This window comes from Nostoc sp. UHCC 0302, from assembly GCF_038096175.1.
Classification (GTDB): Bacteria; Cyanobacteriota; Cyanobacteriia; order Cyanobacteriales; family Nostocaceae; genus UHCC-0302.
This window is the reverse complement of the sequence record NZ_CP151099.1, coordinates 4328594-4386264: the sequence shown is the minus strand read 5'-3', so window position 1 is coordinate 4386264 and position 57671 is coordinate 4328594. Positions and strand designations below refer to the sequence as shown.

Here is a 57671-nt window from a genome sequence, read left to right as displayed (position 1 = left end):
TTGGTGCTGGTGACGAAGTGATCACCATACCTTTTACTTTTGTTGCTACCGTGGCGGCGATTTGTTACACCGGAGCTACACCAGTTTTTGTAGACATTGACCCTGTTTCCTACACAATCGATGTCACCCAAATCGAAAAAGCCATAACTGAGCGCACAAAAGCAATTTTGCCCGTGCATTTGTATGGTCAACCAGCGGACATGGGGCCAATTATGGAGATTGCCCGCCGTCATGGTTTGACTGTTATAGAAGATGCTGCACAAGCTCACGGGGCTGAATACAAGGGACAGCGGATAGGTAGCATCGGAGACATTGGTTGTTTCAGTTTTTACCCCGGAAAGAACTTAGGGGCTTATGGTGAAGGAGGCATGATAGTCACCAATAATCCCGAATATGCCCATACTATGCAGATGTTGCGTGACTGGGGTCAAGAACGTAAATATCACCATGTGATCAAAGGCTATAACTACCGCATGGATGGTATCCAAGGAGCCATCTTACGAGTGAAACTGCGCTATTTAGAGAAATGGACTGAGGCACGGCGGACAAATGCAGCACAGTACGATGCTTTACTAAAAAATGTCAGTTTGACCATACCTACAGTTATGCCCTATAGTCGCCACGTTTACCATGTTTACGCCGTGCGATCGCCCCAAAGAGATGAACTACAGCAAAAGTTAAATGACCAGGGCATCCAAACAGGTATTCATTACCCCATTCCTGTACATTTGCAACCAGCTTATTCAGACTTAGGCTATAAAATAGGTGATTTTCCGCATTCAGAACTAGCAGCTAAGGAGGTATTTTCACTACCTATGTATGCTGAACTAACACCACCACAAATTAATATTGTGGCTGAAAGTCTTCAAGGCATTCTTCAGGGAGTCACTGTTTAATGTACGATACCCGTCCTGGTTTAAACTCCCAACGCCTCGTTAGTCTAATGCAGCAAGCAGTTAAACGCTGCGAACTGCAACTAGATAACTTGATCATACTTACAGAAGCAGCGACTGGAGCTTATGCAGTCACACCTATAATAGCAGCGATCGCCGGAGCAAAAAAGGTGTTTGCGATCGCTCGCAGTAGCCGTTATGGCACTCTAGAAGAAGTGAAAGCTCAGACACTGGAATTAGCTAAACTAGCAGGCGTGAGCGATCAGATTCAATTTATCACCGAGAAAACTAAAGATATTGTCGCCCAAGCTGACATTATCACTAACAGCGGACACGTCCGTCCTATTAATGCAGAAATGATTGCCTGGATGAAACCCACAGCAATCATTGGCTTAATGTATGAAGCGTGGGAGTTTAGACCAGAAGATGTGGATCTCACAAGCTGTCATCAATGGGGTATCCAAGTGGCAGGTGTGAATGAACGCCACCCTAGTGTGGATGTCTTCTCATTTTTGGGAATCATGGCAGTCAAGCTCCTGTTAGATGCAGGAGTTGCTGTTTACACAAGTAATATTTTATTGTTATGTGATAACCCTTTTAGTTCATTCATTGAACGTGGTTTAGTAAATGTTGGTGCTAATGTAGACACTGTTGATAGTATCGCAGCAACGCCCATAGACAAAACATATGATGCAATCTTGGTGGCTCTGCAACCACGCCCAGACCCAGTCTTATCTGTTAAAGATGCCGCTATAATTGCCAAGTATTGGCCAGGAGCACTTGTAGCTCAGTACTGGGGAGACATAGAACGTTCTGCTTTTTCTGCTAATAATATACCAGTATGCCCAGAAGTAGAGCCAAAACCAGGACACATGGCTATTCTCCCCTCAGCGGTAGGCCCAGAACCAATTATCCGACTGCAAACAGGTGGGCTGAAAGCAGCAGAAGCTATCTGGCGACAATCTTTACAGCCAAATAACTCAGCTATGGAATTTGTGCAACTGCTGTGAATGTAGGTGGTGAATGGTTAATGTACTTCTAATCGGGATTGGTACAACTACCTTAAGTGCGCTGAAATCTTTAGTCTCAAAGTGCAACGTCCAAGGGGTAGTGAGAAATGTAGACATTGAATCTAATGATCCTGTTGTCAGTCTCGCCCAACAAGCAGGTGTTCCTATATTTACAGATACTTCTCAGCAACAAATTAGATCGCTACTATTAAAGTTTCAGCCAGACTGCGTAGTAGTTTCTTCTTATAACCAAATACTGCCACTAAATCTGATTGAACTGTCTACATTTATTAATGTCCATTATTCCCCTTTGCCCCATTATCGCGGTCGTGCCAACGTTAATTGGGCAATTATTAATGATGAAACTTCTGCCGCGATCACTTTTCATAAAATATCGCCTGGTTTAGATGAAGGAAACATTCTATTTCAGCAGCTAATTACGATTGGTTTTGATGATACTGTAGCTACCATATACGACAAATTAAATGAAATTCAGGAGCAACTTTTAGGAGATACAGTTGTCAAAGCTTTTCATGGTTATGAAGGCGTACCACAAAATAATGCTGAAGCTAGTTATTGTTGTACTCGCCTTCCCGAAGACGGTGAAATTAATTGGTCAATTTCTACTAGAAGTATAGACTGCTTTATTCGGGCATTAGTCTCACCTTTTCCCGGTTCATACACCTACTTCCAAGGGAAAAAGTTGTTGGTGTGGCGAGCTAAACCTGTAGATAACCCTCCCACCTATGTAGGGCGCATAGCTGGACGGGTTATCGGCAGATCAAAAACAGAGGGTTTTGTTGATGTCCTGACAGGTGACGGTGTACTCAGAATTTTTGAAGTTCAGTTTGAAGGTGAAGAAAAGACAGCAGCAGCAAATATTATTAAGTCTGTCAAAAGCACATTGGGTTTACGTATATCTGATTTACTAAATCGTATTCAAAATCTGGAAACACAAATTATCAAACTACAAGAAAATGAAAAATAGTCGAGTATTAATTACAGGCGGTGCAGGTTTAGTTGGCTCTCATATTGCCGATTTATTGGTCAAAGAAGAGGTTTCCGAGATTGTTGTCTTGGATAACTTCACACGCGGACAATTAACAAACCTTGCTTGGGCAAAAGAACATGGCCCTTTAGTAATTGTGGAAGGCGATATCCGAGATCAAAAACTCCTTACAGAAGTCATGCAAGGTGTGGATATAGTCTTTCATCAGGCTGCAATCCGTATTACCCAATGTGCTGAAGAACCGCGTTTGGCATTAGAAGTTCTGGCTGATGGAACTTTTAATGTGTTGGAAGCAGCTGTGAAAGCTGGGGTCAAAAAGGTAGTTGCTGCTTCCTCAGCCTCAATATATGGCATGGCGGAGGAGTTTCCCACAACTGAATCTCACCACCCTTATAACCCATCTTCCGCACTTCAAAGCGTACTACAAATAATACAAAAATAGTTACCAAAAATATTCATATTATTAAGTATTAATGCTGAGAAGAATTGTTGGTTGGACGATACCTATAGCGATTGCTATATTTGGTCATCTTAGTAAGTTACAAAGTGAAGTACAGAAAGTGGGATGATAAGTATTTTTGCTGCGAAACAAATAGGGATGCTCAAAAAAAGTGAGAGAATTAGGAATCAAACTTTCATAAATAAAATCTCACCCGAAAAATGGATTATCAAAAAAAAGAAATTGAGATTAAAAACTTAGATCACTTAGGAATAGTAGCTGGGCTAATTGATGAAATAGGAATAGTTGAAATAATCAACTCCAAATTAGGAATAGATGTTCGGGAAAAAATTTCATCAGGAATATTAGTAAAAGCTATTTTGCTCAACGGATTAGGATTTGTCTCAAGACCTTTATATTTATTTAGCCAATTTTTTGATGATAAAGGAATAGAAATATTATTGGGAAAAGATATAAAGAATGATTATATAAATGATGATAAAATTGGAAGAGTCATGGATAAACTATATAAATATGGATTGAATAACCTGTTTATAGAAATTGGATTATCAATAATTAAAAAATTCAAAATAGATACAAAATACTCACATCTGGATGCGACATCATTTCATCTACATGGAAAATATAATAGTGAAGATAATCAGGAAAAAGAATCAGAAATAATTAGAGAAAGACCAATAATTATAACCAAAGGATATTCTCGCGATCATAGACCAGATTTGAAACAATGTGTTTTAGATTTAATAATGAGTAGTGATGGAGACATCCCATTATTAATGAGAGCGGGAGATGGTAATGAAGCGGATAAAGCCGTATTTGGGAAAATCTTAGCAGAATTTAAAAAGCAAATAGTTTTTGACAGTATTATGGTCTGCGACAGCGCATTATATAGCCAAGAAAATCTCAAATTAATTGAACATTTAAAATGGATAAGTAGAGTACCAATGACAATTAAAAAAGCACAAGAGTTAGTTCAGTCTGTAGAGATAGAAGAGATAAATCTAGAAGAAATAGAGAGAAGAACAGCCCTAAATTTAGACGGGTATAAGTGGAAATCAGAAATAGTAATTTATGGTAGTATTAAACAAACTTGGCTAATAGTAGAAAGCCAAAAAAGAAAAGATAGTGATTTAGACAAGCTAGATAAAAAGCTAAAGAAAGAAAAAGCTCAAGTTGAAAAGCTGCTTAAAGAATTAAAAAAAGAAAATTTTGAGACTCCGGAGCAAGCCCGATATAAACTAAAAGTCATCAACAAAAAATTGAGATTATTTGAAATTAAAGAAGTTAAACTTATCGAGAGTAAAACAAAAGATAATAAGACTATTTACAAAATGTCAGGACTGGGCAATGAAAAACCAGAAGAAATAGAAATACAAAGAAAATCAGCCGGAAGATTTATTTTGGCTACTAATTTAGTTGATGATGAAAAATTAGAACCATCAGAAATTATTAGAAATTATAAAAATCAACAGTCCTGTGAGAGAGGATTTAGATTTTTGAAAGACCCTCTATTTTTTGCTGATAGTTTTTTTGTTGAAAACCCTGAGAGAATAGAGACGATGTTATTTTTAATGTCTCTGTGCTTGTTAGTTTACAATCTCGGTCAGAGGGAACTGAGGAATAGCTTAAAAAGAATTAAAATCGGAATCAAAAATCAATTAGGAAAGTTAACCTTATCTCCTACGTTAAGATGGGTATTTCAATGTTTCCAGGGAATTCATCTTTTGATTTTAAATGGGGTTAATCAAATTATTAATTTAACGTCAGAACGCCATTTTATTTTAAATTGTCTGCCATCGTCTTGCAAAAAATATTATCTGCTTTCTTAATCTAAACAACGTTTGGAGAGTGAAGAACAATTTATTAATATCCGGAGGAACAGTAATTGTACCTCAAATTTTTATTGCTTACATAACCTACTTTTATAGGTCAAATATTTTATGTTGGATTATTTCTCTTCATGCCGCAGATTCGTTTAGTACTATGAGTCTTAATTAGCCGGATTTTTTGCTTTTATCTTGACTGTAATCTCTTTGCACTTCAATTTGAAGTGCGGAATGTAGGTTATAACAATCGCACTATCTACGGTGCAGCTAAGGTCTTTAATGAAGGCTTATTACGCAGTTTCTACGATATGTATGGGCTAAACTATGTAGCATTGCGCTATTTCAACGTCTACGGGCCGCGTATGGATATTTACGGTGTCTACACTGAGGTCTTAATTCGTTGGATGGAGCGTATTGTTGCAGGTCAAGCGCCACTAATTTTCGGTGATGGCAAGCAGACAATGGATTTTGTGTATATTGAGGACATTGCTAGAGCCAATATATTGGCTGCTAAAGCCGATGTTACTGATGAGGTGTTTAATATTGCCAGTAGCGTGGAAAGCAGCTTAAATGACCTTGCTTATAGTTTAGCCAAAGTGATGGGATCAGATTTGCAACCAGAATATGGCCCAGAGCGCAAAGTTAACCCCGTAGCACGTAGACTGGCAGATGTCAGCAAAGCTAAAAAACTACTGGGTTTTGAGACACAGGTATCTTTAGAAGAAGGATTGCGTCAGTTGGTGAATTGGTGGCGCGAACAGAAATTGGCAAAGGAAGCAAGCAATGTCTGAGAAAATGCAGTATATTCCGATTGCAAAACCCTGGATGGGTGAACCCGAAGCTGAAGCAGCCAAGCGTGCTATTATGTCAGGCTGGGTGACTCAAGGGCCAGAAGTCGCTGCCTTTGAGCAGGAATTTGCCGCTTACGTAGGGTCAAAGTATGCTTGCGCTGTCTCAAATTGCACCACAGCATTGCACCTAGCGCTGTTAGCTGTAGGTGTACAGCCTGGGGATGAGGTAATTACCGTCAGCCACTCTTATGTTGCTACCGCTAACAGCATCCGTTACTGTGGGGCAACACCTGTGTTTGTGGACATTGAACCGCAAAGCTATAATATTAACCCCGTATTAATTGCAGATGCGATTAGTGAACGCACCCGCGCCATTCTCTTAGTTCACCAAATGGGGATGCCCTGCGACCTGAAGGCTATATTAGATGTTGCCCATCAGTATAATCTACCAGTGATTGAAGATGCAGCCTGTGCGATCGGCAGTGAAATTCTCTGGCATGGGCAATGGGAAAAAATCGGCAAGCCACATGGAGATATCGCTTGTTTTTCCTTTCACCCACGCAAAGTAGTTAGCACAGGCGATGGTGGGATGTTGACTACAAATAATCCCGAATGGGACAAACAGTTTCGCCTTTGGCGACAACATGGGATGAGCGTACCTGACACTGTGCGCCACGGAGCCAAACAAGTCATCTTTGAATCTTACCCAATGTTGGGCTACAACTACCGGATGACCGACATTCAAGCAGCAGTAGGACGGGAACAGCTCAAACGCCTACCAGAGATTGTAGAACGTCGCCGTTACTTAGCCCAAAGATATGATGAACAGTTGGCAGATGTGCCGGGATTGAAATTACCCATAGAACCAGCATGGGCAAAAAGTAACTGGCAAAGTTACTGTGTACGCTTACCAGAAAAGTGCGACCAAGTGCAAGTAATGCAGGTGATGTTGGATGCTGGGATTGCTACGCGACGCGGTATTATGTGCGCTCACCGCGAACCAGCATATCAGATTGAAGCTTGGTCGTGTAGCACTAATCGGGGAGCTTGTAACTGTGAACTAGGAAAATGTGATCGCTTAACTGAAAGTGAACAAGCACAGGATCGGGCCATTATTTTGCCCCTGTTCCATCAAATGACCGAGCAGGAACAGGAACGGGCGATCGGGGTTTTGAAAAGGGCAATCTAGCAAAATTGTTGCTATTGGTAGAAAATGGCGATCGCCTGACACGCGATAAATTTGAACGCCGTTACCATGTCATGCCTAAACACAAAAGCGATCGCAGCGCTGCTTCTAGCTTAGTAAAGTGTTCCAAGATTTGAGTAGCGCGATCGCCTTTCTTTGTGTAGGCGATCGTTTTTTCTAGTTGATAGAGATGAAGTTCTCAGAATATATACTGATGCTTTATAGAGTTAGCAAAAATTAGCGGGAGTTCGCAACAAAAAAATTGTATGGAGAAAATAGCGAACGATACACTTAGTGTTTGGCACGAAGAAGGTAGTCGCCAAATTCCCAAAAACTTTAAGGTGTTCCGCAGTTTAGTGGCACAAGCAAAAGACTGTTTGGAGCAAGGTAACTATAACATGGCAGCTATTTATGGAGATATAGCAGTTGAATATGCATCGCTCAGTCAACATTGTGGTCTTTTTGTTAGTCCAGAACTCGAAAATCTTCTCCTTACAATTGGCAGAAAAACTTTACAAAACAGTCGTCATTGCAATGAAAATAGCTCATTGCATGGAATGCCAAAAAATATACTGCATGTTGTTTATGGGGTATGGAATACTGGTGGGCATTCCAGACTACTTTGGCGTTGGATTCAGCAGGATGCCGAGCGTTCACACTCAATAGTATTGACTCAGATGACAGTAGCTGATGCGCCTAAAGTCTTAAAAGATGCCGTATTTAAAAGCCACGGCAAAATATATGCTTTAAATGAAACTATTGGGAATTTTATCTCTCGTGCCAAACGATTACGCGAAATTGCCACATCAGCTGATATGGTTGTATTGCATACACTGCAGGATGGTAGTGTACCTATCATTGCATTTGCACATAGAGAGCTATCTCCGCCGATTATTTATGTGAATCACGCTGACGAGCGTTTTTGGACGGGAGTATGTATCAGTGATGTTGTTGCTAATTTGCGTGGTTCTGGTATGCGTCTATCTCAACAGCGTAGAGGCATTGAATCAATGCGTAACATGGTTCTTCCTACCATTGTGGAGCCTGTTCGCCGGATGCTTTCCCGCTTAGAGGCAAAGCGACAGCTTGGTATTGACGAAAACAGCGTGCTGCTTCTATCTATTGCTAGAGCTGTAAAGTACAAAACATTAGATGGTACTAGCTTTGCAGATATACATCTGCCATTATTGAAAAAATATAAGCGAGCTATCCTGATTGTTATTGGTCCAGGCAATCGCGAAGATTGGTCAGAAGCGATTCAGCAAACTCAGGGAAGAATACGAGTTCTTGAAGAAACTCCGGATACAGCTGTGTTTTACCAGGCGGCCGACATATATGTTGACTCATATCCTTTCATATCAATTACATCACTGCTAGAAGCTGGAAGCTATGGCGTACCTTTGGTGGCTCGCTACCAATACTCCTCAGATGCCTGCGAAATCCTTGGTGCTGATATGCCTGGTTTGACAGGCAATTTGATTCGTGTACAGGATCTTGAAGAGTACACGGTGGTTTTATCACATTTGGTCGAAGATGAGGAGTTCAGGCTATCCCTTGGGGAAGCGACCAGAAGAAAGATCGAGGAGACACATACAGCAAGTAATTGGCAGCAGTCTTTAGAAGAAGTATATCTCCGTGCTACCACTTTGCCTCGGATAACTGTAACATCGGCTCCACAGGATGAAATATTTATTGGCGAACCCGATGTCTTTTTACAGAAAGTTTGTCCTTTCAATAATCTTGACCTTGAGCAGCTCATTTTTGACCGCGTGGGAGTAATGCCATTCGATAAAAGGTTTTCCTGCTGGCTTAGACAAATAAAAATGGGTAACTTTGAGCGGATGAGTCTGACTAGCTTATTGGTACCCGAATGGCTCTATAGGCGTTTACAAAAATTCTATAGGCGCTTACGTTATGGTTTGTAATGGAGATGACAAAAATATGAGCGAACATAATTCTTTTCGTGCAGTTATTCCACCTATCCCAGATGGAACACCTCGCCCGCTCTGGTCTGTAATGATTCCTACCTACAATTGTGCCAACTATCTGCGAGAGACCCTGGCAAGCGTCTTGGCGCAAGATCCGGGACCAGATATCATGCAGATCGAAGTAGTGGACGATCACTCCACAAAAGATGATCCCGAAGCAGTGGTTCGGGAACTAGGAGGTGATCGTGTTGGATTCTATCGCCAACCAGAGAATGTAGGTCACACAAAAAATTTTGACACTTGTTTGAAACGCGCACGAGGAAAGTTGATTCATCAGTTACATGGGGATGATTGTGTGCGTGATGGCTTTTATCGTAAGTTGCAGCTGGCCTTTGAAGAAAACCCTAACATTGGAGCGGCTTTCTGCCGCAATCTCACTATGGATGAACACGGGCACTGGATGGGAATTTCTACTTTAGAACAATCAGAAAGTGGTGTTTTAAGCAATTGGTTAGAGCGAATTGCTGAATATCAGCGTATTCAAACACCTTCAATTGTGGTGCAGCGCAACGTATATGAAAGGCTAGGAGGTTTTGATTACCGCTTGTCCTGGAGTGAAGATTGGGAAATGTGGGTTCGTATTGCTGCTCACTATTCAGTATGGTATGAAGTTGAACCGCTAGCAGTATATCGCATACACTCCAATTCCAACACAGGTCGTTATCACCGTAGCGGTGAGAATACTAAAGATATAATTAGAGCTATTGGTATAATTAAGCATTATTTACCGAGTGATCGTGTTAATCAAGTTACCCAAAAATCATTACATGGATATGCTTTTCTGGCTCTTGGTTTTGCAAGCCAATTAGTTAATAAAGGTGATACCTATGCTGCTATAAACCAAATTCGAGAAGCTTTTATTGGTAGTTTCTCATTGAAGATGCTTTTTTATGCCTCGTGGATATGTATTAAATTTATTTACCTCACAATAGTAAACAAAATACGCAATATCCAAGAAAAAATACATTTAGTAAATCAAACAAATTAAATACATTAAATCTATGGAATTAACAGTAATTATTCCTATCTATAATCGTGCCAGAATGCTGGCTCAAGCATTAGAATCTCTACGATGGCAAACTTACAAAGATTTTGTTGTGATTGTTTGCGATGATGCCTCAACAGAGAATCTCAAAGAGGTAGTAGACAAATTTACAGATTTAAAGATTGAATACTACCATTATGAAAATAACGTAGGGCAGTATAGAAACTTTATGCGAGGTCTAAAACTTTGTCAAACAACATTTATAAAATACTTAGATAGTGATGACTTACTTTTTCCAGAAGCTTTAGAGAAGCAAATTAAAACTCTTCAAGAAGAACCTAGTGCAGCACTTTGTTTGGGAGGAATATTGGAGTTTGAGGAAATTCCAGAGCAGAATCAAGTCAATTTATTTGATTATTGTGAACCTTATGTTCCTAAATTAAGAACTAAGAGGCAATGGGCAAGACTGGAAGACTACAGGTGTTTTAATCCTAGTGCTTGTATGTATCGTACAGAATTGTTGAGTGGGATTGGAGGCTTCAACACTATTGTTATAGGAGATTGGGATATATTTGTTTCACTCTCCTCAAAATACCCTGTAACTGCTGTAAATGAACCTATTTTTGCTTACCGCTTCCATGCAGATCAAATAACTAAAACAGATAATTGGGCTTCAGGTAACACCGTAGCTAGAGATGTCTTGTGGCTGACATCAAATGCTAATCCTTATCAGGAAAGGTTAGGTATTCCATTATCTCAACAGTTTTTCTTGCGCCTGGAACAATGCTGGTCAACTTTGCGGACTGCTCTTTCATCAAATCAAAAATTATTCTTACTAAAAAAATGGTTAGAGATTGTTATCTCCAATAAAATGCTTTGGCCATTTATTTTTGCTTTTCCCTGGTTTGTAACTGTAAAAGCTTTGCGAAAGCCAAAGGTACAAACAGGGGCATCTAATAATCTAAATATAGAAAAGTATAAGAATTATATCTGCTCAATCCTATTTAATGAAAAGTCAATTAGTTTATCAAACTAAATTTTTATAAATGAAACTTTGTTGGTTACTTCCTAGCGATAAGAGCGGTGGTATATCTCCTGTTGCTTTGTCTTGTTGTCAGCAAGCAGCTAAAGCTGGACACGAGACAACAATGCTCCTACTAGCTAAACCCACATGGATTACTAGTGATGATTTCCTAGTAGCATCTTTAGGATTACATGCTTGTGTACCAGAAACACCTACACTTTTATTACAATGGCTTAAAAACAATCCACAGGATCTGGTATTTTTTAATAGCTGTAGCGAGTTTGACCCTGTAATTCCCTACTTGCCTTCAACTACCAAGTGTGTTTACGTCGCTCATGATGCCCCACCTTCGGCTTGGCGGCCAGGTTTGGAAGAAGAAGATAATTTAGAGGCAATGGTTGCGGTATCTGAAACTGTAGCTAGTAAATTTAGGCATCTCCTCAAACAACCTCATAAACTGTCTGTAATTTGCAATGGCACTGCCTTTCCCCAGAAGCCAGATATAAATGTAGAACGGCAAGATGACCTAATATTTCTCGGCGGTGAGAATTTGGTGAAGGGGAGCTTGGATGTTTTAAACTTGTGGAAACAATTAGTTAAACAAGAATTTAAGGGAAAGCTACATTGGTTCGGCAATCTAGCTCCAGAATTTAAGAAAAAAATTGAAAATTTGCCTAATTCTGAACGTATTCAAGTTTATGGTCATGTGCAACGTGAGTTAATTTTCTCCACTGCTGCATCAGCAAAAGTTTTACTCATGCTGAGTCACTTTGAGGCATTTGGTATGAGTACGGTTGAAGCGATGAGTATGGGTTGTGTACCAGTTGCTTGGGATGTTGACAGTGGTACAAAAGAAATCGCCACACCAAATACAACAGGATTGTTTGCACCATTAGGCAACACAGAAGCCTTAGCCAAACAAGTCCTGTACGCCTGTGAAAATTATCAAGCTTTCGGTGCTGCTGTAATTGAACGCGCCCGTTCTGAGTTCGATGAAGCAGTTATGTGGCAAGGGTACGAATCTCTTATCCATCAAATTACCAAACTCAAACCTATTGCAAGGAGTAAACAAGGTCAACAACCACCAGCTTTTAAACCTCCATTTCGACGTTTTCAGCTTTTGCCCCCCGCTTTGCGCTCAGCCATTCGAGAATTTATTGGGCGATCGCCCATTCTTAGCTACTGGCTGAATGATCTACACGGATGGTAAATATCTATATGAAATAAATATTAAATATATATATGGGAAAACTCAGTTTTCTACTTTTTAGTGCCAATACTCCTTGGACTTATGGTTTAGCAGAAGCTTTGTCCGAGTATCACCATACCCATGCGGTTCAATTTTATGACTGGGGAACCTATAATCTTCTTCACCCCAGTTGGTCTAAAAGAATTCCTCCTCCCTTGCTGAAGCGGACAATGCAGATAATGCCAACAGGCTATGCAGGGCAATTAGAAAAGTTATTTCGATTTTATTTACAGCAATTAATTCGGCACTGGTGTCAACAACTAACCAAACTTTCTGGTGAACATCCTTGGGTAATAGTTACCGAGCCTTATATTGCCTCATGGGTACGTAAAGTGCCGAGCGATCACCTAATTTATTATAACTTTGATGATTACGTTCCTTATCGACCTTACCGAGAACAGCAAATTCTTCAACAAGAAAAAGAATTAATTGAACGTGCAGCAATAACTCTCTGTGCTTCCCAGTCTCAATTGAAGACCTTTCAGAAACGTCATCCTCACAGGGCTTCCCACATTTACCATTATCCTCATGGAGTCATATCTACCTACATTAATTGCCAACCGGAAAAGCCTCCAGAAGCAATGACTGTGGGTTACGTTGGTAATTTAGGCGATCGCTTAGACTGGCAATTAATTTACCAAGTTATAACCGCTTGCCCACAAATAACCTTTGTGTTTGTCGGTGGTTTAGAAGACCAAAATATGCTTGACCACAAAGACTGGCAGGCAACCCGTCAGGCAGTACTAACATCACCGAATGTCCGCCATATTGGCTATGTACCTTCTGATAAAGTTGCAGACTACTACTGTTCTTTTGCAGTCAACTGGATTCCCTACTTAGTCGAACATCGCTTTAATAAAGCATGTTGTCCTACTAAAATTATGGATGGCATTGCCAGTGGTCGTCCAATCATCAGTACTGATATACCAGAGTGTCGTTTATACCCTGAATGGATTAGTATTGTTCATTCCGCAGAAGATGCGATCGTTCTTATCCATAAGCAATTAGGATGCTCAGAAAAGCCCGAAGCCGACGAGAAAAGCTTAAAGCAACTAAAGTTTGCACATCAGAATACTTGGCAAGTACGATCTCATACTCTGAAGAAATGGCTCTTAAAGTTTTAAATCATGAAAATACTTTTTTACTTTAGCGGATTTGCACCAATAGGAGGAATCGAAACATTCGCTAAGAATCTTCTTTGTTATCTTCAAGCTAAAAATTTTGATTGTCGCCTTGTGTGTTGGGGTCAAAAGTCACCCTTACTTCAGTCTATCGAACAGGCAAAAGTAAAAATTATCCGTACCTCTTGGCGATGGGGTTGTCGATGGGGATTACCAGAGTGGTTGCTTTTACCTATTGGTCTTCAACAAGTTAAACAAGCTGATGTAGTAATTTTAGGTAAACTTCTTTCCACCAAAATTTTAAAACAACTCAAATTCCAAGCTGATAATCGTACAAAGTTTGTTTATATTACACCCTATAGACCTTTACCCCCAACTAAAAATACAGAAAAGAGAAAAGTTTTAGAAGCGCTTAATCTATTTGATTTAATCCTAGTACAAGCATCTGAATTTACTGATGATTTGCAGAAAATTGGCTATCAAGGTCAGATTCAAATTATTCCCTATATTCCTCATCAACCGGGTAAGCTTCAACCATTGCCCCCAAAAGAACAATTAAAAATTGGTTTTCTCGGCAGACTAGTAGAAGATAAAAATATTCCTTTGTTACTAGAAGCGTTTAATTGCTTTCAAGAGAAATATTTACAAGCTTATATCTCTAAAAATAGACAGCATCAGCAGCCTAGCCTACATCTATTTGGTGATGGTCATTTGCGCGAGCAATTGGAACAACTTGCCAATAACTTTGGTATTGCATCTTCCGTTGTTTTTCATGGTAGTGTTTCTAACAGTCAGGTAGAAGAGGCGATCGCTTCATGTCATCTGTTTGCTTTTACTTCTCATATTGAAGGCCAATGTCTAGCCGCTTTAGAAATTTTGGGTTGTGGTAGACCAATTGTTGCGACAGATGCAGGTGCATTGCCAGAGATTTTAGCTGATTCTCGTCTTGGTAGAATAGTACAGCCTGCTAACCCGAATAATTTTGCTAATAGTTTGATGGAAATGGCAAAATTAATAGAGCAACAGTCAATGTCACCAGAAATGATTCGTTCAGCTTATCTTGAACGATATGCTCCTGAAAAAGTTGGCGCTCATTATGAAAATTTATTAACTTCTTTATACCAGAATAATTACTAATATTAATATATTGAATTTATGAATAAACCAAAAGTTTTAGTGGCACAACCAGGGGCCAGAAAACACTATCAAGAACCTCTCCTATTTTATCGTTGGGGTATTTTAGATAGACTTTACACAGATTTTTACTCTGGTCATAATGCGCTAGCGAACTTATTACGCCATCCTATAATTTATAAACATTTACCAAGCTTGCTTAAAAAAGGTCTAGATAGATATGAACCAGGTTTAAAAGATGCTAGTGTCACTCATTTCCCATTATTAGCTTATCAAGTCTTAAAAGCTATAAATAAAGCTTCAATAGAAGAAACAGGAAAAATATATGTTTGGTCAGGACAAGAATTATGTCGACGCTTCATAAATTCTGGTTTAGGAAATGCCAATATTATCTATGGATTTAATAGTACCTCTATTGAATTTTTTGAATACGCAAAACAACACGGACTCTGTTGTATTTTAGATCAAACACAAGCTGAACGTTCACTTGTGCATAAACTTTTGCAAGAAGAGGAAGAGCGTTGGCCAGGTTGGTCATTATCACCTTTTATAGTTAATGATGGTGATTTAAAACTATTACAGCGAGAGCAAGGTGAGCAAGACTTGGCAGACAAGATTATTTGTGGCTCTAGTTTTGTTAAAAACTCATTAATAGCTAGGGGAGTTAATGCCAACAAAATATTTGTAGTTTCATTAGGTCGTCTCAAAGATGAAAAAAGTCTACACCAACCAATCATTCTAAACCCACAAGAGCGAGGAAACGAGTTAAGAATATTATTTGCTGGATCAGTTGGACTGCGAAAGGGGATTCCCTATTTACTAGAAGCTTTACGAAAAATTAAAGGAAAAATACCTTTTATTTGTAAAATTGCAGGTAGCTTGGAAATTAAGCCTGAGCGTATTACTGAATATAGTGATGTGTGCGAATTTTTAGGAAGAGTTTCTCGCTCTCATATTAAAGATTTATACACATGGGCAGATGTATTTGTATTACCTTCGATTTGTGAAGGCTCGGCAATGGTGACTTATGAAGCGATGAGTTCGGGATTACCTATTATTACTACTCCTAACTCAGGTTCTATTGTCAGAGATGAAATTGATGGTTTTATAATACCCGTTAGAGACATAGAAGCAATTGCTGATAGACTTTTAAAAATTTACACGTTAAGAAAAAGTTTTGAACAAATAGCTAATACTAAAGAAAATTTAAAATATGTTATGAAAGAATCAGAAAATAAATTACACCAGATAATATCTGACTGTCATGGCTGAAACATATCGGGATCTGCTAGTTCTAATTTGTCTTGGTTTATTAAGTTGGGGTGTAATTAGGGTAGAACGAATATATCAATATCCATTTTTCATGGGCAGTCTGTTTCTTTCCTTTATTCTGCCTCAAGCATTTTCTTTGGTTAGTAATCCTGGCGCAGCAATCACTCCAGAAGCTCTAGAAAGGGTATTATTGGTGTCATGCCTCTGCGCTGCTGCTTGCTGGCTCGGTTATGAAATCAAACCAAATCCAAAATGGTTGGCAAAGCTAAATGTTGTTTTAGATGAGCGGAAGTTATTTAGAGCAGGATTTGCCCTGATGCTTCAGGGATATTTATTTAATATTCTACTTGCTCGTACAATAGCAGCAAGTAATGGCGTATTAGAGTCAGGGACTTCAGCCACTATATTTATTTTTTTTGGTAATGTTATCTACATTGCTTTTGCAATTTTTCTTTTACAAACACTCAAGCGCCCAAAAGCTATTAATTTTATTTGTACAGTACTCTCTGGTTATATTCCATTGCAAACTGTTCTGATAGGTCGTAGGCAACCCACAATGACATTTATAATTTTTATAGGTATTTCATTGTGGCTAGTTCACCACTATATACCTCCGAGATGGGCAGTTGTCACGTCTATAGTCATGATAACTTTTCTCATTCCTTTGTTTGCTGAGTTACGTGGTGAATTTTGGAACTTGGTTTTTAGTGGTAAATGGCAGGAAATATTAACAGCAAGTCAAAGAGCATTTGCAGGGCAGCAAAAAGGTGACATACTAGAACTAAGAAATGCAGCATTTTTAATGGATGCAACTGAGCATACAGGTCTGTATGGATATGGGAGTGGCTGGTGGGATAGCATAGTGTTTCAGTATGTACCTGGGCAAATTGTAGGTTTTGAATTTAAAAAATCGCTACAATTTAAGCTGGTCACACCAGAGACACTTAAAAAATTATATGGCTATGAAATTCCTGGGGGTACTACACCTACTGGTGTTGGTGATTCTTTTACGGAATTTGGTTACTTTGGATGTATTGTCTTTGGTCTGATAGGATATTTTTTTAAACATCTTTGGATATCTGCTGTTTATCAGAAAAGTACTGCTAGTAGACTTCTGTATATGGGATTGGTTAGTCCAGCGATGGTAGGCATAACACATGGGATAGGAAGATTTTGGCAAGAGGCAATATTTCAAGTGAGTTTTGTTTGCTTAGTCGCCTACTATTCTAGAACTAAATACAATTACCATAGATAGACTCGTAATTCAAAATACTAAAAGATAGAGCATGAGAAGTATAAGGCAGTAGCATCTTCAATAATATATATCGTTTGAATCACTAACTTAAATTTCAAATAAGAAAATACCATATATAAACAGGTTTTTTAAATGAGGATACTCAATCTAATTCAGTGCCTAAATTTAGGCGGAATGGAGCAAGCATCATATATTTTGATGCGAGAGACACAAAATAAAAGTATTGATTGGCAGGTACAAAGCGTAACTTCTGCTGGTGAAGGCAAAGAAATTCTTGCTGAAATTAATATTCCGGTATTTGATAACCTTTATGAAGGAAAATTTGGTTATAAATCTCATTTAGATTTGAAAAAAAAAGTTAAAAACTTTTCTGCTGACATTATTTTGGTGACTGGTCCAACTTTAACAGGCTGTATGAGTGTTAAATCGCATCCATGCAAAAAAGTTTTAGCCATCCATTTTTGTCACAAATCAGGATTTTTTAATTTTCTTAAATGGAAAGCATTTTATCAAATATTTCAGCCTGATTATCAGGCAATTATTTATCATTCCCCATATATTCTTGAAGAAGCAAAAAAAATTGCGCCTCAATTACAACATAAGTTTCATTTGATTGAATATTCGACACAGAGATGTTCAGCTACTACTATTTCTGAAAGAGATATAGCTTGTAAATCTCTGGGCATTCCAGCTAATGCTTTTGTTATAGGAAATGCTGGATGGCTTATCCAGCGTAAGAGATTTGATATTTTTCTTGAGGTATGTTCTAAAATTTCAAACTGTAATAATCAACAATTAATTTTTCTAATTGCTGGAGACGGACCATTACGTGGAGAACTAGAAGTATTAGCAGCTAAATTGGGTATTTCTGGAAAGGTTAAATTTATTGGTTGGCAAAAAGATTTGAGCAGCTTTTATAAAAGTCTAAACTTGCTACTTTTTAACTCAGATTCTGATGCTTTTGGTCGTACAGTTATGGAAGCTATGGGATATGGTGTTCCAGTTGTTGCTTCTGTTGTAGAGGGAGGTACTGATTCTATTCTAACTAATGGGAAAAATGGATATTTGATTCGAGAACATAATGTAGATTTACTCAGTGAGTGCTGCTTAGAATTGATTAACAATAAGGATACTTATCAACAATTTCAAAGGCAATCGTTAGAAGTTGTTAAAAGCCGTTTTACTAATGAATTATTTGTACAAAAGTATTTAGATGTCTTTAATACAGTTCTTAAATCTTAAAATATTTAAATTCCTCATCCAACCAAATATAATAAATTTTTCTACAGGCAGGTTCTTTATCAAAGATTAGCTGTTTTTAGCATATTTAAGAGGTACGATAAATGCATATTGTCATAATATTCATTAACATAGGGCATTATCACTTAATCCGTTTACAAGCAGCTTATGAAGTTTGCAAACAAAAAGGATGGCAGTTGACAGCTATACAAGTCACTGATGATAACCTAGATCATCCATGGGGAGATTTTATTAGGGAACTTTCCATGCCTGTCAAAACTTTGTTACCTGTCGCTTCAAATATTTATGATACTCGTAGAGATACCTTTTCATCAGTTGCAGGTAAAGTTTTGCAAGGCTGTTTGAATGAGTTACAACCTGATGTGGTATTTTTGCCTGGATGGTCTTTCTCTGTTGCAAAAGCAGGTTTAAAGTGGTGCCGCAGTTGTAATGCTCTGCCGATAGTTATGTCTGAGAGTAAGGAAGATGATGCACCCAGAGTTTGGTGGCAGGAAGCAATTAAGTCATGGATTATCAAAAAAAATAAAGCAGCATTAGTAGGTGGAAAACCCCACAAACGTTATTTGAGTAAGTTAGGTATGTCTCCTAATGCTATATTCATGGGTTACGACATAGTTGGTAATGATATTTTTCATCCTCAGAAAATAAAGTTTCTTTTCACTCCCTTGGAAAAACCATATTTCTTGGCGATTAACCGTTTTGTCGCAAAGAAAAATCTACGATTTCTGATCTCATCTTACGCAGCTTATAGACAATTAGTAGGTGTTAGTGGATGGGATTTAGTTATTTGTGGCGATGGCGGTCTTCGTCCCCAGATAGAACAACAGATTGGCGATCTGGGCTTAGAAGATTTTATTCATCTTCCTGGTTTTTTGAAAGAAGATGAACTCCTTCCTTACTTTGCTCATGCTAGTTGCTTCATCCATACCAGCATTCAAGAGCAATGGGGGTTAGTAGTTAATGAAGCAATGGCAGCAGGTTTACCTGTCCTGGTTTCTAAACGCTGTGGCTGTTTCGAGGATTTAGTTCTAGAAGGCGTAAATGGGTTTGGTTTTGACCCAGAAAATCAAGCACAATTGACAGAACTCATGGTCAAAATTAGCTCAGGAGAATTGGACTTACAAGCTATGAGCAAAGCTTCCTTAGAACATATTCAAACATTTTCTCCAGATTACTTTGGGCAAGGGTTAATGCAGGCAGTCGAATACGCTTTAGCACATCACTAACTCTAACTATATTATGAAAATTCTTATAGTTATTCCTGCTCTAGGCCCTATTTATGGGGGTCCAACAAAGAGTGTAATTGAGCTTGCTCAAGCACTTGGTAAAAAAGGTATTAATGTTGATATTGTTGCTACAACTGCCAATGGTTCTAATAGTTTGGATGTTCCGACTCTAATATGGATTGACGAAAAATATTATCGAATCCAGTACTTCCCTTATTGGAACTTTCTCGATTACAAAATTACTTTGTCTCTAACTAGTTGGTTATTTCAGCATGTTGCTGATTATCATCTAGTACACACTAACGCTATTTTTTCCTATCCCGTTTTACCTGCTCATTGGGCTTGTCAGATACACCGCATACCCTATATTATGACTCCTCATGGCATGTTGGAACCTTGGGCATTAGCTTATAAAGCTGGGAAAAAGCGCTTTTACTTTAATTTACTTGAAAAACCTGCTCTCCAGCGTGCTAGTACAATCCAAATGCTGGCGTCAACGGAAGCAAAAAGAATAGAACCACTCAATTTGAAAGCACCTTTAGTAGTTGTTCCGAATGGAATTCACGCCCAAGATTTTGCAATATTGCCTAATGTAGAACAGTTTTATCAACAATTTCCCCATAGTCGTAATAAAACACTAATTTTATTTTTGGGTCGAATTGATCCGAAAAAAGGACTTGATTTACTTGCTAGTGCCTTTGCCAAAGTATATGCACAATTTCCTCAAACTCATCTAATTATTGCAGGGCCAGATAATATCGGTTTTTCTAAAACTGTTGAAAACTACTTTGCTGAAGTTGGGTGTCTAGATGCCGTTACTTTTACAGGTATGCTCACTGGCTCTCTCAAATATGCTGCACTTGCATCGGCTAGCCTTTATGTTGCCCCTTCCTATTCTGAAGGCTTTAGCATATCAGTTTTAGAAGGGATGGCTGCAAAACTACCTTGTGTTATTACTACAGGTTGTAACTTTCCTGAAGCTGCAAATGCTCAAGCAGCTTTGGTGGTTGACATTGATGCTGATAAAATAGCCAACGCTTTAATTGATTGTTTAGCTCACCCAGAACAAGCAAAAGCAATGGGTGATCGCGCCCATCAATTTATATTTGAAAAATACACTTGGGAAAAAATTGCTTCTCAAATGCAACAGGTTTATACAAATATTTTGAATAATAAATAAATTCTGGTTCTTTATTAAAATTTTAGACTTAGAGTAGAAATGTTAGAGAAAATTACTCCTCTCATCCTTACTTATAATGAAGCACCAAACATTGAGCGCAGCCTTCAAAAGCTCACCTGGGCAAAGCAAATTATTGTTATTGATAGCTACAGTACTGATGAAACACTAGAAATTCTAGAATCCTATCCTCAAATTCAATTTTTCCAACGAAAATTTGATACCCACGCAACACAATGGAATTATGGGTTACAGCAAGTAACTTCGGAATGGGTACTCTCCCTTGACGCAGATTACGTCGTTTCAGACCAGCTGATTGCTGAAATTAAGGAATTATCTCCAGATTTACAAACAGATGGTTACTTTGCCAGATTCAAATATTGTGTCTTAGGTAAGCCCCTGCGGGGTACAATACTTCCTCCTCGACAGCTTTTGTTTAGAAAAAATAAATCTATTTACATTGATGATGGACATACCCAACTACTACAGGTTAGAGGTAAATCAGTAAATCTTTCTTTCTACATCTACCACGATGATCGCAAATCTTTAAGCCGTTGGTTGTGGGCACAGGATCGCTATTTAGTGATTGAGGCAAAAAAGTTGCTAGAAACTCCAGTTAGTGAATTGAGTTGGGGCGATCGTATACGCAAACAAAAAATTCTAGCTCCTTTCATAATCTTGATTTATTGCTTGATTCTTAAAGGTGGGATTCTAGATGGCTGGCATGGTTGGTACTATGCATTTCAACGGATGTTAGCTGAAATTATATTATCAATTCGCTTGATTGAGTTTGAAAAATTAGAGCAAATAAATTCTAGTAATTAATAATATAAATTTTATTATATTTATAATATACGATAAAATTCATTACACTATTTTCACAAATTCAAAATTTTTAGCAAGCGAATAAATAAAGTTTAATAATAAAAACTTATAGCAACATATCATCATATACAATTCTAGCTTTGCAATCAGTTATCTCACTCTTGTAGGAACTAAATATCTAGCTTCAAGCTAGTAAACCTAAATTTTATTCACAATAGGAATCACATCAATGACACAAAAAATAAAAGTAGGATTTTACCTTCATAATCAAGGCTATCCTAATATTGATCTAAGGTTTCCAGAAAAAGGAAATCCTGGGATTGGTGGAACTCAATTTACAGAAATCTCTACAGCTTATTATTTACATAAATATTATTCAGAAAAACTTGAAATTTTATTAATTGCCAATATTACAGAATTGTTACCATCATCATTAAATGTTTATCATGCAGTCAATGTAGCCGATGCAGCAGAAAAAAGTAAACAACAAGGGTGCGATCTATTTATCTTTAGATTTAGTCTCTGGACAGATGAACTTTATCAAAAACTATGTGATCTGAATATAAAAGCCATAGCCCGCTCTACTAATTACTTTGATATAACTACATTAAATCAAATATCAGATTGTCCACAAATTAAGTGTCATGTTTGCACAGGTCAAGAACAGCTAGACTTATTACGAGACCATAGAATATTTAATAAGTCAACCCTCATTTTTGATCCATTTGATATTAAAAATTTTGTTCCCAAACACGAAATTTTAAAGCAAGGAAATACAGTTGTCTTTCTTGGAAGCCTTGTTACTGCAAAGGGTTTTCACGTCCTAGCTAGAGTTTGGCCTTATATCCTTAGAGAAAAGCCAGAAGCAAAGCTTATTGTTATTGGAAGTGGCAAACTCTATGATCGAAATCAAAAATTAGGAAAATGGGGAATAGCTGAAGAAAGCTATGAAGCTAATTACATACGCCCATTTTTATCTGATGATAATGCCAACTTAATTAAGTCTGTGCATTTTGCTGGTTTACTAGGCACAGAGAAAATTGAAATTTTGCAAAATGCCGATGTGGGAGTTGTGAATCCCACGGGTGCTACGGAAGTATGCCCAGCAAGTGCCTTGGAGATCCAGGCCTGTGGTACTCCAGTTGTATCTGCTGCTAAATTAGGATTACTCGATACTGTAATTCACGAAAAAACAGGATTGCTAGGAAATAGCGATAAGGATTTAATAAGAAATATTTTGTATCTATTAAATAATCCTCAAGTGGCTAGACAATTTGGTGAAAATGGAATTAACTTCGTTAAAGAAAAGTTCGATCATAAGTTGATTTCCAAGCAATGGTTGGAATTATTCATTGATATATATAATGATAAGCTGCCACAACCGCAACCTATGAAAGAAAATTATTTTTATAACATTAAGTTCCTTTTGGAAGGTCTACGAATTCTTAAGAAATACATACCAATATTGCGTAATCTTCCTTCTTTAATGGAGATAGCAATATATTGGCGCAAAAAATCAGGCTAGATGGGTGTCTTGTTACTTAAACACGCTTATTCCTCTCATGAGCTTGATTTACTGCTTGATTATCAAGGGCGTTATTCTCGATGGTTGGCATGGTTGGTGCTATGCATAGCAGTGTGTTTTGGCAGATATTCTGCTGGCAATTCGTCTGATAGAGCTTGAAAAATTGCAATGCATATTTTGTTACGAAACAATGATTGTCAGTAACAATTCTTAATAAATGAATGCTAATTACCTTGTAATTCTTACATAATAAAAAGTTGAGCTACTTAAGATGTAAAAAATTAGGTCAATGTCTATTAATAATAGATGCAGATATTGTGAAGATTTGTTAAATAGTAAATGAAGCTCTTGTCCCCTGATTACTTATAGCAAAATTAACTAAAAATTTTCTTATATTTCACACTGTTATTATTCTCCTTGCTCAACACCCCTAGAACCTTGCTGAAACAAGTGTTTCCCGCTTCACTAGAGGACTTTGGCTGGCCAGGTTCTGATACTGTTCTTAACGAAGATGTTGAACTTGCCCCTGGCTGCTTCACTTAATATTCGTATTTTTAGCCAGGTACATCCTGAAATTGCGGCGTTTAGGCGTTTAGCAAGTTATATACCTCAACGGCAACGTAGAACGCTGTGAAGGAAATTCTCTGCTCCTTATGAGACCAATCTACGGTGTTACCCCTGTAATATCAACACTTGCTCCGATATTCTGCGTTCAGGGAAGTTTGATAATCGCCTCCCTTTGTATAGATGGATTTGTGATAAGTAAATTTAATAACCTTTTCAACGCTCTTAGACGCTCAGATGGAACTAAAGTTTTAGGGAAAAACTTTTTTGAGTCAAATATAAAAATTATGTAAAGTCAAGCCTTTCTAGCTTTTTTATTAGGATAAAACAGTGTTCTTATCAGCGTAAAAACTGTATAGTGCAAATACTAGCCTAAATATTACAAATTGTTACAGTTACCTTTGTATAGTTTATAGTGGCATTGTTCTCGCTATCAAACCAAAGGTGGCCTTTTTTGTATGTTTTTAGGAGCAAATATGGCTCGAAGGCTGCGTTCAGTAGGCCGTTTCGCAATAGGGATTTGTGTGCTTTTGCTGGTTGTTGTTATGCAATTACACATAACACCAAATTTAGTGCAAGCTCAAACTACCCGTCAGCCGCCACCAGCTAATGCGAAATTAAGTTCCGCGTATGGAATGTGGACACCAAGTCAATTTGATACTTGCCCTAAATCCTTGCATGATACTTACTGGGTGTATGGGCCTGACGACACAGTGTATCCAACTTGGCATCCATCAAGCGATGTTAACCCTGCCACAGGACAAACTTGCACCTATGGACACGAACATGGTAGGAATCCGGCAGAATCAAGATTAGCTTCATGGACAGTGCCTTTTGGATATGTAAACGAGGAATTTGCTAGGACTAACTCGGGGAAGACTCGTCATGAGGATCATGTTGGTCATAAAATTGAGTTTAAAAATGATGTGACAGTAGGTTTACCTGGTGGTGGAACTGGCCCAGTCTGTCAGATACTGACTAAGCTTCATCAGGGAACCCATTCAGCAGATGCATTTACCAATAATATGCATGAACTGTTCTACTATGTCAGTTGTAATAATGGCGTTCAGATGAGATGGAGAGGAATGCATTTATTTGGTGCGGCTGGCGGATTTGAAGGTACCTGTGAAGGATTTCATAATGTTGGTACCTTCACCCCAGATACATCTCCTACTTTAGAGAATGAGAGTTTAAGAAGAATTCCTGATAAGGGATGTTTGACCGAAGCCATTGAGCAAGCTAAACAACAACCTTATTATGCTAGTGACGCATACTACTCAAATTATCGTGAGGATTGGTCGACAGGATTTAGACATGGACTTTACAAAAATGGTGATCAGTATCTAGATCATTGGGGGCAAGTCGGTTTTGACAAAGGTTACACCAAGCTCTTTAATATAGATTCAGGTGCTTATTTTAAAGTCATGGGCCCAAGCCGTTACTTTGAACCCACAAAACCGAATAATCTTGGCAGGCGGATTGATATGTGTTTCATTCCTGAACTGGCGGCTTTACAAGGCGATTGCATAAATGTTAATAATTTGATCAAACAAGGTATACCAGTAACGTGGGATCATCCACGCTCTCCGTTTAAAGGGACTTATCGCACAGTACACTTTGATTGGGTTACTATCTCCAATAACACAAGTAATGAGAAGTGGTATAGTAACGCTGCGGGAACTGTTATTAGACCTCAACCCGATGCATCTCAAGGCATTACTATTGAGCAAATTATCTCTCGTACACCTTTCGCTATGTATTACTTTGGTAATAGGGAAAGTGATTTTAATGGAAGGGGTGTACATGCTCCTAATTAAACATGGGCTTTGAAGGATTGCATAAGATATACGGTTTAATAATCAACGTATATCTAAGCAATAGATAATTACACGCAAATGATATTTTGAATAAATAGCCTAAAATATAGTAGTTTTAGGCTATTTTATTTGAGCTTTTCTTACGCCTAATATTTGTGATTGTGCATTACGGACATTTGTCCTAACTATAAAAATGGTAAATTAAATTATTAAATTAACATTCTTTAGATAGAATTGAAACTATAGTACAAATACTAACAAGTCGTGAATTGTATATTAAGTGTTTAGGCTTTTCATACATTATGAGAATTAAAAACCATATTAAATAAAGATTGAAAACAGGCAAGTAAGGATGAGAAGAAAGTTTCATTGCCTAATCAAAAAATATTGGATTTTGGCTACTTTAGGTTTTGTTCTCGCCCTACTGCTTATAATTCCCCTGAATTTAACACTAGCCAGAATCAAAGCACCCCAACCCCAAGCGTTTTTTACCTTGGGTGGTGAGCCAGCCAGAGAGCAATTTACTGCCGAACTAGCCCAATGGTATCCATCTCTGGAAATTTGGGTGTCTTCTCCCCCAGTTCCTGAAAAAACACGTAAAACTTTTCAAGCTCTAAATATTCCCAATACACAATTACATATAGATACTCATGCTGTTGATACTGTAACTAACTTTACCTCTCTAGTGTCTGACTTTGAAAAACGACAAATTCAACACCTTTACCTAATTACTTCTGATTTTCATATGCCGAGAGCCAAAGCGATCGCTACTCTTGTTTTAGGTAGTCAAGGTATCGCCTTCACTCCACTCTCTGTGCCATCAGACCGACCCAAAGAAACCATCCTCCATATTGTTCGCGATATTGCTCGCTCTCTACTTTGGATTTTTACAGGTCGTACAGGTGCGAGTTTTAATCCAACTGTTGATTGACTATAAATATGCGTTTAGACAGCTACACTTTAGGTACTTATACTCCAGGCGCACCATACTGGAAGCAACTTCTTTGGTATTTTGTGGGGTCGCCTTTGGTTGAGAGTTACTGGCTCCCCATCTCACCCTTTAAGGTTTGGATACTCCGCTGGTTTGGAACACAAATTGGCCAAGGCGTCCGCATTAAGCCAGGAGTAAAAGTGAAGTTCCCCTGGCGGTTGACTGTTGGTGATTTTGTGTGGCTTGGAGAAGATACCTGGATAGATAACCTTGCTCATGTCACCATAGAAAGCCATGTTTGCATTTCTCAAGGAGTCTATCTCTGCACAGGAAATCATGACTGGAGCAATCCCAATTTTCAATTAATTACCGCCCCTATCCACGTTGAAGAAAGTAGTTGGATTGCCGCCAAGTCAGTAATAGGGCCAGGAGTAACTGTTGGTCGGGGAGCAATTTTGACTTTAGGTGGAGTTACTGGGCGTTCCTTAGAACCAATGACAATTTATACAGGTAATCCAGCTCAAGCAGTTAAGACACGCAAGCTTTAATGCTATGTTGCTTTTTAGAAAATATCGCCTAACCGATGCGATCGCATCGGTTAGCACTTGAGTAATCATTGCATATTTTAATCCAACCTTAACTTCTGCACACACCGAAACTCTTTTCGACGCCACTGTTGTTACAAAAGGCATACGAACTCATTTGTTGTACTTTGTTGCCGAGGTAAAATAGTTTTTGCACTATTGATAATACCGTATAAGTTTTACGCTCTACATGATGGCGATCGCCCTCCAAAGCGTGTTAATTGAAAATATTTCGTTTTTTCCTCACTGGCGCTTATGGGTATGAGTGAGCTTCTAAAGTGGGGAAAACACTACTGCCTATCTGCCGACTAGGGCTTGCGCCGATTTGTTAGACTGAACACACCAGGATTTTTCAGTCAAATCTCTGATAACGCCAGCAGACGAGGCTATCCATGCTTACAAGTACGCTAATTCTCTCGAATCAACTACCCACTCTACAATACTCTTCCACGCCAGAGCGTTTCGATGAAACTTGGGAAGCCCCTCTGGCTACCCTTTTGGGACTAGGACGCGCCGCTGGTGCTGATTTCATCGAATTCTTTTTAGAGCATCGCAACTACATTAGTTGTCTTGCAGAAGACGACGCCATTACCAGTATTTCGCCCAGTCTAGCTACAGGTGCTGGAGTCAGAGTATTTCGTGGCAAAGCGGACTGCTACGTCAGCACCAATGACCTTTCCTTTTCCGGTTTGAAAGCAGCCTTAGAGAAAGGTCTTTCTATTCTGGGATTACAATTACCCGCTCCTAACGCTTTCATCCCAGAAATCAACCTAGAATTACTGAGAGACTACGCTACTAAAAGAGGCAAAGATGCCTGGTTACCTGTGTGTAGCTCTATTCGGGAAATGGGAGAAATCCTCCTAGATGGTACTGCTCGCTTAAAGCAAAAAGCTAGCCATGTGCAATCGCGCCGTGCTACCTATTTCCGGGATTGGCAAGAAGTCTTAGTTGCAGCTAGTGATGGTACCTTTGCTCGTGACATTCGCCTCACTCAGTCAGTAGGATTTAACCTTTTATGTGCTGATGGTACTAACCGCGCCTCTATTGGTGAACGTGCTGGAAACACCAGTGACGCCAACTTTTTGAGAACCTGGGATTATCAACGAGCCTCCGAGCAAATAGCAGAATCCGCTGGGAAAATGCTCTACGCCGATTATGTGGAATCAGGCACTTATCCCATCATCATGGCGAATCACTTTGGTGGTGTCATCTTCCACGAAGCCTGTGGACACTTACTAGAAACAACTCAGATAGAACGCAACACTACTCCCTTTGCTGACAAAAAAGGCGAGAAAATTGCCCACGAAAGCTTAACAGCTTGGGATGAAGGGCGTTCAGAAAATGCCTTCGGCACGATTGATATGGATGACGAAGGTATGCCCGCTCAGAGAACTCTGTTAATTGAAAAAGGCGTTCTCAAAAACTTTTTAGCAGATAGAACAGGTTCTTGGCGTACCGGACATCCCAGAACTGGAAGTGGACGTCGCCAGAATTATACTTTTGCTGCTGCTAGCCGGATGCGTAATACTTATATTGATTCTGGCGAATACAGCATTGAAAATTTATTTGCTTCGGTAGATAAAGGCATTTACTGTAAAAAAATGGGTGGTGGTAGCGTTGGTGCTACAGGTCAATTTAACTTTAGTGTTGATGAAGCTTATTTAATTGAAAATGGCAAAATCACCAAACCATTAAAGGGAGCTATCCTGATTGGTGAAGCCAAGGAGATTATGAACAAAATTTCCATGTGTTCTCAAGATTTGGAAATTGCACCGGGTTTTTGTGGCTCGGTTAGTGGGAGTATCTACACCACAGTAGGACAACCTCATATCAAAGTTGATTCTATTACCGTAGGTGGACGCTAAAAATTTTATTTTAGGGAAAGCTACTCTGTGTCTTGATTGTGTCTAAGTGGTCAATAAAAAGTGTTATGCACTATAAAAACACAAAGACACAAAGACACTAAATGAATAAAAATTTTTGCGCTGCAAAATCTAAAATCAAAAATTGACTATGCCGAATATCAACGAAATTGCAAGTTATGCCAAAGACAATGCTGATAAGCTTGGCATCAAAAAATTTGACATTTATGGCTCAACAGTAGATGAAACTAGCGTACAAGTAGACCAAGGTGAGCCAAAACAAGTTAAAGCTTCAAATCGCTCTGGTGTTACTGTTCGTGTCTGGAATGAAGATAATACAATCGGTATCACCAGTACTACAGATGTAAATCCCAATGGATTGGAATTGGCTTTGAAAACTGCTTACGAAGCCAGTTTTTTTGGTGTTAAGGAAAATGTCCCTGATTTTAGTCCAGAGGCAACTATTCCTATTCCAACAAAAGCCCAGGAGAAAGCACCCCAAGCACCTGTTGCCGAACTGATAGAAAAACTACTGGTAGCAGAAAAAGAAGTACTGGCAGTTCATCCAGCAATTAAAGGAGTGCCTTATAACGGTTTGGCGCAAAGAGATATTGACAGATTTTATCTCAATAGCGAAGGGGCAGTTAGAACCGAATCTCATTCCTTAGCATCAGTTTATCTTTACAGCAAAACAGAAGAAGAAGGTAAAAAACCTCGTAGCGCAGGCGCTTTTAGAATCAACCGGAGTCTAGAGACTTTAGACATCAATGGTTGTATAAAAGAAACCGCGGAGAAAACTATCAGCCACTTGAATTATGAAAAAATCAAGACTGGTAAATATCGAGTTGTTTTATCACCTGATGCTTTTTTGAGTTTATTAGGTGGTTTTTCTAATCTATTTAATGCTCAAAGTATTTTAGACAACCAAAGCCTATCAACTCCTGATGATTTAGGTAAGCAAATTGCTTCTTCTCTGCTTTCAGTTTATGACGATGCACTGCATCCAGCTAATGTTGGCGCAGAAAGTTTTGATGGTGAAGGAACTCCCACTCGCCAAATTTCGCTGATTGAAAATGGCGTTTTAACAGGGTTTCTTCATAGTGCTGGAACTGCCAAAAGGTTGAACGCCAAACCAACAGGTAATGCAAGTATTGGTGCAAAAGTAAACGTCAGTCCTAATTTTTTTCACGTTTTTAGAGCAGCAACACCTGAGCAAGAATTCAGCCTCGAAACTGCTGAAAATGTAATTTTTATTGATGATTTACAAGCTCTTCATGCAGGAGTCAAATCTCTGCAAGGTTCTTTTTCTTTACCGTTCGATGGTTGGCTAATCAACAAAGGTGTTAAGACAAGCATTGAGTCAGCAACTGTTGCTGGCGATTTCTTGGAACTATTGAAGTCGATTATTTATGTAGAAAAAGAGGTGGAGTTAACCCCAGGAGGCGTTTGTCCTAGAATCTGGGTTGATGAACTATCGATTACTGGAGAGTAAGATTTAAAAGTTGGGAGTTAACTATGAGTTAGGAGTTTTCATTTTTAAACTCATAACTCATAACTCTTAACTTTCATTCTCCGCCTCCGATACCGAGATTGATGTCAAACCCATCTGCGCCACTGATATTAGTCCCAATCATTACTGCACCATTTACTTGAGCATCGTGTAAATGAGCGTCTTTTAAATTAGCATTAGTCAAATTTGCATTCTCGAAACTAGTACCATTGGCGAAGGCTGCTGTTAAATTAGCAGATTCCAAATTAGCACCAGTTAAATCAGCACCTTCTAAATTAGCGCCTTTTAAATTAGCACCTTTTAAATTGGCATTTCTCAAATCAGCACCAATTAAGTGAGAATTGCTAAGATTCGCACCTCTTAAATCACAACCGTAACAGGCTCCAGTTGCCAGCAAGCGATTTACCTGAGCTTGGTTTTCAGCAGCCTTAACAGAGATAGGAGTAGCTAAAGAGAGTGTACTAAGTAAAGCGGCTGCTGCGAAAAAGATCGGTTTCATATCTATTGCCCTCTGACACTTGTAGAAGTTTGTGAATACTTAACTTCTACAGTTATATTGTCTCAGATGATTAAATCCTGTCTTCATGCGATCGGGTGAATGTACTGATTAAAAAATAAGCCCTAGTATTCTTCCTAGAGCTAGAGAGTGAGACTAAAACCGTATGTATACCAGAAAGTATTTTGGGTTAAATACTGAGTTTAAATTAAATTTATGCCTTAAAACTAGATTTTTTTAAGTCAAACATCTACATCTAGAATTTTATCTGATTAAATAAAATTTTTACTTTGGAATGCAAGTAATTAGGTTGTAATGCAGTGCTGTACAATGCTTCAAACCATCTACACTATACTGCTAATTTTGGGCTAGAGAACAAAGAAGTTAAATAGCGATTTAATGAAAGTTTTTTATTCTAACTCAAGCTATTCCTTATGAAGGATGCTGTTGTTAAAAACTTTTAAAGTATGGCACTATAAAGCTGGCAATTTCACTTGTGGTTAGCAGAAAGAAGGAATCGCCAAATTATAGACGGTGCGTTAGTTTAGCCTGATTAGTCTAATTCCTTGCGATCGCCATCATACAACTTAGCCCTGTTTTGTCACTCTTGGAAAACAATAATCTCAACCAAATTCTGAGATTTTGATTTAATCCAGGTTTGAAGCTTTATTTTCTAACAGAAACTAAAATTTATAGACGAAAAGTGGAAACTACAGCCCCGTAACGGTTTGGGCTATTGAATTCTCCCAAAGTGACAAAAAAGTGTTAGTCAATTGTGCAACGAGTTTCTCTAATGCAGTTTATTCTTGACTAACAAACTCCTGACTAAGAGCGCAGGCAACTAATTCCACTAGATTTGAGGATGCGATGAAACTTTTCAAGTCAGCGCTCTTCGCAGTCGTTGTTCTAAAGAAACTAAATCTACCCCAAGATTTTGCAGCACCTTAATTGCTACTCCCTTTCCTGCACTGTCTGCACCTTCTTTGAGAATGCCTAACAGCAGATGCTCTGTACCAATATAATTTTGATTAAGTTGTCGCGACTGTTCTACTGTTAGTTCTAATACTCGTTTAGCTCTGGGCGTAAAGGGAATATCTACAAGCGTAAATCCTTGACCTCTACCAATAATTTTTTCTACTTCAATTTGAGCATTTTCTAAGTTCACCCCCACAGAACTCAGAAACTGTGCTGCAAAGCCGCTACCTTCTCCAACTAGTCCTAGCAAAATTTGTTCTGTACCAACATATCGATGCCCTAAGCGTCGAGACTCTCCTTGGGCAATATTGATCGCTATGATAGCTTTTTGGGTGAATCTGTCAAAACCTTTGAGGTGGAATCTCCCCGACATAAACCCAAAAAGTCTTTCAAAGATAGACTCAAAAAATCTTTCAAACATAAACCCTTCCTGAGTGGATATATTGTTGATTGGCTCAACATTGCGATCGCTTCTAGTCTTTCCTGTAGCCAAAAAAGACAGCAAACTCTCCATTGTCTCAGCATTTGCTGAGTAACGCAGAAATTGCTTCTCTTTACTGCTATTAACTAATCCTTCAATCCGCAGCTTTTCTAAATGGTGCGATAGCGTTGAGTTCGGAATCTTGATTTTTTCCTGGATTTCACCCACAGTTATCCCGTCTGGATAAGCCGCGAACAGTAGCCGCATAATATCCAGCCGAGGCTCTGATCCCAGTGCAGCAAAAATATCTGCATACCGAGCTGTATCTTTATCTTTATCCATATTTCTAGAATAATCGAAATGCTGAGATTGTCAACAGGAGCGTTACAGATAATAAAATTGCTTTAGCTGTAACGCTCCTCTTCCATTTTGAATTTTAAATTACTTAAGCCTTGCCGCTACCTAATAAATACAGCAATGCCATGCGAACCGCTACACCGCTGGTAACTTGAGATTGAATAAGACTAAATTCTGGATCATCCATCAGGTCAGAGCTAATTTCGACACCACGGTTGACGGGGCCTGGGTGCAAAACCTTAACATTAGGCTTACACAGTTGCAGCTTTGCGCGTGTAATCCCAAACAGTTGATGATATTCTCGCAAACTTGGAAGTAAATGAGCCGTCATGCGTTCTTTTTGCAGACGCAGAGTCATGACAAAATCAGCATCTTGCAAAGCAGGTTCTAACTGCCAATGTAAAAATAGTTGGGGATTGGGAGATGAGGGAGAAGAACTCCTAACTCCTGACTCCTCAGAAATATACTCAGCAAAAAATTTGGGTAAGAGAGTCGGTGGTGCTGCGAGATGCACTTGAGCGCCGCTAGCAATTAAACTCCAAATATTTGAGCGTGCGACACGAGAATGAAGAATATCCCCAACAATGGCAATTTTTTTACCCTTCAAAAGTTCCAATCGAGGATGATCACGGTCAATTAGAGTACAAATTGTAAATACATCTAGCAGTGCTTGGGAAGGATGCTCATGTTGACCATCACCAGCATTGAGAACACTGACTCGTACACCAAGACGATCCATCTCTTGGGCGATCGCATTTGGTACTCCTGCCTCCTTATGGCGGACTACCATAATATCAGTTCCCATTGCTAAATAAGTCTTCGCCGTGTCGAGAATTGTCTCCCCCTTAGTCATAGAAGAAGTAGATGCGGCAAAGTTCAGTGTATCCGCACTTAACCGTTTAGCAGCGAGTTCAAAACTGCTGCGTGTTCGAGTAGATGGTTCAAAAAATAAATTCGCCACCACCTGCCCCTGCAAAGTTGGCACTTTCTTTGTGCGCCGCGACAACACTTCTTGAAAAGAAGCAGCAGTTTGTAAAACAGTGTCATATTCAGCGGTAGTGAAGTCAGCCAAAGAGAGAACGTGATGACGATTCCAGGTAGTAGTAGGCATAAAATTTGGGAAATGGGGGCTGGAGACTGGGTACTGGGGACTGGGTATTGGGGACTAGGAAAGAGTTTTCCAATGTCCTATGCCCCATTTTCCATGCCCCATGCCCAATAACTAATCCCTTTCAACTTGGCAAATGTAAAACTTTTAAAGCCAGAGAAATTAGGGTGAGGAATGTTAAAAATCCAATTGTATCAAGCATTGTTGTCACTAACGGCCCACTAACCAAAGCAGGATCGAGCTTCAATCGTTTCAACCCCATTGGCAGTAAAGTGCCGAGTGTCACCGCCACAATTGTATTAGTTGCCATTACCATTCCGGCAATTAAAGCCACCCATCGCTCTTGGGGACGCGCCCAAATCAAGGAAAGCAAGATCATCGTGCTGGCTAAAACTACTGCTGTACCTAAACCGGCAAGAAGTTCTTTACGAAGAATTTTCAGGGTATCTTTGGGTGTGACTTCGCCTACACCTAAACCTCTAATCGTGACTGTTAATGCTTGGATACCGACAGTACCACCAGTATTAGAAAAAATTGGCATGATGACTGCAAGAACTGGCACGGCAGAAATTACAGATTGAAAAGGTGCGATCGCACTAGCAGCACCAATATATAGTGCCATGATTCCCAACAGCCAAGGCAAGCGATTACGCATGGTGAGTAAAGGAGGAGATAATGCACCTTCATCGCCACTCACACCTGCCAGTTTTTGAATATCTTCTGTGGCCTCCTCCTCTAAAATATCGATTACATCGTCAATCGTGACAATGCCGACCAATCGGTCTTCCCTATCTACCACAGGGATAGCGATCAAGTCGTAACGCTTCATAATTTGGGCGACTTCTTCTTGAGAGGTTTCGGTTTTCACCTTAATGACGCGATTGCTGGCAATATCTCGGATGAAGACATCAGGAAAAGTAAACAGCAACTGGCGCAATGAAACAACTCTGACCAGCGTACGGTTATCGTCCGTAACGTAAGCATAGTAAATCGTCTCTTTATCTTCGTCCTGGCGGCGGATTTTGCTCAGGGCTTCGCCTACAGTCAATCCTTCCCGCAACCGGACATATTCTGTTGTCATCACTCGCCCAGCAGTACCTTCTGGATAGCCAAGGATTGTTGCTGTTGCTTGCCTTTGTTCGGGACTCAGTTCTTGTAGTAACCGTTTAATCACCCCTGCTGGTAGTTCATCAAACAATTCTGCCCGTTCATCCGGACTCATCGCTTCTACAAGTTGTACTACCTCAACATCATGCAGAGAATTAATCAGTTCTTCTTGCACCTCTGTAGGCAGATATTCAAATACATCAATTGCCTGAGATTTGTTGAGTAAACGAAATGCGATCGCTCGTTGTTTTTTCGGCAATTCTGCAATATATTCCCCCACATCCACTGGTTGTAAGCGATTTAAATCCCATTTCAGCTGGTTTAAATCTGTAACATCAATCAGTGAATTACGAATATCTTGTGTAAGCATAATACCTCCTAATGTCTCCCCCGCGCTGGGAGACTGCCTCACCAGTTCAGAGGAGGTTGATACTGCCATCTTGTGGACTTTTGTCCATAAAATCTCAAAAACTCAATATCGATATTTAATTAAGACATCGCTAAGTAATAATATTAACCCGGAATGGTGTTATTCGGTAGCTACTTATTAGTAGTATTCCCCATTAGTAGGATTTTGCACAATTGGGCAACATTTTGCCTTGCTTTTTATATATTTTCTATAAAACTTAGAGTAGATTTTACTACTACTACTATTTATCTCAAGCTCATCAACGAATATACAGACAAAGTTTATAAATTTAAAGTCTTTACAACATCAGTAATAACCAGTATCTTGGTAATGACATCTGCACAAGGGCAATTATTCATCGTCAAGTTGACAGATGTTTCTTGTCTCTGTATGGTTGAATAAACTAACAAATAAGCCTGTCATAACTATCTTTGCGATCGCTAGTCTGATTTTAGCCGTCACCTAGAAGCTGATGTCTATACCTAGCAATGTCTAAACACACGTCAATTAGAATTTAAGCTTAATCACCAATTATAAGTCTAAGTAAAAATTAAGTTAATATTATCCCCCTGATCTAAAGATTAAGGGGGATAATATGCAAAAAGCCTGTCTAATTAGCAGTAATTAACAGTATTTATTGCCAAAGAATAAATAACTTAATTCCTAACACTTACTTATCCAACAGACCGCTTGAGTGAACCATCAGCATATAGCTCTAGTGGTACTAACTCGTTTTTGCCATTAACTTTAACTTGGGAGTATACCAATTTTACCAAAAGAGCATGATTTTCGTTGTAACGCAGAGACATAATTCATCCCCTTTGCTATTGCCTTTTCTAGCGTTATCAAATTTTTATATTCATAATGTAGTCAATCTGTTTTTAGTTAAACTTGCCTCTTTTGAATGATTGTTGATCCTTCTTAAGAATTATCAAAAATAGTTTAAAGATATGTATAAACTCGTATGCGTGGTGATGAAGATTTGAAAAAATCTTGGATTTTAGTTATGGTTGACTGAAATTCAGCAACTAGATGCCGATTTACACGAGATAATAAGAAACTCATCCCACCCTTAACTGTCAATTCCAGCTTTGCCTCACAGCCACAGGGTCGAATACTGCAAGCTGCTTTAAACCAAATCATGAAAACAGCCACCGAATTGCTAGCTCGTCTAGAGTACTACTACCAGCAAATCAAGACGATTATCCTGACTCGCCAGAATCCGATTACTGGATTACTACCTGCGAGTACGGCAATTACTGCCCACGGTGATTATACTGATGCTTGGGTACGAGACAACGTTTACAGCATTTTGGCAGTTTGGGGTTTAGCACTTGCATACCGCAAAATTGACGACCACGAAGGACATACTTATGAACTAGAACACAGCGTTATCAAGCTAATGCGCGGGTTGCTTTTTGCAATGATGCGGCAAGCTCATAAGGTAGAGACATTTAAACACACTCAGTCGCTATTGGATGGTTTGCACGCCAAATACAACACTGCAAGCGGCGACATTGTTGTTGGTGATAATGAGTGGGGGCATTTGCAACTTGATGCTACATCTATATTTTTATTAATGTTGGCGCAAATGACCGCTGCGGGATTGCCAATAATTTACACACTTGATGAAGTGAACTTCGTCCAAAATTTGGTTTACTATATTGGACGAGCTTACCGTACACCAGATTACGGTATTTGGGAACGTGGGAATAAAATCAATCGTGGAAATGCTGAATTAAACGCCAGTTCTGTAGGGATGGCAAAGGCTGCTTTAGAAGCCATCAACGGACTAAATTTATTTGGCGTGCATGGTAGCCAAACATCAGTAATTCATGTGCTACCAGATGAAATTGCCCGCGCTCGGATTACACTAGAATCTCTATTGCCAAGAGAATCGGGTTCCAAAGAAATTGATGCAGCGCTGCTGAGTATCATTAGTTTTCCTGCCTTTGCAGTAGAAGATTTGCAACTACAGGAACGTACTTTAAACGACATTATCAACAAACTTGCAGGTAAATATGGCTGCAAACGCTTTTTGCGCGACGGTCACCAAACCGTTTTGGAAGACAGCCATCGCTTACACTACGAACCGTGGGAACTTAAACAATTTGAGCATATCGAATGCGAATGGCCGTTATTTTTCACTTATTTAGTTTTAGATGGGTTGTTTCGTGGTAATCAAGAACAGGTTACAAAATACCAAGAACTTTTAGAACCATTACTTGTTGAACGCAATAGTTTACGTTTATTGCCAGAACTTTATTATGTGCCAGCCGAAAACATAGAAGCAGAAAAGTTAGCACCCCAAACTCAACCACGTTTACCTAATGAAAATATTCCCTTAGTGTGGGCGCAGAGTTTGTATATTCTTAGTCAAATGTTGAGTGAAGGGTTAGTGGCAGTTGGTGATATCGACCCCTTGGGAAGACATTTGTGTGTAGGAAAACAGCGTCAGGCTTTGGTACAAATTGCCTTACTCGCAGAAGATGAAGATTTACAAAAAAAACTAGAAGTTCACGGTATTGAGACACAAACTCCTAAACAAGTAGAACCGATTCAAGTTAGAAAAGCTGGGGAACTTTCAGCTATTTATACCCAAATTGGGCGAAATGACAAACTAGGTTTGACTGGTCGACCAGTGAGGCGGCTACGGAGTTTGACAACCTCTAGAATCTTTCGGATTCTAGGTGAGACAGTTGTATTTTTACCATCATTTTTAGATTCGCAGCAGTTTTACTTAACCCTTGATTACCATTTTCTGCTGGATCAAATCAGAAGCGAACTAGCTTATATTCAAAAATACTGGAGCGATTTAGGACGTCCGACTTTAACTTTAATGTTGACACACACCATGTTAGAAATCGGTTCTGAGACGTTATTAGAACTGATGCAGGAACTGAAAGATGGTGTTTGTAACGGTGTGCAGGTGAAATTAGGACGGCTAAATCAATTAATACTGACAGCTGGTATCCAAAGAATTGATTTCCTCCAGGATGCAGAATTTTCTCTAGCACCAGTAAAAAATGCTGGACTACGTTGTTATTATCTAGCCTATCATCCTGAGAAAAACTGGCGCTTAGGACATACCCAAGAATTTCAGATGGAGTCTGAAACCAACTTGGGACTATTGCTTTCTTGTTTGCGTGCATCAGAGAATATCTACGAGCAAATTGAGTTATTGCAGACTTTAACTCGTTTGCAGGGACTGCAATTTGATACAGGATATGGCGGGCCAGGATATCCGGTGACTGTAACAGATTTACTCGACGAAGTGTATACCAAAGCCGGGGATTTAGGCCTCTGGGCGGTAGTACGTCGTGCTGCTGGGTTACGACAAATGGTTGATATAGGTTTGTCAGATGCAGTAACAAGTATTTTAGTGCGAGGTAAGCAAATTGCTGTGGGCAAAGCTTATAGTGAAGCATCGCTGATCGCGGTTCCCACGTCTCACGATGAAATTGCCGATAAAATTAACCATTTTTGTCGTGAAGATATACGCGATCGCGTCCTCACACAAGAAATTATTATCTATCTCGGTATCTTAATCAGAGCGGAACCTCAACTGTTTCAAGGACTGTTAACGCTAAGAGTTGGCTATCTGATTTTGTTGCTTACCAGCGAATTGGCTCAGGAATTACACGTTACTCAAGATGAAGCATACGATTACTTAATGCAACTTTCACCATTTGAGGTAAAAATGCGCTTGCGTCAAGTGTTAGCTGGTTACACTGGCATGAGTAATCTGTTGCGCCAGCAGGAATCACTACACGTTAAGCAAAAAGAAAGTGATATTGCTTGGGTGGTACAAACAGCGATCGCTGAAGAAATAGAAGTTCCACCTGGCGGTTGGCGACGGTTTCGTCAAGGAGAAGGTGCAACTGGCCGTGTACCAAAAGAGTTTTTCAAACAAGTTTGGGTATTGTTACAACATTGCAAAGGCCTAGTAATTGGCGATAAACTAGAGCGCCGCAATCGTTTAGATAGTGAGTTAATGCTATCAGAAATGACTGCGGGAGAAAGAAATTTTGCTCTGTTAGTAGAGCATCTGCTAAATAAAATTGAAGCTCCAGAGTACCGACAAGTTAATATTGAAGCATTGGCAGGATTAGCCGCAATCGCAGCGAAAAACCCCAATTTGCAAATCGAAGAATATATTGTATTGGATGTATTAATCGGTCATGCAGTACGATTAGCATGGTTAGAAAATCATCCCGAACGCGGCGATCGCTATGATGAAGATAAAGCTAGTGCGTGGCGATCGTTCTACAATACCTCTCCTAAAGATTGCGCCAACTATATTCTTAAAGCTTTCCGCTTCTTAACAGAATTTGTCAAAGATTTTTAACTGTAAGGAAGAGTAGAGAGAAGTGATCGCACTTTTGGCTTTGGGATGATAGGGTGTAGAAATATCCAAAAAGCGCAAATTACTAGAGAAAATTCTTTCTGGTTATAAAAATATTCAGTTTAATGAACTGGTTACTTTAGTTGAGGCATTTTGATTTTCTCTATCACGGGTTAACAGTAGTCATCACATCTTTACTCATCCAGATATTCCTTAGTTAGTTAACCTACAAAATCGAATAAAGTTGACGATTACTTCCAAACCTCGGTCAAATCCAGGACAAATCCCGGTAAGACATTTTCACCCGACAAAGTTACCGGATTATCCAAAACTTCTACGTCTTGACCTTGCCGATAAATCTCTACCTTTTTGTTTTTCCGATCAATTAACCAACCCAAACAAGCCCCATTTTCCATATATTCCATCATTTTGGCTCGTAGGGGTTTCATATTGTCATTTTTAGAGCGCAGTTTTAGTACAAAATCAGGGCAAAGTGGGACAAAACCATCTTGCTGTTCTGGGGTGAGTGTGTTCCATCTGTCTTGACGCACCCAAGCTGCATCGGGAGAGCGATCAGCTCCGTTGGGAAGATGAAAACCAGTCGAGGAATTAAATGTCTGACCTAGTTTTGTTTGACGGTTCCACAACCAAAGTTGTCCTTCGATATCTGAATTTCTATTTCCTGTGATTCCTCCAGTTGGAGCCATGACAATCAACTCTCCTCTAGCAGTTCGTTCTAGCTGTAAATCTCGGTTAGCGATCGCCAATTCAACTAACTGCTCGTGGCTGACTATCAGTGTTAGCGTTGGGGGAATATAAACTGCAATGGCTTGAGGTGAGTTGGCTTGTGTCATGTTTTTTCGCAAACCTGCGCTTTTAAAGCTTTACACAGATTTTAAAAACAATTCTATCAGTTAGGCGAAATGGTGATCGCACTGCGCCCTAGAGGTTGCGATCGCTGCTCTCTCTCTATGAAAAATTTGATCAGCAAATCACTTCCTTTGTTCAGCTCCACTTTCTAATTTCTCGTTTAATTTTACCTTTTTAACAGACTGAATACCTAAATCATCAATCCGTAATGAATTAGTGGAATTAATGATTCTTGCTCTGAAAAATTGACTGATTCCAGCATTATCTGTAAACAGTCTTGTTTTAGACTTGTTTTTGCCGTAATGTTAGGTAAGTTTAACCATTGGCTTACCAAAGTATTAATTGCATTGGTATCGACCTGTTTTGCAAGTTCCAGAAGATAAATTTGTGTCATATTTAACAACGGTGAGAATCAAACTAATAACTTAATTGAAGTATTCCCACCTATGAGTCACTGTTAACGCTTGGCGATCGCTACAATTCAAAGTGCTTAAAAATCGCCTTTATTGCCACTCAAGGCTTGATTATTTTTCCTGATCAACTGATCAGTCGTTAGGGTGCTTGTAAATTGTGTTCTAGGTGAACCCTATTAGCAGTGTAGTGTTTTAAACTAGTCAATCTAAATGATAAAATACGTTACATTTAACTTCTTGCCATCAGCCATCCTATACTTGCCCATTAGAACAACCAATCTTCAGACACTTGCTGTATTGTTCACATTTTGTTACATTTAACTTCTTGCCATCAGTCATCCTACACTTGCCCATCAGAACAACCAATCTTCAGACACTTGCTGTATTGTTCACATTTTGTTACAAAAGTACAAAGAACTTCTAGAGACCAAACCCAAATGTTCGGCGGACTTACTGGTTTAACAGATCCTAAAGGCACAGACTGGGGAGAGCGGATGCTAAACACAGTCGCTAGCCAAACGATTCGCCACCTGTTTACCCAAAGCGAGTCAGTAGAAGTCTTTGTGCGCTGCTACCCCTCTAGCAAACTGTTGCAAGGCAGCATTGATAGCTTCAAAATGAGCGGTCGTGGCCTAGTGATTCGTAAAGATTTCGCAGTAGAGGAGATGTCTTTTGAGACCGATGCAGTTGCCATTGACTTCGGTTCGGTTTTGAGTGGCAAACTCACTCTCAAGCAACCTACTCAAGCGATCGCCCAAGTAATCTTATCAGAAGCAGGCATCAATAATGCTTTTAAAGCGGATCTAGTGAAAAAACGCCTGCTTAACCTCACCTTGCCAGCCTTAACGGCATTATCTGATGGTAAACCAGTTTCCTTCACGGAAGTCCAGGTGGAACTCTTGCCCGAAACTCGCTTGCGAATTTCTGCTAAGGCTGATTTAAACAATGGCGAACTTGTGCCGCTGAGCATGATCTTAACCATAGGCATTGAAAGGCGGCGGCGAATTTCCTTTAAAGATCCAAAAATTGAACTTGACCTTGTGCCAGAAGCACAAAAAGAAATTTCACAGACCTTGAGTGTGGCACTGGTAGAAATTTTAGATAATATGGTCGATTTAGATCGCTTTGACCTCGATGGAGTAAAAATGCGGCTCAACCGATTAGAAACTGAAGGTCAAAAGTTGATTTTCAGTGGATATGCGGAGATTGAGCGTATTCCACACAGTTCTTGAGGTCAGAGTCTCACGTAAAGACCACGATATTTCTATGCGGAGATAAGTTTGATCTGAGATTTCCTCCAGAGACGTTTTGCAGCTTGCCGCAGCGAAAAGTCGATCCAACGCCTTGGGCGGGTTTCCCAATTGGCGTCGGAGCGGCTTGCCACAGGTATCATAACTTCAGAGGGTTGCCCACGTTAAGCAAAACGTCTGTTACAAAGGCGTAAAGTTTAAAACAAATGAAATGCCGCCTAGAACAATCTAAGCGGCACTGTAATTATTAAATGTTGAATTAAAATATTTTTAATTCTTACTTTTCTATCTTCCAACGCCTACGTATTGGAATCCTGCCCTTACCATTGTTTCAGGGTCGAGGTAGTTACGACCGTCAATAATTACGGGGTGGTTCATTAATTTCGCCATCTTACCGTAGTCCAGAGTGCTAAACTGCTGCCATTCGGTTACGAGTACCAGTGCATCGCAGCCATCAGCAAGTCTTTCAGCATCGGTTTCTACTAATACACCAGAAAGCCCATGACGTAGACCCGTTTGGGAAACAATTGGGTCGTAGGCTTTGACTTTGGCTCCTAGTCGGTTCAGTTGTTCAATCAGGTTAAGTGCTGGAGCATCGCGCAAATCATCGGTATCAGGCTTGAATGTTAGACCGAGTAGTCCAACAGTTTTGCCTTTGAGGATTTTTAGAACTTGTTGGAGTTTTTCCAAAGCAATCAAGCGTTGGCGTTCGTTAACACTCACAGCAGATTTAAGTAGCTGGGCTTCATACCCATAATCATCAGCAGTGTGAATCAAGGCAGCGACATCTTTGGGGAAACAGGAACCGCCCCAGCCAATACCAGCTTGTAAAAATTTATTACCAATGCGCGAATCTAAACCGATGCCTTTTGCTACTTGGGTGACATCAGCACCAACGCGATCGCAAATATTAGCAACTTCGTTAATAAAACTAATTTTAGTCGCCAAAAAAGCGTTAGCGGCGTACTTAATCATTTCTGCCGAACTGAGGTCTGTTGCCAGAATTGGCACAGGAGGTAAAGATTGATTTTCTGCAAACTTGCGTTCCACAATTGGGGCGTACAGTTGTTGCATTAGGGCGATCGCTCTTTGGCTATTGCCTCCTAGTACAATGCGATCAGGGTTAAAGGTGTCATACACCGCTGAACCTTCGCGCAAAAACTCTGGATTGCTCACCACATCAAATTGGGCTACAACTTCCGGCAATTTATCTTCACTTAACCCCCCACCGGCGGGTACAAGTGTTTTCTGACGTTCAGCGATTCCATCTAAAACAAGCATCCGCACCCAGTCACCTGAGCCAATCGGTACTGTAGACTTATTGACGATGACTTTATAACCACCGTTTAAATTTGCCCCAATTCCACGAGCCACAGCTTCGACATAACGAGTATCACTTTCCCCAGTAGGCAAAGGTGGCGTTCCCACAGCGATAAATAGAATTTCTCCGTGGCCAACTCCTGCGGCTATATCTGAGGTAAACTGAATATTCCCAGATTGAATGGCAGACTGCATAATTTCCGAGAGGCCTGGCTCGAAAATTGGCGACTGTCCAGACTTCATTAACTTGACTTTTTCTTCGTTATTGTCTACACAAATTACATCATGTCCGATATGAGCCAAGCAAGCGCCTGTGACTAAACCAACGTAACCTGTACCAATCACGCAAACACGCATTTCGTTTAACTCCTCGCTTCTTTGGGGTTAGTTATTTTTAAAAAGAAGTTGTCAAATTTGACACTTACAAATATGCGGGAAACCCTGCCACTACAGCATAGGCTGAGGATGAAGTTAGCCTGCACAAAAATTCAGAGCGGCATTGAGCGCGGCTCAATCATTTTTGAGGCGATCGCGAAAATCTTCTACTGTCAGTTTTAACCCCTCTTGCAGAGCAATGGTAGGTTCCCAATTTAACAAGGTTTTAGCCTTTGTAATATCGGGACGGCGACGACGCGGATCATCAGAAGGTAAAGATTCAAACTTAATATCTGCATTTGGGTTTACCATATTTTGCACAGCTTGTGCCAATTCTAAAATGGTATATTCACCAGGATTGCCCAGATTCACTGGCCCAACATAATCGCTATTCATCAAGCGGATAAATCCTTCCACTAGGTCGGAAACATAGCAGAAACTGCGAGTTTGCGAACCATCACCGTATACGGTTAACGGATTTCCCTGCAAAGCTTGAACTATAAAATTACTTACCACCCGACCATCATTTTCTAACATCCTGGGGCCGTAAGTATTGAATATTCTTGCAACTCGAATCTCAACTTTATTTTGTCTGTAGTAGTCAAAGGAAAGAGTCTCAGCAATTCGTTTGCCTTCGTCGTAGCATGAACGCAAACCGATGGGATTGACACTACCTCTATACTCTTCAACTTGAGGATGAACTTCTGGATCACCGTACACTTCACTCGTAGAAGCCAAGAAAAACCTAGCCTTAACGCGTTTAGCTAACCCCAACATATTCAGCGTTCCCATCACGTTAGTTTTAACGGTTTTAACTGGGTTGTACTGGTAATGTACTGGAGATGCAGGACAAGCCAAATGATAAATTTGGTCAACTTCTAGCCGAATTGGTTCGGTAATATCGTGGCGGATGAGTTCAAAGTATGGATGATCCAGCCATTTGAGTATGTTGCGTTTGTGACCTGTGTAGAAATTATCCAAACATATTATTTCATGACCATCGGTTATAAGTCGGTCGATAAGATGGGAACCAATAAACCCAGCACCGCCCGTCACCAAAATTCTCATAGTTTCTTAGTTAATTACAGATATTTTCAGGAGCTATTACGCTTACTCTATAGATTACCCAGCTTGGGTGCAAAAATATAGAAATAGTAGGGCTAATTAAAAAGGTATTTTTAAATTTACCAATTTTTTTACAGTTGTAATTTTGTTATGTTTTTACTCGCTTTATGAACAAGTCAATTAGCAAAATAACAAACATCGTCTGAAAATTGTCAGTTTTTTACTGAGAATTCATCAAATCTTCAACAAGATGTAGCAGAATTCTGAAGTCAAAATTGCTAAATTCAGAAGTAAAATAGGCTTTCTGCTTGGCTTTGAGACACAGTTTGTGTGCTTTACTAACTTGAAACCTGTTGTAAAGTATTTTTAGGATTATTAAGATTCAAAAATAAGAAAGTCAAGAGTTAGAAATTCTTCCCTTGCTTCTCTTGCCTCTCTACGTTTTTATACAGCAGCTGTGGTACTATGAACCCCAGTTGTCATAACTACTGTTTGGGCGCGTTGTGGTTCTCCAAGCATGACAATTGAGCAGGTAAGTTGCCTAGCTAACTGCGTTGTGACATCGCTAATAGCTAACCCTCCAGGGCTTGTACGATTACGAATAAAAGGCAAAACGACTAAATCATATAGTCGTGCTGCCTGCAAAATTGCTTGAGCAACATTTTCATGAGCAATGATTTGAATTTCTGGGCTATTTGCTAAAGCCAGCTTGGACACTAATAGGGATAGATGCGATCGCTTAGCAGCAATTTTACTGGAACTGGTGCGGCGATCGCACACATTCAGCACAGTAACTTGAGCTTGATTTGCTTCTGCCAGCAACTGAGCAAATTGTACAGGCTGTAATGCAGGTGTAATTAAGTTTTCTATCGGCACTAAAATGCGCTGAATTTTTTTCGGTGATTCCACTAGACGCGTGACTGCTACTGGACAATGGGATGCCCAAAGAACGCCATCAATCACATTGCCAAATAAACGCGCTCGCAACCCAGTACGTTTACCCCAACCCATAACAATTAAATTAGCCTTTTGTTCACGAGCAACTCTGCTAATTCCCTCAGCAAAAGCATCATCAATTCGCAGCACTGGTTCTGCTTCCACATTCAATACTCGGCTTTGGGCAGTGGCTTTGGAGAGTAACCGTTCACTTCGTTGCAGAGACGCTTCTAACTGTGGTGCATCCATGTGAGCCGCCGCAGTTGCAACTGCTAACGGTACAATTTTGCCCTTTACTTGACGTGCCAATAATGCCGCCATTTCAATCAAATACTGTTGAGTCTGAGGATTGTAGATAGGTACCACTATCGTAAAGGCAATGTTTATTTCCTCTGCTTTCAGGTCAGATGAAGTTGTAGGTACTAACTCATCGACTGTCGAGGAAGTCAAACCAATAGCTATTCGACCAGTAATTAATGGCCCCAACGTTGATGTGACTAACATTAAGACAATAACGCTGTTTAAGACTTCTGGTGGCAGTAACCCAGCCCGGTACCCCACTAACGTTGCTGCTAACGTTGTTGCAACTTGAGGAACTGACAGCGACCACATTGTTAGCATTTCCTGCCAGTTATAGCGGTAAACCAGTTTTGCCAACAAAGCTGCGATAAACTTACTGGCAATTAAACCAACTATAATCAACAGAGTTACCTTGAGGGTAGCAATGCTTTTGACAAAAGCGGGCAGATCAATCAGCAAGCCCAGGTCAACAAAGAAAATGGGAATGAACAAGACGCTACCAACAAATACCACCTTTTCTTTGACTGGGCCTTCACCCACAGCTTCATTCACCGCCAAACCCGCTAAAAAAGCACCAACAATTTTGTCTACTCCAATTAGTTGAGCGCCCACAGCAGCAAGAAACACAGAAAGCAACACAAACAGAAACTTGTTGCCCTCGTCGTCTCCTGAGCGCCGGAAAAATGCTTTGCCTATCCAATCAAAGCCCACCAAAACGGCAACGGAGTAAATAGTTAACCAACCAGACAAAGTGAGTAGATTAGCAAAGCTGAATACTTTAGCATGACCGACAGCTACACAAATGCCTAATATCAGCACTGCACCCACATCTGTAAAAATCGTGGCTCCCATTGTGATTGTGACAGCTTCGTTGTTTCCCACTCCCAAGCGGCTAATAATTGGATATGCCAAAAGAGTATAGGAAGCAAATAGAGAGCCAATTAATATTGAGGTATTCCAGCCAAAACCTAAAATCCGCCCAATTAACGTTCCTATCACCAGAGGTATACAGAAGGTAAAGCTGCCAAACCCAAAGGAGCGACCTTTCCTGCGGCGGAACTGTTCTAAATCAATTTCTAGCCCTGCTACAAATATTAAGTAAACTAACCCAATCTCAGATAGCAGATTAATCATTAGCGAGTCGGACTGGAATAAATTCCAACCTGAAGGGCCAAGTACTACCCCAGAGAAAACCAAACCCACTAATCCTGGTAGTCTTAGCCGTTCAAATAAGATGGGTACAACTAAAATAACCAGCAGTAAAATAGCAAAGGAAACAATTGGTTCCTTGCCAAGAACTTGGGTAGTTGGTTCCAAAGCAAGAACTTGTAACACGAGTTCCATAGGTAGCACTTGAAGGGGCTATGGTAAAGCTGAGATTACCCTTTAAGCGATCGCCTAAAGGATATAAGGTAGAAGCTACTTTAACAAAAAATAAAAAAATCCTAACTTACACTACCTAGGCAATTGTCTAGGTACTAACTACCTACGGGTGGATTTGACTTAAAATGAACCGCAAGCGATCATAGTCGTCTTTAAGCAACACGCTAAGTGTACGTCCAGCTTTTATTAACCATTCTCGGTCAGCTTTGCGTAACTGGTAAACGTCTCGAATGGCAGCTGCGGTCAAGGACTCAACTGGCGCACCATTAATAGAAAGTAGTGTCCGCAAAAAATCTAATTCTTCAGTAAATTTAATTATAGCTTCTGGTTGACACTGATAAACAGCTTGATGTATCTGTGGAGGACGAGGTGGTAGATACTGATACACTCTTTGATTAGAACCTATCATCAGCGACGTCTGTTCAAATCCCACAATTGCAGCTCGAAATTCAGTTCTGAGCATGGCAAATATTTGGGGTTGTTCCTCGCGCAAATCTTGCAAGGACAATCCCAAAGCCCGCGCCCTATGCACAGAATCTATAGGCATCGTTGTAGCATAATATACTATAGCATAAACTTGATTGCCCGATTCTTCATCCACAGAACAGACCCAACTACCAAAAGGTGGCATGGAGGGAAAGCTCAAATCTTCCGGCTCCAGACACTGTGCTAAAAATTCAGTAGTTGTAGTCTCGATCACCTCCGCAATGTGATTCGGGTGGCGATCGCCTTTGTCAAACTGTGGTAGGGGAAGGCGCATGGCTGTGCTGAGTGCTGAGTTAGGAGTTATGAGTGAGGATTTGAAGAATCATAACTCCTAACTCATAACTAAATTTATTTCGCTTTTTTACGTCCCGCTGTGGTTTCTACGAGTTCTAGCTCTGATAGGCGGAAGCTAATTAATTTATCCCAGTTACCACCTTCAAATAGTACGGCTACTTTGCCATCACTCACCCGTTGCACGAGTCCTTCGTATCGATAATAGGTATCTGCGGGATTCTTGACGCGAACAGTTGCTCCAGGCAGGATCATCTTTTTACCCTCGCTTGTTTCCTGATTAATAGCTTAATACTTCTTAAGAGTCATTAGTCCTTTGTCCTTAATTCTCACAAATGACTTATGACAAAGGACAAATCAATAATACTTCTGCCGTTGTCGAAAATTTGCTACTGATTCTACTATTCCCAAGGAAATAAAGTTGGTTAGCATGGCGGAACGTCCGTAACTCATCCAAGGCAAGGGAATTCCTGCCACAGGTGCTAAACCAACAGTCATGCCAATGTTAACAATCAATTGAAACACGATCATTGACAAAACACCGATAGCCAACAACGAGCCAAAATTATCTTTAGCTGTTTGAGCAACGTGTAGTAGGCGAAAGCAAATTAAGCAAAAGACAAATAACAATACCAAACAACCAACAAAACCGAATTCTTCGCCCACTGCGGAGAAAATGAAGTCTGTATGTTGTTCAGGTACGAAATTCAATTGCGTCATCGGCCCTTTGAATAAACCCCAGCCCCACATTTCCCCAGCACCAATGGCGATGCGAGATTGGATTAGGTGATACCCAGCACCAAGAGGGTCGTGATCGGGGTTAATAAATACACTGAGCCGATCTTTTTGATACTCTTTCAAAACATGGTTCCAGGCGAAAATGCCTAATTCCCCACCCAAAAGGTTAATAACCGATGCACCAATACCATTAAGGGCAAATCGGCGCCAAGGAAGAGTCAGCCAGCCAAGAATACCCATAACCACTACCCAAACTAACCCTAAAGGGCTAACAGATAAATCTTTGAACAGAATTATCAGCCCTGGTAACGGCCAACTTATACTAAACAGAATGGCAGCAATTACAGGAGAAATCAGTAGAATCAACCAGCCCGGGTTGGCATTTGCCCAGTACAACATTCCTAACACGATCGCCCCAAACACCAATGATGTGGCCAAATCTGGCTGTAAAAATACTAATCCCCAAGGTATAGCAGTGATTGCCAAAGCACGGAAAACACTTTCAATACTAGAGGCAGTACGCCTATGTAACAAAGCTGCTAAGGTAATAATCATGCCGACTTTAGCAAATTCTGAGGGCTGCACATTAAAGCCGGCGACACTAATCCAACGCTGCGCTCCCTTAGCACTAGTACCAGCAATCATCACGGCAATCAAGCTGAGGTTTGTCAGTGCGTATGTTACCCAATGCCACTGAATCAGAGTTTCGTAACGGGTACGAGCTAAAAACAGTGCTATTAGCGCACCAATACCTGCTACCAGCCAGTGCCACCACCAATCAGTTACCGGTTGCTTCAGTTCAGTACTGAAAATCATCATGCCGCCAAAGATGCTGACAGCAATTGGTAAAAAAAATAGTAACCAATCTACGTACTGCCAGGGTTTAACCCAAGACTTCCAGCGAATTTTGGGAAGCGATCGTTTTAATAACATTGTGCAATTTTAGACTTTAGCTTTTAGAAATTAAATTTAGGTATTGAGCATGGGGCATGGGGGAGCAACTACGTTAGGCAGGCAATGCCCGACTTTTGCACTGTTCGGCGGAGCTGTTCCCTAAGAGTAAGCTTTCCCGTAAAGCTCTGCGGGCATAGCTGCGCTTACCGCCTTGGCTTCACCAAGAGAAAGGTAGCAAGTGGCGTTACTGGGCATTAGACATTAAGTTAAGTTAATTATTATACCCCTGCTTTCCCTGCTCCATCATCTGCCTCCCCACTTTGTATTACTAGGTGTAGTTCAGGAAACAGATAGAAATTAAAATTTCTTATGACAAGGCAGCAACTGATACTTTACCAGCAATAGTCAGGGCGATCGCTGTTAATGCTTTTGCGGAAGCTGAATCTGGATCGCCAACGACTATCGGCACACCGCTGTCACCACCAACTCGTGTAGAAATCTCTAGTGGTACGCACCCCAACAGTGGTACTTCTAATTCAGCCGCTGTTTTTGAGCCACCGCCTGAACCAAAGATGTCATACTGCTTATCCGGTTGATCAGGGGGTATAAAATAGCTCATATTTTCCACGATTCCCAATACTGGGACGTTCATCTGTTGAAACATCCGCAATCCCTTACGAGAATCTAACAGCGCTACGGTTTGCGGTGTGGTCACAATGACTGCCCCAGCCATTGGTACTGCTTGAGTTAAAGTTAACTGAGCATCTCCCGTTCCTGGTGGCATATCTACAATCAGATAGTCCAGTTCACCCCATTCCACTTGATAGAGAAACTGGCGAATCACTCCATTCAGCATTGGCCCCCGCCAAATCACTGGTTGATCTCGGTCAATCAAAAAGCCCATTGAAACTAATTTGACGCCGTGATTGAAAGCAGGTTCCAGGATGTCACCTTTTTCAGTTGAGCGTACAGTAATTTGGGCATCGGCTAATCCAAGCATTGTGGGGTCATTGGGGCCGTAAATATCAGCATCTAGCAAACCAACTTTCGCCCCAGTTTGCGCTAAAGCGACTGCCACATTTACTGCTACTGTACTTTTACCAACGCCGCCTTTACCGCTGGAAACAGCAATGATATTTTTCACCCCAGCTACGCCAGTACGATCAGGTAAGCTTTTTTGCTGTGGTGTTTCTGCTGTTACTTCTATGCTGACATCAGTAACGCTTGGTAGCTTTTTAACAGCTTTTTTACAGTCTTCAACGATAAATTCCCGTAAAGGACAGGCGGGAGTCGTTAACACCAAAGTAAAACTAACTTTGCCAGCGTCAATTTTGACGTTGCGAATCATGTTTAGTTCAACCAGACTTTTTCGGAGTTCTGGATCTTCCACTGGTCGCAAGACTTCTAAGACAGAATGGGCATCAAGGATATCGTACATAATAAATTCAAAATTCAAAATGAAAAAATACAATCTTGACTGGCATCTGGACTGTTAACTGAATGCGAATTAAAGTAGGGGCAGTATAGTGTTTTCACCGTTGCTGCCGTAACTAAACTTAATTAATTTTCAAGTTCACCTAATAGAATCTTAACTTTCTTAGGTCAATGGGGATTAGGTATTGGATATTATGCATCGGGTATTGGAAAAACTCTTCCCCAATCCCTAATCCCCAGCCCCCATTACCCCTTATCCCCAGAGGGGGTCCTACCTTCCCCAGTCCCCCTGACTAAAAATCAAAACAACTATCGTTAAGAGATTTTTTCTTAGCTGAAACCGTAGGTAATGCTGCCTTTTCTGCTGCCTCTACTAAAGAGCGGGCGACTCGATCGGCATAAGGACGGGATAACGACCAAATCAGGGGCGATAACCAACCGCGTAGCGTTACAGAATAAGATAAACAAGTGCCACAGACTGTAGACTCTACTTGGTAAGTGACTCTTTCCTCAACCCCAGGAATCGTCATTATGCGAATACTCAGCAGTTCTCTAGGATTAACACGTTCCACAAAAATTCTGATCGGAATTGGCGAAAAGCGCGTTACTGCTTGATAAATTAATCCCGGTTTTGGAACTAATCCGTAAGGAACATTGGTACTTTTGAGTAGTGGATGCCAGGAAACATCTGTTAAATCAACCACTTTTTGCCATAGTTCATCTACAGAAGCAGAACTTATCTCCCGATACGTCCGCATTAGAGAAGCGCAAAACCGACGACGTTTGCGATGGATGAATTTGGATAACCAACCTCGCATTTTCCTAATCCTCCTCCTCGCTAGACACTTTCTGGTCACTCTGGTATGGTGGGCAACTGTGGTCAGCTCCTGAATCAAAACTTTCTCAAAATTCCCCTGAACATAGCAAGTCCCCTTGGCTAGAGAAGCTAACACGATCGCACAGTGTGTCGGGTACAGCACAGAAGTCTAGCTTGGATCGGTTCGAGTCTTGATTTTTCAAGGTCGAGAGCGCTAGTAGACTAATTTGCTAGAGTTTTGATATTGATACCAGAATATTTCAATCAACAAGTCCAAAAAAAACTTAGTCAATATACAAGCCTATACGCATTTGAGGGAAAATAACTTTAGTCGTGTCCATCAATTGTGTAAATCCTTGACCAGTAAGAAAAAAGCAGGTTGGGTAAATTGAGCCTGATTGTTGGCGCGTGTTTCCCCCAAATTTTAAAATGAGAAATTTGTGGCTTTCTGGAAATTGTAATTTAGGTTCGGGAATCTTATGTTGACCAACTCGCAAATCCCAACTGTGGAAACACCATCATCCACATCTTTACCGCCAACTGACGCTCAATCCAGGGTGAGTCAGTTTATGAAACAGTTGCAAGCAGAAATCACACAAGCGTTGGCAAAACTGGATGGTGCAGGTAAGTTTCACGAAGATAGTTGGGAACGTCCAGAAGGGGGTGGAGGGCGATCACGCGTCCTACGTGATGGTGCAATATTTGAACAAGCAGGTGTAAATTTTTCTGAAGTTTGGGGTTCTCATCTGCCACCCTCAATTTTAGCCCAACGCCCTGAAGCAGAAGGGCATGGCTTCTATGCCACGGGTACTTCACTAGTGATACATCCGCGTAATCCTTACGTACCTACTGTTCACCTGAATTATCGCTATTTTGAGGCCGGCCCAGTATGGTGGTTTGGTGGCGGTTCTGATTTGACACCATATTATCCATTTGCCGAAGATGCAACCCATTTCCATCAAACACTAAAGCAGGCTTGCGACAAACACCACCCAGAGTATTATCCAGTGTTTAAGCACTGGTGTGATGAATATTTTTACCTTAAGCATCGCGGTGAAACACGGGGTGTTGGCGGTTTATTTTTGGATTACCAAGATGGTCGAGGTGTTTTATATCACGGCCCAAATCCAAATGGGGAGGCAGCTACTTATAGTAATCAACTGGGAGAACAACCAACCCGCAGTTGGGAAGATTTATTTGCTTTCGTGCAAGACGCTGCTAGTGCGTTTTTGCCAGCCTACACACCAATTGTAGAACGACGACACGGGATGGAATATGGCGATCGCCAACGAAATTTTCAACTTTACCGTCGGGGAAGATATGTAGAATTTAACTTGGTTTATGACCGAGGCACAATTTTTGGTCTGCAAACCAACGGACGTACCGAATCAATTCTCATGTCCCTACCACCCCTAGTGCGTTGGGAATACGGTTATCAACCGGAACCTAATTCGCCTGAAGCCGAGTTGTATGAAACCTTCCTCAAACCTCAAGATTGGATCAACTGGATAGCAACTAAATAGTTCTAAGTAGTGAATGCTGAGTCACCGAACTTCTGAGCGGAGGAAGCCTCCGCTCAGATTTATCGCTGTGTAAAAAAAGAATTCGGAGTTAGTAATGCGATAAATGCTATCTTCACCTATAACTCAGCACTTTCCAGCATACTCAGCACATTTTTGTGAGTTAAACTACTACAAGGAAGCACTTAGCAAAAAAAGGTGACGATTTTAGCTTTAGCTTGTTAACCTCAAGTATCAGCATTAAAAAATTTTGTAGCTGGTAAGCCAACTCATTTACTCTCTTTCTGGTTTACTAAAATTTCTGGAAGTCATTCCAGGAATAATAAAAATCAAGTTTGCTGACACAGCAAGTCTTTTGGCTTACCAGTTTCAATTTCAATTTAGCATTAGTTAATCTTGAGAGGAGAGCCACGGGGGGCTTCAGTGATTCAGATAGACCAAAAAACTTATACAACCCAAGATAGCAATACCGTTATTGTCTTAACGCCAACAGGACGCCTAGACATTACCACTGCTTGGCAATTTCGCCTAAAGTTACAAGAGTGTATTTCAAAACTTAGTCGTCATGTAGTTGTCAATCTCGGTCAGGTTAATTTTATTGATAGTTCTGGCCTTACGTCTTTGGTAGCTGGTATGCGTGATGCTGATAAAGTCAAGGGCAGTTTCCGCATCTGCAATGTGCATCCAGAAGCCAAACTCGTGTTTGAAGTCACAATGATGGATACAGTCTTTGAAATATTTGAAACAGAAGAGGAAGCTTTAGAAGGTGTACCTCGTAGCATCGCCAGCTAAAGAACGAGTTAGGAGTAGTCAGTGCAGTGAGTCAGTACGGTACTCCCAAAGAGAGAAGCTAGCGCCTGCCGTAGGATGCCCGTTCGCCTTGGTCTCCTTTAGGAGAAGGGCTGTAGGGGTCTCCCTCCTTGTGGTAAGTAGCATGGGAAACCCTTTCGGCAGTTCCCTATCTTTAGGGACACCAAAGCGAACAAGTCAGAGCATTGCTAGCCTAAAGCACTGACTCACTACAAGAGTGGTTTTCCAAATGGGGCAACTGGCATTTAAAAGTAACTTTCTCTTTCTCAGTACTGATTTCTCTTCATATAGCGATAAGGGCCTAAAATGGCTCCCCAAGTCGCTTTTCCAGTTGCTGAATCAATTCCTTTGTCGTAGCTGTAAAATTCTGTTGCAGTGGCTTCAAACCCTAAGGAAACCTGCACACTATTGCCAAGATAAGTAAAGCTGCAACAAGTGTCTGGCGGTTGGGTAGCGGCAAACTTATAGCCGTTTGAGCCTAGTCTTTCCTGAGTAACTGTGAGGATACAGCCTGGTAGTAAATCTAATTGGTTGGGTGTCAGTGTATTGAGTAAATCGGGATTATCACCTGCGCCTTTAAATGCTTCTGGAGCATGAAGCATATAAAATTGCACTTGCAGGGGTGCATCAAAGTCATTCCCCTGACGCAACCGCATAATTCGCTGGCGGTAAGGTTGAGCTAGATTGACAATATTCGCTTGTTCAGCAAACAAGGTAATGCTGTCTTCTGAAAACAGATTAACTGGCCTCAGCCACAGGCGTAGGTGAACGTACCAAACGGGTTCTGCAATGGCTTGTTCTCGATTATCAAATTCACCAGCTAGGTACTCACCTAAGGCAATTAACTGTGGCGAGAAGCTCATAAATGTGATGCATGAACAAAAAAACATTATAGTTTTTGGTTGTTCTTTAGGGAAGAAGCTAATGTCCCTTTATGGCTGACAATTTGCAAACCCTTTCTGAGTGAATTTAGCTGATAAAGGAAATTTAGCTAGCAATACGCGTATTTTTAAACTAACAGTCATTCGCCAATTGTGAATTATCTTGAATTTTAGCTCCCTGTTGTACATGAAGTGGTCACCAACGAAAAACCCGAACTTGGCAAAGTAGCCTTTAAGCGAGAAAATAAAAGTACGTCGCCCTTAATATTTTCTTTGTGAATAACGTCCGTACAGTCTCTGATACAAAGCGAACTTTCTACACTCTTCACACCCGTCCGATTAACACTATTTATCGTCGGGTAGTGGAAGAGTTGATGGTGGAAATGCATCTGCTGTCAGTAAATGTTGATTTTAGCTACAGTCCGATTTATGCCTTGGGCGTCGTCACTACCTTTGACCGCTTCATGCAAGGCTATCTACCAGAACGGGATCTAGAATCTCTTTTTAACGCCCTATGTCAGGCTGTAGAACAAGAGCCGCAACGCTATCGACAAGATGCAGAAAGATTGCAAGTTTTAGCTGAAAGTTTGCCAATTAATGATTTAATTGCGTGGCTTAGCCAAACGACTCACTTAGATCGAGATGCTGACTTGCAGGGACACCTACAAGCGATCGCCAATAATCCTAACTTTAAATACAACCGTTTGTTTGCGATTGGTTTATTCTCATTATTGGAATTATCATCTCCCGAAGTAGTCAAAGACGAAAAGCAACGTACTGAGGCACTAAAAGCGATCGCTAGCGGTTTACACCTATCTGAGGACAAACTCAACAAAGATTTAGAGCTATACCGCTCTAATCTAGACAAGATGGCACAGGCATTGGTAGTTATGACAGATATGCTCTCGGCTGATCGCAAAAAACGCGAACAGCGCAAACAACAATCAACTACCTCAGTTGTACCGCCTACTGCCAACGAATAGTTATGAGTTAGAAGTTAAGAGACGCGATTAATCGCGTCTGTCTGTACAGGAGTTAGCAATAGCTCACTACTCATCTCTCATAACTCTTCACTTTAAACACCTAATAGTCTGTAAATTAAACTGTTAATTATAGTAAGTGCAAATGCCCCAATAACAGCACTCCAAATCCCGAAGCGTAAACGAAAGCCCTCTACTAACCAAGCAGCAATACTAAAACAAACAACGGCAATCATAAATGTGAAAATGCCGGATAGCAAGTTAAGCGTGAGAGCATTTGGTACTGCAAATACGAAGTGTAAAATCGGTCGAACTATTGCCGTCACAATACCTAGTATTGCTGCGGAAAAAAATGCCTTACCTGGAGTGTCAATTTCAACTCCTAAAGGCAATTTACTAATGAGCAATAAGCTAAGAGATGTTACTACCCAAACAATAAAAAGCGTCACAATATTCATGCCACAACCCCTGAAACGTGAATGGTGATTGCTGGTAAATTACTGAGTTTATCGGAGAAAAAATTTTGAAGCTTGACCAATTATTTGTAAATTATCAGAAATTTTTTCGCTAACCAGAATTTATTCTAGATATCTTTAGGTTTGGGGAAAAGCTGAAGGCAGAGGGGGGTGAGGGAGTGGCAGAATAATAACTCGTGTCTCCTGAGTTGAAAGCCTTAAGTAGTAAGTGAAGATTTTTACTCTTGCTCCCTGTCCCCTGCCCCCCTGCTCCCTGCCCCTTATCTCACCTTTGAGGAGTAGGTTGGGTTTGTTTGGGTGTTACAGGCACTTGAAATGTCCGTGGTTTGGGTACAGAAGAAATGCCAGGATTAGCGGGAATTACGCTTTTTCCAGTTGGAGGTTGGCCACTTATCCTGGGAAAAGGTACTTGATTAGGTGTTAAGGGCAAGTTAGGGCTAAAATTACCCTGGGGATTAATGCCTGGAACTGGTGAAGTATTAGGTACAGGTGGTACATTAGGCGCAGTGGGGAATGAAGGAGCCAAAGGTTGGTTTGGCACGTATGTCGGTGCTTGAGACGCAGCCGGAATAATTCCTAAAGACACGCGATCGCCTCCCACTTGCCGCAGCAAGTCTAATGTTTCGACCACATCGTTGTAAATTGCAGTTCGCGAAGCATTCAGCACCACAACAGCACTAGGATTAGCTTCAAGATACTGTTTTAAACTCTGTCCTAAATCCTCTTTTTT

46 protein-coding genes and 5 pseudogenes (2 of these 51 running past the window's edge) are annotated in these 57671 nt (G+C 40.3%); 32 read left to right on the top strand and 19 right to left on the bottom strand.

The window, feature by feature from the left end:
- The 27 genes and pseudogenes from WKK05_RS19010 to WKK05_RS18880 form a co-directional block, all read left to right on the top strand.
- Positions 1 to 896, top strand: partial view of a DegT/DnrJ/EryC1/StrS family aminotransferase gene (locus WKK05_RS19010; RefSeq protein ID WP_341524666.1) — the 3' portion only. It extends 214 nt beyond the left edge of the window; the window shows 896 of its 1110 coding nt (coding positions 215-1110); its start codon lies beyond the left edge, outside the window; the stop codon is at positions 894 to 896.
- Positions 896 to 1903, top strand: coding sequence for a hypothetical protein (locus WKK05_RS19005; protein ID WP_341524665.1), 1008 nt, complete (start codon positions 896 to 898; stop codon positions 1901 to 1903). Before WKK05_RS19010 ends, WKK05_RS19005 begins: the two co-directional genes overlap by 1 nt.
- 13 nt (positions 1904 to 1916) lie before the next feature.
- Entirely contained in the window at positions 1917 to 2891 is a 975-nt protein-coding gene (locus WKK05_RS19000) for a methionyl-tRNA formyltransferase (RefSeq protein ID WP_341524664.1), read from the top strand.
- Positions 2881 to 3309, top strand: a pseudogene (locus WKK05_RS18995) (NAD-dependent epimerase/dehydratase family protein); the annotation flags it as partial. The gene WKK05_RS19000 and the pseudogene WKK05_RS18995, both read left to right, overlap by 11 nt.
- 263 nt (positions 3310 to 3572) lie before the next feature.
- Entirely contained in the window at positions 3573 to 5201 is a 1629-nt protein-coding gene (locus WKK05_RS18990; protein WP_341524663.1) for an IS1634 family transposase, read from the top strand.
- A gap of 236 nt (positions 5202 to 5437) precedes the next feature.
- Positions 5438 to 5989: pseudogene (locus WKK05_RS18985) on the top strand (NAD-dependent epimerase/dehydratase family protein); the annotation flags it as partial.
- Entirely contained in the window at positions 5982 to 7178 is a 1197-nt protein-coding gene (locus tag WKK05_RS18980; protein ID WP_341524662.1) for a DegT/DnrJ/EryC1/StrS family aminotransferase, read from the top strand. The pseudogene WKK05_RS18985 and the gene WKK05_RS18980, both read left to right, overlap by 8 nt.
- Positions 7179 to 7186: 8 nt before the next feature.
- Positions 7187 to 7312 (top strand): hypothetical protein, encoded by a 126-nt coding sequence (locus WKK05_RS18975; RefSeq protein WP_341524661.1) that lies wholly within the window; start codon positions 7187 to 7189, stop codon positions 7310 to 7312.
- Between the two features lie 129 nt (positions 7313 to 7441).
- Positions 7442 to 9100 (top strand): glycosyltransferase family 4 protein, encoded by a 1659-nt coding sequence (locus WKK05_RS18970; RefSeq protein WP_341524660.1) that lies wholly within the window; start codon positions 7442 to 7444, stop codon positions 9098 to 9100.
- Positions 9101 to 9116: 16 nt separating this feature from the next.
- Positions 9117 to 10151, top strand: a complete 1035-nt coding sequence (locus WKK05_RS18965) for a glycosyltransferase (protein ID WP_341524659.1) — start codon at positions 9117 to 9119, stop codon at positions 10149 to 10151.
- Between the two features lie 13 nt (positions 10152 to 10164).
- A complete protein-coding gene (locus tag WKK05_RS18960; RefSeq protein ID WP_341524658.1) occupies positions 10165 to 11184 on the top strand; it encodes a glycosyltransferase family 2 protein in 1020 nt (339 codons plus the stop codon).
- A 10-nt stretch (positions 11185 to 11194) separates the two neighbouring features.
- Positions 11195 to 12382 (top strand): glycosyltransferase, encoded by a 1188-nt coding sequence (locus WKK05_RS18955; RefSeq protein ID WP_341524657.1) that lies wholly within the window; start codon positions 11195 to 11197, stop codon positions 12380 to 12382.
- 32 nt (positions 12383 to 12414) lie between these two features.
- A complete protein-coding gene (locus WKK05_RS18950; protein WP_341524656.1) occupies positions 12415 to 13545 on the top strand; it encodes a glycosyltransferase in 1131 nt (376 codons plus the stop codon).
- A gap of 3 nt (positions 13546 to 13548) precedes the next feature.
- Positions 13549 to 14679, top strand: coding sequence for a glycosyltransferase family 4 protein (locus tag WKK05_RS18945; protein WP_341524655.1), 1131 nt, complete (start codon positions 13549 to 13551; stop codon positions 14677 to 14679).
- Positions 14680 to 14697: 18 nt separating this feature from the next.
- Positions 14698 to 15948 carry a glycosyltransferase family 4 protein gene (locus tag WKK05_RS18940; protein ID WP_341524654.1) on the top strand — a complete coding sequence of 417 codons (1251 nt, stop codon included), beginning with the start codon at positions 14698 to 14700 and terminating at the stop codon, positions 15946 to 15948.
- Positions 15941 to 17203: a hypothetical protein gene (locus tag WKK05_RS18935; protein ID WP_341524653.1), complete on the top strand. Its 1263-nt coding sequence runs from the start codon at positions 15941 to 15943 to the stop codon at positions 17201 to 17203. The genes WKK05_RS18940 and WKK05_RS18935 overlap by 8 nt, the downstream gene beginning before the upstream one ends.
- Positions 17204 to 17377: 174 nt before the next feature.
- Entirely contained in the window at positions 17378 to 18445 is a 1068-nt protein-coding gene (locus WKK05_RS18930; RefSeq protein WP_341524652.1) for a glycosyltransferase family 4 protein, read from the top strand.
- 101 nt (positions 18446 to 18546) lie between these two features.
- Positions 18547 to 19689 (top strand): glycosyltransferase family 4 protein, encoded by a 1143-nt coding sequence (locus WKK05_RS18925; protein ID WP_341524651.1) that lies wholly within the window; start codon positions 18547 to 18549, stop codon positions 19687 to 19689.
- Between the two features lie 13 nt (positions 19690 to 19702).
- A complete protein-coding gene (locus WKK05_RS18920) occupies positions 19703 to 20869 on the top strand; it encodes a glycosyltransferase (protein WP_341524650.1) in 1167 nt (388 codons plus the stop codon).
- A 39-nt stretch (positions 20870 to 20908) separates the two neighbouring features.
- A complete protein-coding gene (locus WKK05_RS18915; RefSeq protein WP_341524649.1) occupies positions 20909 to 21691 on the top strand; it encodes a glycosyltransferase family 2 protein in 783 nt (260 codons plus the stop codon).
- A gap of 229 nt (positions 21692 to 21920) precedes the next feature.
- The gene (locus WKK05_RS18910) at positions 21921 to 23216 is read left to right on the top strand and encodes a glycosyltransferase family 4 protein (protein WP_341524648.1); all 1296 of its coding nucleotides are present in this window, start codon (positions 21921 to 21923) and stop codon (positions 23214 to 23216) included.
- Between the two features lie 25 nt (positions 23217 to 23241).
- Positions 23242 to 23430, top strand: a pseudogene (locus WKK05_RS18905) (hypothetical protein); the annotation flags it as partial.
- 895 nt (positions 23431 to 24325) lie between these two features.
- Complete coding sequence (locus WKK05_RS18900; RefSeq protein ID WP_341524647.1) at positions 24326 to 25597, top strand: hypothetical protein; 1272 nt, start codon at positions 24326 to 24328, stop codon at positions 25595 to 25597.
- A 352-nt stretch (positions 25598 to 25949) separates the two neighbouring features.
- Complete coding sequence (locus WKK05_RS18895; protein WP_341524646.1) at positions 25950 to 26528, top strand: YdcF family protein; 579 nt, start codon at positions 25950 to 25952, stop codon at positions 26526 to 26528.
- Positions 26529 to 26536: 8 nt separating this feature from the next.
- Positions 26537 to 27076: a WcaF family extracellular polysaccharide biosynthesis acetyltransferase gene (locus tag WKK05_RS18890; protein ID WP_341524645.1), complete on the top strand. Its 540-nt coding sequence runs from the start codon at positions 26537 to 26539 to the stop codon at positions 27074 to 27076.
- A gap of 428 nt (positions 27077 to 27504) precedes the next feature.
- Positions 27505 to 28977 (top strand): TldD/PmbA family protein, encoded by a 1473-nt coding sequence (locus tag WKK05_RS18885; protein WP_341524644.1) that lies wholly within the window; start codon positions 27505 to 27507, stop codon positions 28975 to 28977.
- Positions 28978 to 29125: 148 nt separating this feature from the next.
- The gene (locus tag WKK05_RS18880; RefSeq protein WP_341524643.1) at positions 29126 to 30466 is read left to right on the top strand and encodes a TldD/PmbA family protein; all 1341 of its coding nucleotides are present in this window, start codon (positions 29126 to 29128) and stop codon (positions 30464 to 30466) included.
- Positions 30467 to 30539: 73 nt separating this feature from the next.
- On the opposite strand, the gene WKK05_RS18875 is transcribed toward WKK05_RS18880, so the two are convergent.
- The 7 genes and pseudogenes from WKK05_RS18875 to WKK05_RS18845 all read right to left on the bottom strand — a co-directional run bounded on the left by WKK05_RS18875 (position 30540) and on the right by WKK05_RS18845 (position 36500).
- Positions 30540 to 30983 (bottom strand): pentapeptide repeat-containing protein, encoded by a 444-nt coding sequence (locus WKK05_RS18875; protein ID WP_341524642.1) that lies wholly within the window; start codon positions 30981 to 30983, stop codon positions 30540 to 30542.
- A gap of 877 nt (positions 30984 to 31860) precedes the next feature.
- Positions 31861 to 32328: pseudogene (locus WKK05_RS18870) on the bottom strand (Clp protease N-terminal domain-containing protein); the annotation flags it as partial.
- 141 nt (positions 32329 to 32469) lie between these two features.
- Positions 32470 to 32718, bottom strand: a pseudogene (locus tag WKK05_RS18865) (metalloregulator ArsR/SmtB family transcription factor); the annotation flags it as partial.
- 103 nt (positions 32719 to 32821) lie between these two features.
- Positions 32822 to 33844: an aspartate carbamoyltransferase catalytic subunit gene (locus WKK05_RS18860; protein WP_341524641.1), complete on the bottom strand. Its 1023-nt coding sequence runs from the start codon at positions 33842 to 33844 to the stop codon at positions 32822 to 32824.
- Between the two features lie 121 nt (positions 33845 to 33965).
- Entirely contained in the window at positions 33966 to 35318 is a 1353-nt protein-coding gene (gene mgtE, locus WKK05_RS18855) for a magnesium transporter (RefSeq protein WP_341531122.1), read from the bottom strand.
- Between the two features lie 713 nt (positions 35319 to 36031).
- Positions 36032 to 36166, bottom strand: coding sequence for a hypothetical protein (locus WKK05_RS18850; RefSeq protein ID WP_341524640.1), 135 nt, complete (start codon positions 36164 to 36166; stop codon positions 36032 to 36034).
- Positions 36167 to 36299: 133 nt separating this feature from the next.
- Complete coding sequence (locus WKK05_RS18845) at positions 36300 to 36500, bottom strand: hypothetical protein (RefSeq protein ID WP_341524639.1); 201 nt, start codon at positions 36498 to 36500, stop codon at positions 36300 to 36302.
- On the opposite strand from WKK05_RS18845, the gene WKK05_RS18840 reads away from it, so the two are divergent.
- Positions 36499 to 39705, top strand: a complete 3207-nt coding sequence (locus WKK05_RS18840; protein WP_341524638.1) for a glycoside hydrolase family 15 protein — start codon at positions 36499 to 36501, stop codon at positions 39703 to 39705. The two genes, WKK05_RS18845 and WKK05_RS18840, sit on opposite strands and share 2 nt — an antisense overlap.
- A gap of 248 nt (positions 39706 to 39953) precedes the next feature.
- On the opposite strand, the gene WKK05_RS18835 is transcribed toward WKK05_RS18840, so the two are convergent.
- On the bottom strand, positions 39954 to 40556 hold the full coding sequence (locus WKK05_RS18835) for a Uma2 family endonuclease (protein WP_341524637.1): 603 nt from the start codon (positions 40554 to 40556) through the stop codon (positions 39954 to 39956).
- Positions 40557 to 41422: 866 nt separating this feature from the next.
- On the opposite strand from WKK05_RS18835, the gene WKK05_RS18830 reads away from it, so the two are divergent.
- Complete coding sequence (locus WKK05_RS18830; RefSeq protein ID WP_341524636.1) at positions 41423 to 42217, top strand: DUF2993 domain-containing protein; 795 nt, start codon at positions 41423 to 41425, stop codon at positions 42215 to 42217.
- A gap of 303 nt (positions 42218 to 42520) precedes the next feature.
- On the opposite strand, the gene WKK05_RS18825 is transcribed toward WKK05_RS18830, so the two are convergent.
- From WKK05_RS18825 to WKK05_RS18790, 8 genes are all read right to left on the bottom strand, one after another.
- Positions 42521 to 43912: a UDP-glucose/GDP-mannose dehydrogenase family protein gene (locus tag WKK05_RS18825; protein ID WP_341524635.1), complete on the bottom strand. Its 1392-nt coding sequence runs from the start codon at positions 43910 to 43912 to the stop codon at positions 42521 to 42523.
- Positions 43913 to 44065: 153 nt separating this feature from the next.
- Positions 44066 to 44998 carry a UDP-glucuronic acid decarboxylase family protein gene (locus WKK05_RS18820; protein WP_341524634.1) on the bottom strand — a complete coding sequence of 311 codons (933 nt, stop codon included), beginning with the start codon at positions 44996 to 44998 and terminating at the stop codon, positions 44066 to 44068.
- A gap of 441 nt (positions 44999 to 45439) precedes the next feature.
- Entirely contained in the window at positions 45440 to 47575 is a 2136-nt protein-coding gene (locus tag WKK05_RS18815; protein ID WP_341524633.1) for a cation:proton antiporter, read from the bottom strand.
- 142 nt (positions 47576 to 47717) lie between these two features.
- Positions 47718 to 48374, bottom strand: a complete 657-nt coding sequence (locus tag WKK05_RS18810) for an HAS-barrel domain-containing protein (RefSeq protein WP_341524632.1) — start codon at positions 48372 to 48374, stop codon at positions 47718 to 47720.
- A gap of 74 nt (positions 48375 to 48448) precedes the next feature.
- Complete coding sequence (locus WKK05_RS18805) at positions 48449 to 48646, bottom strand: NAD(P)H dehydrogenase subunit NdhS (RefSeq protein WP_341524631.1); 198 nt, start codon at positions 48644 to 48646, stop codon at positions 48449 to 48451.
- 102 nt (positions 48647 to 48748) lie between these two features.
- Entirely contained in the window at positions 48749 to 50062 is a 1314-nt protein-coding gene (gene rodA, locus WKK05_RS18800; RefSeq protein WP_341524630.1) for a rod shape-determining protein RodA, read from the bottom strand.
- A 328-nt stretch (positions 50063 to 50390) separates the two neighbouring features.
- On the bottom strand, positions 50391 to 51461 hold the full coding sequence (locus WKK05_RS18795; protein ID WP_341524629.1) for an Mrp/NBP35 family ATP-binding protein: 1071 nt from the start codon (positions 51459 to 51461) through the stop codon (positions 50391 to 50393).
- A gap of 289 nt (positions 51462 to 51750) precedes the next feature.
- Entirely contained in the window at positions 51751 to 52275 is a 525-nt protein-coding gene (locus WKK05_RS18790) for an SRPBCC family protein (RefSeq protein ID WP_341524628.1), read from the bottom strand.
- A 478-nt stretch (positions 52276 to 52753) separates the two neighbouring features.
- Here WKK05_RS18790 and hemF point away from each other — a divergent pair, with 478 nt between their 5' ends.
- Positions 52754 to 53797, top strand: coding sequence for an oxygen-dependent coproporphyrinogen oxidase (gene hemF, locus WKK05_RS18785; protein ID WP_341524627.1), 1044 nt, complete (start codon positions 52754 to 52756; stop codon positions 53795 to 53797).
- 420 nt (positions 53798 to 54217) lie between these two features.
- On the top strand, positions 54218 to 54586 hold the full coding sequence (locus WKK05_RS18780) for an STAS domain-containing protein (RefSeq protein WP_341524626.1): 369 nt from the start codon (positions 54218 to 54220) through the stop codon (positions 54584 to 54586).
- Between the two features lie 284 nt (positions 54587 to 54870).
- Here WKK05_RS18780 and WKK05_RS18775 read toward each other — a convergent pair whose 3' ends face one another.
- Positions 54871 to 55467 carry a chromophore lyase CpcT/CpeT gene (locus WKK05_RS18775; RefSeq protein ID WP_341524625.1) on the bottom strand — a complete coding sequence of 199 codons (597 nt, stop codon included), beginning with the start codon at positions 55465 to 55467 and terminating at the stop codon, positions 54871 to 54873.
- Positions 55468 to 55760: 293 nt separating this feature from the next.
- Here WKK05_RS18775 and psb29 point away from each other — a divergent pair, with 293 nt between their 5' ends.
- Positions 55761 to 56468 (top strand): photosystem II biogenesis protein Psp29, encoded by a 708-nt coding sequence (gene psb29 / locus WKK05_RS18770; protein ID WP_341524624.1) that lies wholly within the window; start codon positions 55761 to 55763, stop codon positions 56466 to 56468.
- 92 nt (positions 56469 to 56560) lie between these two features.
- Here the strand turns inward: psb29 and WKK05_RS18765 are convergent, their stop codons facing one another.
- Positions 56561 to 56923: a phage holin family protein gene (locus tag WKK05_RS18765; RefSeq protein ID WP_341524623.1), complete on the bottom strand. Its 363-nt coding sequence runs from the start codon at positions 56921 to 56923 to the stop codon at positions 56561 to 56563.
- A gap of 283 nt (positions 56924 to 57206) precedes the next feature.
- Positions 57207 to 57671, bottom strand: partial view of a biopolymer transporter ExbD gene (locus WKK05_RS18760; RefSeq protein ID WP_341524622.1) — the 3' portion only. Its footprint extends 246 nt past the window's final position; only the last 465 of its 711 coding nucleotides appear in the window; its start codon lies off the right edge, out of view; its stop codon occupies positions 57207 to 57209.

Bases quoted from the DNA above. Each gene is read 5' to 3' on its own strand.
- WKK05_RS18845 (WP_341524639.1), bottom strand. From the start codon at position 36,500: ATGATTTGGTTTAAAGCAGCTTGCAGTATTCGACCCTGTGGCTGTGAG.
- WKK05_RS18820 (WP_341524634.1), bottom strand. From the start codon at position 44,998: ATGAGAATTTTGGTGACGGGCGGTGCTGGGTTTATTGGTTCCCATCTT.
- WKK05_RS18795 (WP_341524629.1), bottom strand. From the start codon at position 51,461: ATGTACGATATCCTTGATGCCCATTCTGTCTTAGAAGTCTTGCGACCA.
- WKK05_RS18940 (WP_341524654.1), top strand. From the start codon at position 14,698: ATGAATAAACCAAAAGTTTTAGTGGCACAACCAGGGGCCAGAAAACAC.
- WKK05_RS18775 (WP_341524625.1), bottom strand. From the start codon at position 55,467: ATGAGCTTCTCGCCACAGTTAATTGCCTTAGGTGAGTACCTAGCTGGT.
- WKK05_RS18935 (WP_341524653.1), top strand. From the start codon at position 15,941: ATGGCTGAAACATATCGGGATCTGCTAGTTCTAATTTGTCTTGGTTTA.
- WKK05_RS18835 (WP_341524637.1), bottom strand. From the start codon at position 40,556: ATGACACAAGCCAACTCACCTCAAGCCATTGCAGTTTATATTCCCCCA.
- WKK05_RS18945 (WP_341524655.1), top strand. From the start codon at position 13,549: ATGAAAATACTTTTTTACTTTAGCGGATTTGCACCAATAGGAGGAATC.
- WKK05_RS18860 (WP_341524641.1), bottom strand. From the start codon at position 33,844: ATGCCTACTACTACCTGGAATCGTCATCACGTTCTCTCTTTGGCTGAC.
- WKK05_RS18930 (WP_341524652.1), top strand. From the start codon at position 17,378: ATGGAGCAAGCATCATATATTTTGATGCGAGAGACACAAAATAAAAGT.
- mgtE (WP_341531122.1), bottom strand. From the start codon at position 35,318: ATGCTTACACAAGATATTCGTAATTCACTGATTGATGTTACAGATTTA.
- WKK05_RS18825 (WP_341524635.1), bottom strand. From the start codon at position 43,912: ATGCGTGTTTGCGTGATTGGTACAGGTTACGTTGGTTTAGTCACAGGC.
- WKK05_RS18790 (WP_341524628.1), bottom strand. From the start codon at position 52,275: ATGCGAGGTTGGTTATCCAAATTCATCCATCGCAAACGTCGTCGGTTT.
- rodA (WP_341524630.1), bottom strand. From the start codon at position 50,062: ATGTTATTAAAACGATCGCTTCCCAAAATTCGCTGGAAGTCTTGGGTT.
- hemF (WP_341524627.1), top strand. From the start codon at position 52,754: ATGTTGACCAACTCGCAAATCCCAACTGTGGAAACACCATCATCCACA.
- WKK05_RS18830 (WP_341524636.1), top strand. From the start codon at position 41,423: ATGTTCGGCGGACTTACTGGTTTAACAGATCCTAAAGGCACAGACTGG.
- WKK05_RS18880 (WP_341524643.1), top strand. From the start codon at position 29,126: ATGCCGAATATCAACGAAATTGCAAGTTATGCCAAAGACAATGCTGAT.
- WKK05_RS18900 (WP_341524647.1), top strand. From the start codon at position 24,326: ATGCAATTACACATAACACCAAATTTAGTGCAAGCTCAAACTACCCGT.
- WKK05_RS18895 (WP_341524646.1), top strand. From the start codon at position 25,950: ATGAGAAGAAAGTTTCATTGCCTAATCAAAAAATATTGGATTTTGGCT.
- WKK05_RS18890 (WP_341524645.1), top strand. From the start codon at position 26,537: ATGCGTTTAGACAGCTACACTTTAGGTACTTATACTCCAGGCGCACCA.
- WKK05_RS18910 (WP_341524648.1), top strand. From the start codon at position 21,921: ATGACACAAAAAATAAAAGTAGGATTTTACCTTCATAATCAAGGCTAT.
- WKK05_RS18970 (WP_341524660.1), top strand. From the start codon at position 7,442: ATGGAGAAAATAGCGAACGATACACTTAGTGTTTGGCACGAAGAAGGT.
- WKK05_RS18810 (WP_341524632.1), bottom strand. From the start codon at position 48,374: ATGCGCCTTCCCCTACCACAGTTTGACAAAGGCGATCGCCACCCGAAT.
- WKK05_RS18850 (WP_341524640.1), bottom strand. From the start codon at position 36,166: ATGTCTCTGCGTTACAACGAAAATCATGCTCTTTTGGTAAAATTGGTA.
- WKK05_RS18840 (WP_341524638.1), top strand. From the start codon at position 36,499: ATGAAAACAGCCACCGAATTGCTAGCTCGTCTAGAGTACTACTACCAG.
- WKK05_RS18950 (WP_341524656.1), top strand. From the start codon at position 12,415: ATGGGAAAACTCAGTTTTCTACTTTTTAGTGCCAATACTCCTTGGACT.
- WKK05_RS18805 (WP_341524631.1), bottom strand. From the start codon at position 48,646: ATGATCCTGCCTGGAGCAACTGTTCGCGTCAAGAATCCCGCAGATACC.
- WKK05_RS18885 (WP_341524644.1), top strand. From the start codon at position 27,505: ATGCTTACAAGTACGCTAATTCTCTCGAATCAACTACCCACTCTACAA.
- WKK05_RS18990 (WP_341524663.1), top strand. From the start codon at position 3,573: ATGGATTATCAAAAAAAAGAAATTGAGATTAAAAACTTAGATCACTTA.
- WKK05_RS18965 (WP_341524659.1), top strand. From the start codon at position 9,117: ATGAGCGAACATAATTCTTTTCGTGCAGTTATTCCACCTATCCCAGAT.
- WKK05_RS18925 (WP_341524651.1), top strand. From the start codon at position 18,547: ATGCATATTGTCATAATATTCATTAACATAGGGCATTATCACTTAATC.
- WKK05_RS18980 (WP_341524662.1), top strand. From the start codon at position 5,982: ATGTCTGAGAAAATGCAGTATATTCCGATTGCAAAACCCTGGATGGGT.
- WKK05_RS18875 (WP_341524642.1), bottom strand. From the start codon at position 30,983: ATGAAACCGATCTTTTTCGCAGCAGCCGCTTTACTTAGTACACTCTCT.
- WKK05_RS19005 (WP_341524665.1), top strand. From the start codon at position 896: ATGTACGATACCCGTCCTGGTTTAAACTCCCAACGCCTCGTTAGTCTA.
- WKK05_RS18920 (WP_341524650.1), top strand. From the start codon at position 19,703: ATGAAAATTCTTATAGTTATTCCTGCTCTAGGCCCTATTTATGGGGGT.
- WKK05_RS19000 (WP_341524664.1), top strand. From the start codon at position 1,917: ATGGTTAATGTACTTCTAATCGGGATTGGTACAACTACCTTAAGTGCG.
- WKK05_RS18915 (WP_341524649.1), top strand. From the start codon at position 20,909: ATGTTAGAGAAAATTACTCCTCTCATCCTTACTTATAATGAAGCACCA.
- WKK05_RS18815 (WP_341524633.1), bottom strand. From the start codon at position 47,575: ATGGAACTCGTGTTACAAGTTCTTGCTTTGGAACCAACTACCCAAGTT.
- WKK05_RS18765 (WP_341524623.1), bottom strand. From the start codon at position 56,923: ATGAATATTGTGACGCTTTTTATTGTTTGGGTAGTAACATCTCTTAGC.
- WKK05_RS18960 (WP_341524658.1), top strand. From the start codon at position 10,165: ATGGAATTAACAGTAATTATTCCTATCTATAATCGTGCCAGAATGCTG.
- WKK05_RS18955 (WP_341524657.1), top strand. From the start codon at position 11,195: ATGAAACTTTGTTGGTTACTTCCTAGCGATAAGAGCGGTGGTATATCT.